Genomic DNA, 57671 nt, shown 5'->3' with positions numbered 1-57671 from the left:
ATAGCCTGGATGATCTTCGCTTCTCCGCGGAATACTTGTTGAAGCACCGTTAATTCACCATTAAAAGCGGGTTCCTGTTGAAGATAGGCAATATGATAGTCGTTCGGCTTTGAAAGCTCACCGGTATCATAATCTTCCATTCCGGCTATCAGTTTCAACAGACTTGATTTACCTGTACCGTTCACCCCGATCAGTCCGACTCTTTCCCTCTCCGTAATGGAAAAGGATATATCTTTAAACAGAGTCTTCTCCCCATAGGTTTTGGAAAGATTCTCAGCTGTTAACATTCTCATTCTTGACCAGTCCATTCTTTATTGAATTGCTCTAGAAACCGGAGCAAGAATTCATGGCGTTCTTCTGCCAACATCCTGCCGGTCTCTGTGCACATTAAATCTTTCAACTTCAGTAATTTCTCGTGAAAATGATGGATGCTGGAGCTATCCCCATTTCTGTATTCCTCTATGGTCATATGTTCTCTCACTTGAAAGTCAGGATTATACATCGCTCTGCCTTTCCTGCCCCCATAGGCAAATGTCCTGGCGATGCCGATCGCCCCGATGGCATCAAGGCGATCGGCGTCCCTGACGATTTTCGCTTCGATCGTAGTCAATCCCGCTTCATGACCACCTTTATACGAGATGGAATAGATGATCGATTTCAGTAACGTCATATCATCTTCATTGAGTGTGAGATTCATTAGGATATCATCCAGTTTTTTCTTTCCTTCTTCTTCGCCTGTGAACTTCTCGTCCGGCACATCGTGAAGCAGTGCCGCAAGCTCAATGATATAAGTATGGGAAACCTGCTCTTCCCTCGCGATTCTAAGTGCCTGTTTTCTCACCCGATCTAAATGATACCAATCATGCCCGGTTGATTCACCTATGTACTCTTGTTTTAAATAGTCTATTACTTGGTCCAGCTCTTTACGCTCCACATTTCCACCTTCTCTTCCATTGTACCAAATGATGTTCTACTTTCAGAATAAAAAGGAGTGGATGCCTGAATCTACACATCACTCCTTCTTTCGTTTTTTCATTTACTTTCTGAAAACCAGCTTATACCGATTGTGTTTTCACCAGCATGTACGCCGATCACTGCCCCAAGGGGATAGGCCCCGAATTCAATTTCAGGATAAGCTTGTCTCAGCTGTTCCATCCATTCCAAAGCATCCTCCTGATTTAACCCGTGTAATACAGATACTTTCCCTATTCTCCTATTTGCAAGAGCCAGATTCAACTGGTGGCTCATGCTGCTTAAGCCTTTTTTTATGCTTCTTACCTTGTCTTCCACTTTAAGCTTACCATCTTCAATGGAAAGCATGGGCTTTATCTTCAGAACGCTCCCCAGGAAGAATGACAGGCCGCCCATCCTTCCGCTTTTATGCAGCTGCTCGAGGCTCCCTACCATCACATACGTCTCACAAGAGTTGATTCTTTCTTCAATCGCCTCTTTTATCCCAAGGGGATCTGTACCTTCCTCCGATAAACGTTTACCGTACTGAATCAATTCTGTCAACGGGTTGGAAAGTATTTTCGAGTCGATGCAACTAATATTTGGAGTGGTGTCCTTCAGTAGTTCCGCAGCCTGATAAGCAGACGAAAAGGTACCGCTGAAATGAGACGAAACATGGATGGAGAAGATATAGTCATAGTCCCTTGACAGTTGTTCAAATAATTCCTTAAACCTGCCGATTGAAGGCTGGGAGGTTTTCACTTCCACCTTTTCGTTCCTTAACTTAGCGAACAATTCTTCAGGGGACAGGTCAATGCCGTCCATATACTCCTTCTCCCCGAACAGGATGCTCATCGGAACGACATAGATGTCTTCTTTCCCACTCTCCGATTGATTTGGAACAAATGCAGTACTATCCGTTACCCATGCTATTCTCATGAAAAATTCCCCTTTTTTCTATTTATATGAGATCAACTTAGGACTAGAAGTCCTTTCGGTTCAGTTGTTTCAGTGTGTCTACAGAGAACGATATCATCTGTAATACATCATCCACCATTTCTTCCGTAATCACCCGGTTGAAGGTTAAGATTCCATCGTATGAGGTTCGTTTAACGGAGGACTTCACTTCTTTCCACTCCCAATGTTTATCCTTCCCCCAGGCTTCTTCCAGGATCTCCATTTGACGTTGAAGTTTTTCATCACCTTTATAGACGATGAGAATGTCCGCTCCAGCCGTATTCTTTTCAGTCATCATCTTTCTTTCTGCCAGGAAATGCCCCATATCCGCCTTCAGATGAAACTCGATTGAAAGCGATTTTTCATATGGGAGTGAATAATGGATTTGATAACACCGCTCATAATGAGCAAAATCAAACAAATCCTTCCGATCAAGTATCTGAATATCACCTGTCAAGTCAAGATCGTAGACCGCTCCTTCAAAGATTACCTTTAAGTTATCAAATGCTGTCGGATCAAACATCTTTGCCCTCCTTTCCCTTCTTCATCGTTAAAACAGTCCGATCGCCCTGCCGTCTTCATCTACATCCATTCCGAAGGCAGCCGGTTTTTTCGGCAGTCCGGGCATCGTCATGACTTCACCGGTCAACGCAACGATGAAGCCTGCTCCGATCTTTGGTTTCAGTTCGCGTATCGTGATGGTGAAATTCTCCGGACGGCCGAGTTTTGCCGGATCATCAGAAAGGGAGTACTGCGTCTTGGCCATACAGATCGGGAGAACGCCCCAGCCACGTGTTTCAAACTCTTCCAACTGCTTTCTCGCTTTGACCGTGTACTCCACTCCACTTGCCCCGTATACTTTTTTGGCTATGGTTTCGATTTTCACCTGCAGGGAATCTGACAGTTCATAAAGGGGGGAGAATTCCTTTTTATTCCCTTCGATCTCCTCTAAGACCTTCTGTGCTAAATCGACACCACCTTCTCCGCCTTTAGCCCATACATCCGTTAATGAAACCTTTTTATTCTGGTTTTCACACCACTTGATCAAGGCATGAATTTCATGGTCACTGTCTGCTCTGAACTTGTTGATGGCAATGACAAATGGCACATTGAATTGCTCCAGGGTCTCCATATGCTTCTTCAGATTGGACAATCCTTTTTCCAGGGCCGGAAGATTTTCTATTTGAAGGTCCTCTTTCGACTGGCCACCATGCATTTTTAACGCACGGATGGTGGCAACCAGTACAACCGCATCTGGAGATTTACCTGCAGCACGTGCCTTGATATTCAGAAATTTTTCGGCTCCTAAATCTGCCCCGAACCCGGATTCTGTCACCACATAATCAGCAAGCTTCAAAGCTGTTTTCGTCGCCATGACACTATTGCAGCCGTGAGCTATATTGGCAAATGGACCTCCGTGGATAAGAGCAGGGGAATGCTCGATCGTCTGGACGAGGTTAGGCTTTAGTGCATCCTTCAGCAATAACGTCAGAGCCCCTTCCACACCGAGATCCTCAACGGTCACGGGTTGTTTTATCCGGTTATATGCGACAACCATCTGACCGAGTCTTTTTCTTAATTCTCCGATACTCTGAGATAGACAGAGAACAGCCATGATCTCAGACGCAACTGAGATATCAAAGCCGTCTTCCCGTGGAACCCCCTGTACAGGTCCGCCCAGACCGACGATGATCTGGCGAAGGGAACGATCATTCATATCAATCGATCGTTTCCATACCACTCTTCTTTGATCGATATTCAATTCATTACCTTGATGAATATGATTATCCACTAAGGCAGCCAGGGCATTATTCGCTGTGGAAATGGCATGGATATCCCCAGTGAAGTGGAGGTTGATGTCCTCCATGGGAAGCACTTGTGAATAGCCGCCACCTGTCGCCCCCCCTTTGATCCCCATCGTAGGCCCAAGGGAAGGCTCCCTCATGGCAATGATGGTCTCTTTATTCAATCGGTTCAAAGCATCCCCGAGTCCCACCGTCACTGTCGACTTCCCTTCACCTGCAGGCGTTGGATTGATCGATGTTACGAGGATTAATTTCCCCTCTGAATGGTCTTTCAGTTTATGTATCGATTCAAAGGATATCTTTCCTTTGTACTTACCGTAAAGCTCCACGTCATCTTCTGTCAGGCCGATCTTTTTAGCAATGTCCACGATCGGCAGTAAAGTGGATTGTTGAGCTATCTCGATATCCGATAATACTTTTTTCTTTATTGTAGTCATGGAAGTTCACCCTCTTAGCTTCATTTTTAAAGTAATCGCGGCTTGTCTATTTCTATTGTATCTTTATTTTACACTATAATTGAACACTTTTGCTCTTCCAGCTTCTCCCCTGACGGGAATGATGGCGGATAGTAAAACATGATCGACTCCCGGGACGAGAATCGATCATGTTTATTTTTGAAACATAAATAATGTCGTGAACGTCAAAGCCTGCTTTAATTCATTGGAGAGATTGTCTGTATGCGTCGGTTTCACGCCCTTTTTGTAGATATAGTCTTCACCGACCGTTTTCCATCCTTTATCTTGGGCAAGCTTTTCCAATTCCCACGGCATCATGGTATTACAGATGACCTCTTTACCTTGGAGGCGGGGATAGGCATTTTCCCTCGGATGAGCAGTCGGTCCCAATAATCCGATGCAAATAAATCCATCCTTCCTCACTATCCGTTCAATCTCATTCAATGTGTGTAGAGGATTTTCTGTCCATTCTACCGAATTGATCGCCATCACAGCATCAAATTGACCACCGTCGAAGGGAAGGGAATTCAGATCCCCTTGTACGAAGGACAGATTGTCCCTTTCCTGCTCCTTGGCAAGTTCAATCATGTTCCTTGAGAAGTCCATTCCTGTGACCCAATATCCTTTTTCATACAACAGATAAGATCCATATCCGTCGCCACACCCTAAATCCGCAACGGTTCTTGCTTTCCCTGCGTATTCATGAAAGAAAGGGATGACGGCTTTTCTGCTTCCAGTTGTCCACATTTCGACGCTTTTTGAATGCCAATGATCGGCATTATCTTCCCAACGGGTTTTGGCGCTTGTATGCCATTCTGAACTTTTCATATGTACACCTCAATATTTTTTCTATACTGTTCTATATTCTCAGTCTATCTCCTTAATTCCTGCATGAAAGCATAATGAATCTATTTATAAACATAATATTATTATGTAAACTTATAAATCCTACCCTTCCCATTATGTTTTCTTTCTCATTTGTTCATACTAATAGTAAAGTCTGAACAGAAAAGGTGATATATATGGAAGAAATATCCAAGGTACAACGGAATTATCAAGGAGATATTATAAGCTTTCAAACCTCTTCCGGCCGTATCATTTCCTACCGGAAAGCCGTATTGGAAGCATCCGAAGGTTTACTTCAAGGTGTCACACTCAATGAGAATGAATGGGGAGAATCTGAGTTATCCAGTCTGTCAGTCGAAGATGGAACTTTTAACGACTACCCTTCTATATTTTGACCGCCCATCCAAAAAGGACTTTCATTTGAAATGAAAGTCCTTTACCCTTGTCTTATGTTTTTCGCGGTTTTTAGTAAATGGATATATTCATTATTCACTGCGGTTTTGAATCGTTCGCAGCCCTTCTACCCGGCTCTTTTCTTCCTCGAAGAATTGTACGAGATCACCAATGCGATCGATGGAATCCCAGCTTAAATGATGTTCGATTCCTTCCACATCTTCATAAATATGCTCTTCCTTCACTCCAATAACACGAAGGAATTGTTCCAACAGCTCGTGTCTGTAAACTAAACGCTTTCCTACCTTATTTCCCTTTGGAGTGAGAACAAGACCTCGGTATTTCTCATAAATGAGATAATCATCCTTATCAAGTTTCTGAACCATTTTGGTAACTGAGGAGGGGTGGACAGATAAAGCTTCTGCTATATCCGAAACTCTGGCGTAACCTTTGTTCTCAATTAACATGTAAATCTGTTCTATATAATCTTCCATACTTGGTGTAGGCATTTTTTACCCTCCAAATTCCCATAAATATCATTAAAAGTTTACTATAACTACAGGATGAATACAACCCTGACCCCGAACGCCAAATCACTCACTCGTTCACCTTTATCTCTCCACAGTCAACTGATTCCTTTCTAAATTGGACGAATGTTGACTCGAAAAACGTCATATTGTATAGTTAAGACATCATTGAAGTGACCGATGATTATGGCTTATATATCTGCCATAAACATCATTCATTTCGTGAAAACTATTTTCCAGAGGCACAACCGTGCTTGAACGATTTAGGAGGATTCTAACATGCAAAATGGTAAAGTAAAATGGTTCAACAATGAAAAAGGTTTTGGATTCATCGAAGTTGAAGGTGGAGATGACGTATTCGTTCACTTCTCAGCGATTCAAGGTGAAGGATTCAAATCATTAGAAGAAGGTCAAGAAGTTTCTTTCGATGTTGTTGAAGGAAATCGCGGACCACAAGCTGCAAACGTAGTCAAATTATAATCGTACAAAACAATAGATCAACATGATGAAGGGCAGCCCCTAAAATGGCTGCCCTTTATTTTTGATAAGCGTTGTTCCTATTCAGATATTCTCCGTATTGACGGATTTGTTCCCCGATGGTGCATTGTTCTATACAAAAGCGGTGAGCATACGTTTTACCATACTCTTTGCGAAAGTGTGCTTTCAGTAAGCAGTCGTTACAGTAGGTGTCTATAAGCTCATCCACTTTATCCACCACTTCTTTTCGATTCATGAGATCACTCCTAGATTTTTTCACGCACAGCAAATCATTGTATTAATAGAGTATATAATACACAGCAGAATTATTCTAATCGTTTATTACTGTGTACCTTAATGCCTTGAAGTGCCTGGTTGGCAAGCTTATCGGCTTCTTTGTTGTCTTTCCTGTTCAGGACGATCAGATTGGGTTTCAGCCCAAGCCTTTGGATTGATCCTTCAATTCGATCAAGCCACCTGCTCAACCCCTCTTCATAGCAAGGCCACTCGCCCCCAAGCTGCTTCATTGCCACCTGAGAATCTCCTTTAATCGTACAGGGCACATTTTTAACCCCGATTTCTTCAAGCAGCCCGAGAGCTATATGCAATGCCGCGTATTCAGCTTCATTATTGTTCTCGATTTCTTCGAGAAGTGCATTTTTTCTAATCCGAAAAGATTCCCCGCCTTTTTCATAATAAATGACGATTCCGGCACCCGCATAGTTCGTTTCCTTATCAAACCCGCCATCAAAGAACACCACGATGTTTTCGGGTTCCTTCTCTAACTCCTGATTCAATTTGATGTATTCTTTCCTTGTCCAAGAGTTTCCCATTTCATCAATGATTTCAAGATCAACGACCCTTCCCGTTTTCATCAGATCATCTACATGAATCAATGTTTCTTTCCGCTTGAAAAAACCGGATTCAAACCATATATCGGAAGCGGTTTTGCTTTTATATTTAAATTTAATTTTCATTTTCATTCTTCTTTCACTCCCTTTTCTTCATTTTATTGTTCAAAATCATTTTTCTTTGTATAATGAGGACTATTGTTTCATTCACTTATGAACGATAGGAGGACTTATTATGTTTAATATATGGTTTGGCCTGGTTTTCGTACTCATTACATTCTCATGTTTACTTGTCATGTATCGAATGTTTGGACGAACCGGTCTCTTTGTCTGGATAGGGATCTCGACCATACTTGCAAACCTTCAGGTCGTCAAGACGATTGAAATTTTTGGTCTGACGGCGACACTCGGGAATGCCATGTATGGTACCGCCTTTCTGGTGACGGATATCCTGAACGAGAAGTATGGTAAAAAAGAGGCTCAGAAAGCGGTTTGGCTTGGCTTCTTCACGTTGATCGTCATGACTATTATTATGCAACTGGCGCTCTTATTTCAACCACATCCTGACGATTTCGCCCAGGAATCCCTTGCGACGATCTTTGGCATCATCCCGCGGATTGCACTTGGCAGCCTTGCCGCTTACCTTGTAAGCCAATTTACGGACGTGTATATCTTTACGTATCTGAAGAAGAAGTTCCCGACAGATGCCCAATTTTGGATCCGCAATAACGGGAGTACGATGGTGAGTCAACTATTGGATACACTCGTCTTCACAAGCATCGCCTTCCTTGGTGAATATCCGATGCACGTTTGGTTCGAGATTTTCATTACCACTTATCTTCTCAAATGGGTGATTTCCCTTATGGATACCCCGTTTGGCTATATCGCAAAACGATTTCCGAAGAATATAGGATGACCGAAGCCGGGTGTATGCATTTTCACCCGGCTTTTGCAATGAATATAAAGAGTATGAAGTGAAATGCCATGAAGCATCCTCCTTCCTCCCTCTTAATATGCTACTATATTTATATTCTGAATGTGTATGAGGTGAATACGATTGTTAGAAGTTTATATTGATGGTGCAAGTGCCGGGAATCCGGGCCCAAGCGGAGCCGGTATTTTTATCAAATACAACGGTAAAGTGGAAAAATATTCGATTCCTTTAGGGATCATGGACAATCATGAAGCAGAATTCCTCGCCTGCAAAAAAGCACTCGAAATCTGTTTGGAGAAGCAGACAGATACCGTATGGTTGAAAAGTGATTCTCAAGCTGTCGTTCATGCGATTGAGAAAGAGTTTGTACGTAATGCTCAATATAAATTATTGCTTGGAGATATATTAAGCTTGACGAAGCAATTGAACCTTTTCTTTGTCAAATGGATACCCAGTAAGGAAAATAAAGCGGCTGATGAGCTGGCCCGGAAAGCCATCCACCTGAACTAAAAGGGATCCCGCCTTGGTGATTTCTACCTTAACATTACACAAGCGATTTACAAACACATACTAAAAAGACCATCAGAAAGGGTACAATACCCTTCTGATGGTCCCTGGATTATGCCAATCCCTGTTTCTCCATCCACCTTAAAGCTTCCTTTCTGGAAGGGATTTTCTGGGAATGGAGTCTTTCTAATATGGACATATAGAAGCTGCTGTCAAATTGTTTCTGTGCTTTTAACGTAATTTCAATGGCACTATTGACCAGTTCATCCGGGGCGTCTGTGTATTTTTTGCCGAAATAGATGAAGCCTATCGCATCTTCCTGAAATTTGAAGCCTTTGTTTTCCAGATCTATGAGAAATTCTTCTGTTGTCTTTTTCACGTTTCTCCTCACCTTATCGCCTCTTTGTCTTCTCTTATTTTACAGAAAATCTCTTCTTTTGCCTATCCTTTTTGGAAAACAAGAAGGCAATGGAGCCAAGAAGGGAACCAAGTAATGCACCGCCCACCACTTCCTGTGGCTGGTGTCCGAGCATTTCCTTCAGTCTCTTTGGTTTCTTCTCTTCGAATTCAACAGTTTCCTTTTCATGCGCCTTCCTGACAAGCTCATCGAGACTATTTACTTTAAGCGTCAATTCACCGGTTTGGCGGCGAATTCCCTGGGCATCGTACATGACGATCAGACCAAAGATGAAGGAAAGAGCGAAATCAATCGTTCTTATCCCTCTTTTTAACGCAATGAATGTCGTCAAAGATGCGACTCCGGCACTATGTGAGCTCGGCATTCCCCCTGTCTGAAAAAACAGCTCAGGCTTCCACTCCTTCTTTTTCAAAAAGTGGAGCGGAATCTTCAATCCTTGGGCAAATGCAATACTGATCAGTGCGGTAATGATTCCTTTATTCACCCTAACACCTCCCTTATTCGTAGTGTGTCCTAAAATTCTCTATGCATGGGATATTTGTAGAGAACCAAGACAAAATAGTAAAGATCACACAAAGGAGGGTCTTAACAATGACTAAAGGAAATAATAAAAATAAAGGGAAAAGCGCCAAAAGTGTAAACCCGCAAGGAATTTCACAAGATGCTGAATTCGCGATCGAACCGAAAAGCGCATTAGAGAATGCAGCTAAAAAATCGAATAAAAAATAAAAGTCAATAAAAAAGTGTCAGGCTTAAGTCCTGACACTCTTATCATATTTAGCTTGAAGCCGAAAGCACATTCGAACCAACTAAAAACCTTCTAAGAACTTTAAGCTCTAATTCGTCCACAAGCGTAAGTGTATCATGTGATACATGCTCCCACCTGGCTTCGTCAACCGACACAGAAAGGGGTACTTCACAGTGAATTTCAGCCAGTTTCCTTGAAACATGCAGCATGTCAAGGTCTTCCTCAATCTTCTTCCGTTGTGAAGGAGTCAGTTCATGCAGATTGGCAAGGATACCGGAAATATCCTGATACTGTTGAATCAGCTTCATGGCTGTTTTCTCCCCAATCCCTTTTACTCCTGGATATCCGTCACTTGTATCTCCCATGAGTGCTTTCACATCAATGAACTGTTCCGGGGTGATGCCCCTTTCTTCCACAAAGAGGTCTTTCGTATAGGTCTGATAATTCCCAAAACCTTTCTTCAGCAGCATGATGTCAATGTTGTCATCAAGAAGCTGCAGGAGATCCTGGTCTCCACTTAGAACGGAGACTTTTCGCTCGGATCGATGGAGCTTTGCCAGGGTCCCGATACAATCGTCTGCTTCATAGCCCACTACGCCCACATTGGAAAGATTGAATCCTTCAGCCACTTCTTTTGCAAGGTCAAACTGTGGGATCAGTTCTACAGGTGGTGCATTCCGATTCGATTTATAGTCATTGAACACTTCATTACGGAAAGTCTGGCTCCCCATATCCCAGCATACAATGATGTGTGTAGGCTTCACATGATCCGCTGCCATGAGCAGATGTTTCATGAACCCCTGGACCCCATTGGTCGGGAGGCCTTTTGAGTTCATCATGAATTGGCCCGTTACGGCCGTTGCAAAGAAAGAACGAAATAATAATGCCATTCCATCTATTAATAATAAATGCTCATTTTTATTTTCCAAGTCATCCACTCCTAACCCCGTCGTTTCGTACATACCTTTTAAAGTATAACACATCAGCATAAACAGCTAATTGGAAAAGTGATGAATCTCTTCCAATTAGCTACCCGGCATTATTCTTTTTCCACCCTGTGCTCTTCGTACGAAACCCAATCGCTATAACTCCCTACATATAGCCTTACATCGGTAAACCCGGCTTCTTTAAGAGCAATGAAGTTTGGGGTTGCCGTTACACCAGATCCACAGTAGACAATGACGGGCTCATCTTTTTTAAGCTTCGAGAAACGTTCCTTCTGCTCATGTGACTCAAGGAAATACCCTTCATTCATCCCTTCCGTCCATGGAAGGTTGATCGCTCCGGGAATATGGCCCGGAATACGGTCGATCGGCTCTTCCTGACCAGAGAACCGTTCCCAGCTCCTGGAATCAACCAAGGGGATCATTCTAACTCCATCAGCAATTCCCCGTATTTCATCCAAAGTGGCCAGAATACCGTCATTTACGTTCGGATGATAATTTGTTGCAGGATAATGGGGAACGGAGGATTCGGTCTTTCCAGAACCCTTCTTCCACGCGGCAAATCCACCATTCAGGATAAAGACATTTTCATGACCGATATAATGGAATAACCACCAGCACCTGCCCGCAAAAGCCCCTTCCTTCTCATCATAAATCACGATGGTTGTTTGATTATCGATCCCCGCATCCTCCACTTTACGCAGGAAATTCTTCATATTCGGGAGGGGGTGTCGTCCCCCGTGCTTCTTCGCATAACCGGATAAATCTTTTTCAAGGTCAAAAAAAACGGCACCGGGAATATGGCTTTCATTGTATCCTTCCCGGCCTTCTGCAGGATTCCCTAACGAAAAACGACAATCGATGATTCTTACATCCCCATCGTCCATATGTTCTTTAAGCCACTCCGCATCTACCAGCACACTCATGGTTTCATCCCCCTCTTCTTCATCAATCTCCGCACTTCTTCCTTCGGTTCCCAACAAGAAAACTGATAGGTCGTTTTGGTCTCATAGCCTAGTCTTGAACAATAATAGGAAGTCTTCTGCTCTTTTTTCACTCCTTGAATGTGAATACAGGTGGCACAGCAATGATAAGGATTCACTATGGATGTCCTCCTTCTTTTCTAAGCCTCCTCGAGACGTAATAAATCCCGTTTCAATTGATCCAAGTCCTGGACGGTCTCGAGTGCTTCAAGATAGGATGTAATCTGATCGGTCACCTGACTTAGCAGCTCTTCTTTGAGCAACTTGAATTCCTCTTCCAAATAGGATTGCCCCCAGGTGTCCAACCTTGACCGTTCCTGTATCAGGTAAAGGTCTGCAGGTTCTTGAAGCAAGGCTTCCAATTTTTCCTGCACCACTTTCTTTCCGCCTTTTTCAAAGAAATGCTTTGGATTCTTGAATGTGGAGAAAGCTTCTTCAAATGGTCGCAATTCCGTTTGGTTAAAAGCGCTCTCAAATTCGATGCTCGTTTCATTTTTATCATCCATTGGGGACAGGACCAGATCTTGTTCCACCCGCTGGATTTTTTCTTCCACTGCAGCCCATTGATCTCGGAGCTGCTTCTGAATGAACTGCTGAATCCGCAGGGATGTTGCCCGCATTTCCTGAGCAAGATCAAACCCGATACTTGATAAAAATTCCTTTAATCCTTCACGGATGGCCAGGGATTGAGATGGATATTGAAGAAATAACCCGGAATGAAATGCTTCTTTATAGAAGTCCGGCACCCTGAAAAATACTCTTTGTTTTACATAATGCACGAGCTCCTTGGATTCCTGCAGCATCTCCACTGTAAGGGGATCCCGGGATATGTCGTCAATGATGGATTCAACCTCGGACTTCCGCTCCAGAAGCTCCCTCTTCCTTGATTGCTTATACGTCTTTTCACTGGAAGCGGAGACGAGATATTGTTGAAAACGCTTCAGCCCTCTCTCCCACTCGCCAAGTGCGGATTCGATACTCATGCTCACTAATTCATTCTGGATGAAGGCTTGGAATTCCTCCTTGAATACTTCCATCCCTGATTGATGCGATGCGGATTCTTTAAGTGCCTGTAGAGATGATACTCCGAAAATCCTTGGAAAACGGATTCCATATTGAATCAATTGGTCTTCCACATAATCAATGACTTCATTTTTCTCTTTTTCATCACTTGCGAGGTCGATGGCATTGACGACGAAGAACATTTTATCGAGTTCGAAGGTGTCTTTCACTCGTCCCAATTGAATAAGGAATTCCCTGTCTGCCTTGGCAAATGCATGATTATAATAGGTCACAAAAAGAATCGCATCGGCATTCTTGATATATTCGAAAGCAACACCGGTATGGCGGGCATTGATGGAGTCAGCACCCGGTGTATCGACAAGTGTGATCCCCTGTCTTGTTATCTCACAATCGAAATAGAGATCGATGGACTCCACAAAGCAAGCTTTCGCCTCATCGGCTACATATCCTTTATATTCTTCGAGATCGACCTTCCTCCTGCTGCCGAGGGTTTCCTTAAATGAAGGATACCCTTTCAGAAAGGCTTGTAGGAAAGAAAGATGTACATTTTCTTTCCCGCTTCCTTCAGTCGATAAATCAGGTATCATTTCAGCGGCTTCGTCCAGGGAAGATGCATTCCGATTAAAAAATGAAAGGGAATGATTGATGTCTGTCATTAGCTGTTCACCGGTTTTGATGTGTACGTGGGCCGTTTCATGCTCACACTCTTCCGATACCGGATTGATCCTGTTGATGGAGGCGGTGGTGGGATTCGGGCTCACCGGAAGTACTTTTCTTCCTAACAGGGCATTGGCAAACGAAGATTTCCCGGCACTGAATGCACCGAACAATGCGATGGTAAAGGATTGATTCGAGAGACGCTCCCTCTTACCGTCCAATAGATGTGCCATCTTGGTAAACCCCTTGTACTTCCTGAACACATCCGCCATCGCTTCCAACCGTTGAATCGCTTCTTCTTTTGACGAGAGCTGCACCTTGACGTCAGGGGATTGATTGATGTCGCGTTCCTGTCCTGTGTCCCCTTTACGATCCAGAACCACGTCGGAAGCAAGAGTATACATTTCTTCCCTCTCTTTCCATTTCACGGTCCATTTTGACATAATCGTCTCCGCACGTTTTGGATCAACTTCCGCTTTAGTCAATCTTCTGATTTGAGCGTCCTTCTCTTCATTGAGTGAATTCCATTGATAAATGATGCCTGTTTTTTTCTGAAGCTCTGCCAGCTCTTCTTCCATGCCGGCATTCTCTTCGGGCGATGAGTTTTCAATTTCGTTTATCAGTCCTTCGATCAACCCGTTCGTTTCATTTCTTGCTTTTCTTTTCAACTCCTCAGATAGATCATCACAATATTGGAGAACATAATCACTCGAGACTCCTGCCCCCTGTTTAATTAAATCCACAAGGAAATGATCGTCCACTTCAAGGTTCAATCGGTCCCATTCCACCCGTTGATCTGATGAAGGGATATATTCTTTCACGATGTTTTTACCAAGCGTCTTTAAATGCCATTCGAGTTGAGATTCGATCCGTGAGTTGATATCCTCTTTGAACCTTTGAAGTCTCAGTGCTTTTTCTTCTTCTGTCTTTTGCTTGGAGAACAGGAAGCCGACTTTGAAGTCCTGTTGCCTGCTTTCCAGGAAGTCCTTTGCTAATTCCCTTGTTTCAAAAGGCATTAAATAGGCATTCTTGAGGATTTCCCTTCGCTCTTCTTCGAATTGATCTTTTATGGATGCGACATCATTTTTTGCCAGTGTATCGACGAGCTTTCTTTCTTTTAGAAGGATGGAGTCTTTCTTTTCCCATTCTTCGTCTGTCAGGAAATCCAAGGCTCTATCCTCGAGCTTTTCAAGTTCTTCCTCATACCATTTCTCATGTTCAGATCGCAATTGGGAAATAGCCGAGACTGCCGACTCTTCAATCAGTTCATCCTTCTGTTTGACCTGTCCATCAATCAGTGCTTTCAATTTTTCAAGGTCATTGTAAGGATGGTCAGGATTTTTTAAACTTGTAAAAAATGTGCCATCGGGTACTACCCCCCAAGAGGCGAATGAATTCTTGACGCTTTCCTGGAACTCGCTGAAAGATAATTCTTCCTCCTGATGCTTATCGATCTGGTTCACAATCAGATACAATTTGACACCATGACGCACCATTTCCTTGGTGAACTCAAAATTCACCTGTGATTGGACATGGTTATAATCCATTACATAGAAAACTGCGTCGGCAAGGTGAATCGCCGATTCCGTAGACAGCCTGTGGGCATCGTCCGTACTGTCGACTCCCGGAGTATCCAAAACGGAAACCCCTTCAGGCACGTCACTTCTCTTCCGTCCGATTTCTACAGAGTATACATCCTCCCCGTTTTTACAAAAATCCTTAATGGTCTCAAAATCATACGGTGCCTTAAAATAGAGCGGCTTGGACTGATGATAATGTATCTTTGCAAAGTCCGTTTGGGCCTGATGCACTTTCACCAGATTCGCACTGGTTGGAATCGGACTGGATGGCAGGATGTCTTCACCCATCAACCGGTTGATAATCGTGGACTTCCCAGCGGAAAAATGGCCGCAAAAAGCAAGGATCAATTCATGAGTGTTCAACTTTTCGGCAAGCCGTTCAACCTTGGAAGCCCTCTCCCCATCCCCGTTCTGGAGGAAGATGTCGTAGTAAGCCGTAAGTTGGTTTAACGTATTATGTAAATGTGTACTCTTATGTTCAATCTGACTCATAGTCTAATCTAATTCCTTTCTGCACTTAAGAAGAATGATAACGTTTTTATTTTATCGTATTTGAATCAAATTCTCTATGAAATCCTACCGGAAAGAGTGATCTGAGATTGATAACAGTATATGCGAAGGATTGGATGAGGGGAAAAGACAAAATAAAAAAGCCTCTTCCGAAGAAGAAGGCCCTGTTTATCGTGTTGTTTCGGTTGCGATTAAGTTTGAGTGAACAAAAGATTTCGAGTTCGACTGGTATGAAGATATGTTCTTCCGCTGTGCCGGATTCTTCATTACATTAGATAATACATACTTCATCGTGAAGCCATACGCTACTACAGTAAACAATATCAAAAACCATACCATTCTTGTCCCCACCCTTTTGTAAAAATACTTGTACTTGAGAATAATTTTCATCTTCAATTAGAATCTTATCAAAGTTGATAATCATTTTCAATAAGAAAATCATTTTTCTTTTTTGAATAGGGGAATCCATCCCTTCGTGTTGAGATGGACCTTCTCATACTCCGTCTCCTCCTTCAAGGCATGTTCCTCGAGAGGGATTCGGATAGAAAGAATGAATTGATTTAATAATGCAAAGATGAAAAGTGTCCAATAGGCTTGAAAAAGCAATGGAACTATCAGAAACTCAAGGGTTACAATCAAATAGTTCGGATGCTTCAAGTGTTTATAAGGGCCTTTGGCTATGACTTCAGCCTGGGGGAGGACGATGATCTTTGTGTTCCAATACTTCCCGAGCGAAGCGATCGACCAGATCCTCCCGAGCTGAGTCAGGATAAAACCACCAAGCAATAACGGCCAATAGTGATTGACCCCTGAGTGAAAGAATCCCCCCTCTATGAGGAGGGAAATGAAAAATGCAATATGGATGCCGACCATCAGCTTATAATGAGCCTGTCCGTATTCTTTAGCACCCCGCTCCTTCATCCACTTTTCATTCGATCTTGCAATATACAGTTCCACCAGTCTTTGAATCATCAGTACCGAGAAAAACAATACAAAATATAGCATCATTCCCACCTCATCAACAAAAGCTCCGAACTGAACCCAGGTCCCAAAGCAGTGCCAAGACCGATATCTCCCCGCTCACAGCCTTTTTCCATAAATTCCTTGAGGACATAAAGAATCGTGACAGAGGACATGTTCCCATACTCCTTCAATACCCTCATTGATTCAGTTGTCATCCTTTCATCCATTCCTAAAGCATCCATGTAAGCCTCAATCACTTTCTTTCCACCGGGGTGGGCCACAAAATGCTTAATGTCCCCGAGCCCGACCCCGTTCGCTTCAATGAAGCCCTCTACATTCGGACGCAGCCAATTTTTCACCAATGTCGGAATGTCCTTCGAAAATACAACATATAATCCATTTTCCTTTACTTCCCATCCCATGACATCCAATGAGTCCTGGAGCAGCGTCGACTGAGTGGCAAAGACCTTTGGCAAAGGATGCCCGACGCCTTCCAATGCCTGGCTGTCATCCCCGCAAACAAGGGCACATGCCACACCATCAGCAAAAAGGGACGTCCCGATCAAATTACTCTTTGATCGATCTCCGTGTTGAAAGGTCAATGAACACAGTTCAATCGAAAGAACAAGAACATTTGCCTTAGGAAAGGCCAAGCAATACTCATACGCCCTTGATAACCCCGACGCCCCCCCTGCACATCCCAAACCCCATATCGGAATTCGTTTGATGTGGGGAGAAAATGGGAGCCTGTTCATGATCCGGGCTTCCAAACTAGGGGTTGATAGACCTGATGTTGATATGGTAATGATGGCATCGATATCTCCCGTTGAGAGCCTATGACGGGAAAGGCTCTTAAGAACCACTTTACTCCCCAATTCTACGGCATGGTGGATAAATTCATCGTTCTTTTCCTGAAAGGTATGCTCCTTGGAAAACCACTCCAGATCCTTTACGAAATAACGGCTTTCTATTTCACCGTTTTGAAACACATTTATGAGGCGTCCTATATCTTTAAAACTTGAAGAAAACAGCTGTTTTGCAAATTCAGCGGCTTCATTTTGCGTGATTTTAACTGGCGGAACCTCAGTTTCCACTGAGAGTATTTTCGGCATGCGCGACCACTCCTTACACTTCCATATAAGGATAGCTTTTCCACAAGGGCAAAAATCATGTATGGAGTGTCATTTTTGTTTTAAACACCTCTCAATAAATAGTTCTTTAGTATGAATAGAGCACGAAAATATCACCCTTTAATCCTAGTCCGTGTGGTATGATTATAGTGACAAAATACTGGAGGATACGACATGATTTTAACTAAAAGTGTCACCGATATACTTAATAGTTCAGTAGAAGCGATCAAAGGAGTCATCCCTTTGGGTGTTACTGTTTTAAAACCCTCATTGCTGACAGAGCCGTTCAGTCAGCACAAGATCGGCGTACTCATCGGGTTCACGGGTGACGTAAGAGGAAGAATGATCATTGATGGAGAAGAAGAGAGCTTTCAAGGTTTGGGAGCATCCATGTTTGGAATGCCCCTTGAAGGGGAGATGCTTGAGTCATTCGCGGGTGAGCTCGGGAATATGATTGCAGGGAATCTAGCTACTCTCCTTGCACAAGCCGGTCATTCACTCGATATTACACCCCCGACCGTGATTGTAGGGCAATCGAAGATGTATGGCTTCGACAAAGCTTTGAAACTACCGATTTCCATTGAAAATGTGGGAGATTTTTTAGTGATACTGATGATTGAATAGCAAATAGATAAAAGGCTGACCTTCAGCGAAAGGTCAGCCTTTTATCCTGGAATCAAAAGCCGTTGATCGTCATTCCTCCGTCTACAAAGAGGGTTTGGCCGGTAATATAGTTTGAGGCATCCGATGAAAGGAATACCGCCGGGCCCACCAATTCCTCGAGCTCACCGATCCTTTTCAAAGGAGTCACTGCCAGTATATCGTTTACATACTCTTCATTTTGCAGAAGTTCCTTTGTTAAAGGTGTCTTGAAGTACCATGGACCGATACTGTTCACATTGATATTGTGTTTCCCCCATTCCATGGCTAATACCTTCGTCATTTGAATCATGGCTGCTTTTGTGGAAGCATAGACGACCCCTGTCCTGAGGGCAACGTGGCCGGCGACGGAGGCAATGTTTATGATTTTCCCCCGTCCCCTCTCTTTCATATGTCTTCCCACTTCCTGGCTCATCATAAAGGCTGATTTCAAGTTCGTATCCATGATTTTCTGCCATTCATCATCCGTTACCGAAAGCGCTGCCGAACGTATATTCATCCCTGCATTATTGATCAGGATATCGATGGACAAACCATTGCTTTCTATGTAGGCGATCACCCTGTTTATGTCGTCACGTGATGTCACATCTGTCGGGAGGATATGAGCCTTTCTCCCAAGCTTCTCGATTACACCAGCCGTTTCTTCCAAATCTTCCCTCGTTCTGGACAACAGGACTACATCGGATCCTGATTCCGCTAATCCAATACTGAGGGCACGTCCAATTCCCCGGCCTGCACCTGTGACAACGGCCAATTTACCTTTCAATGAAAATGAAGGAACAAACAAATTCCCCACCGCCTTATCTGTTATTCGAATCTTCTTTATTTTAGCACAGCAAGCCTCATTGGTGATCTTTTTTCACTTGCTGATGATGGACCTCGATGTGTATCTTCGCTTCGACCGGCATCCGGCATTGAGGGCACATAATCTTTTCAGCGAAGATTTGACAGCATTGCTTACAATAATATTTTTCCATTTGATCGTCACCTTCCTCTTCATTCCTACACCTTATGCAAGAGTTCACGAGAATGAACACACCCGATCGCCTATTTTTCAATCATTTCACACTTTTTTCACAAACCACCCCTTCAGGTGTGACATTTATCACAGATTCAAAGAGGTGTACCCGCTTATGATTGAACTATCAATTCAGTAATTTATGAATGGAAGGAATGAGTGGAATGGGAAAACCGGAATTACATCAAAAAACGGAAGTCAAAATCAAGGAACCCACCTCATTAAAAGGTACATTTACTTCGGTTTTATTTTTAGGAGGTTTTCTAGTCCTTACATGGCTTGGGGTATTCTTGCTGTTTCTTAATCGTTTTTAATTTAAGGAGTGATTTATATGCATATGCATCGTTATGAGAAATGGTGGTTAACACTGGGAACAGGGTCTCTTATCTTATTTTTAATCATATTGGGAATCAGTGCTTTTCATCAGGGGCATCAGCCTCCAAGCGCAAAGGCATACGTCAATCCTGAGCAGGTGGACAAAATCGCTCCGTTTAACGAACCCGGACTTAAAAAAGTGGAAGGAAAGACTTGGGATTATGAATTGGTATTTGTGGCATCCGCTTTTCTTTATACCCCTGGGGAAATTGAAATCCCTAAAGGATCGACACTGAAAATCACGGCTACAACCAAGGATGTTGTCCATGGGTTTGAAGTGGCAGGAACCAATATCAATATGATGCTTGAACCGGGATTTGTCAGTGAATACACAACAACACTCGACAAGGCTGGAGAGTTCCTCATTGTTTGTAATGAATACTGTGGTGTCGGTCATCACACGATGAAATCTATGTTAAGGGTGGTGGACTAGATGAAACCATTTGTAAGAATTGATAAAAAGGATGCTGCACTGGCTATGGCTCACATTTACGTGGGGTTTGCCGCTCTGGCATTAGGTGGATTTGCCGGCCTGTTACAGGTTTTGGTCCGTTCAGGCAGATTCACTTTGCCTGCAGGTATCGGGTATTATCAAGTTTTGACTGTTCATGGTGTATTACTCGGATTGGTACTGACGACATTCTTTATTCTAGGATTCCAGCATGCGGCCATTTCCCGCACGGCAGGAACCTACTCTGGAAAATCCCGCTTCATGGGGTGGCTGGGATTCTGGGTCATGCTTCTTGGAACGACCATGGCAGCAGTCATGATTTTATTAAATGAAGCTACGGTCCTTTATACATTTTATGCTCCCCTCAAGGCCCATTGGATCTTTTATTTAGGATTGACCTTTGTAGTGGTGGGCAGCTGGCTTGGCGGCGCAGGGATGATCATGAAATATATAAGCTGGAGAAAAGAACATCCTGGACAACCGGGTCCTTTACTGACTTTCATGAGCATCATCAACACCGTTTTATGGATTGTTGCCACCATCGGGGTTGCGGGGACTGTATTATTTCAGCTTCTGCCATGGTCCCTTGGTCTGGTGGACAGGGTCGACGTCCTTGTCAGCCGTACCTTGTTCTGGTATTTCGGTCACCCACTCGTCTATTTCTGGCTGCTGCCCGCTTATATGGCATGGTATGTGATCATTCCAAAAATCATCGGGGGAAAAATCTTTTCAGATTCATTGGCAAGACTTTCCTTTATCCTTTTTCTTCTATTCTCGATACCGGTCGGATTTCACCATCAACTAGTGGAGCCTGGCATTGATGCTTATTGGAAGTTCCTCCAGGTGACCCTGACGTTCATGGTCGTCATCCCTTCCCTGATGACAGCATTTTCTTTGTTCGCAACATTTGAAATGTACGGGAGAAGCAAAGGGGCTACGGGATTATTCGGATGGTTCAAGAAGCTTCCATGGGGTGACGCCCGCTTTACAGTGCCGTTCATCGGAATGGTTGCTTTCATTCCTGCAGGAGCAGGCGGATTGATCAATGCATCAAATCAAATGAATCAGGTGGTCCATAACACGATCTGGGTCACCGGTCACTTTCATTTAACATTGGCCACATCTGTCGTCCTGACCTTCTTTGGGATTGCTTATTGGCTTGTCCCTCATTTGACGGGACGTATCCTAACGAAAGCAATGAACAAATTGGCCATCGTGCAGGCTATTGTATGGGCCGTCGGAATGAGCATCATGTCTGGTGCCATGCATGCGGTTGGATTACTGGGTGCACCAAGAAGGTCTTCCTACTCCACTTATGGGGATGCACCTCAGGCACTGGATTGGATTCCCTACCAAATCGCACAGGCGATCGGGGGTACGATCCTATTCATGGGTATCATTCTCGTTCTATATATCTTTATCAACCTGGCATTCTTCGCTCCCAAGGGAGAGGAGGAATTCCCTGTCGGTGAAACGGCTGATACAGCCGAAAGGACACCGATGGCGCTCGAGAACTGGCGGATCTGGTTAACCATCCTGGCCGCTCTCATCCTCGTCGCCTACACCGTCCCATTCATCGACATGATCCAAAACGCCCCACCCGCATCTAAGGGTTATAGAATGTGGTGACAAGAAAAGCGGAAGGGGCTCGCTCTGGGGCGACAAGCATAAGATGAGTCACCCGGAAAGGCGTTCTTTGCCTTTTTGGGTGACTTGGCTTATGACCTCGAGCCCCAAGCCCCTGGAGCTGGACAATCAGAAAAGCGGAGGCGGCTTGCTCAGGCCCGACAAGCATAAGACGAACCAACCGGAAAGGCGCCCTTTGCCTTTTTGGTTGGTTTGACTTATGACCTCGAGGGCCTAGCCGCCGGAGCTGGACAATCAGCATAAGAAAAGGCTGCTTCAAATGAAGCAGCCTCCTTTTTATTTCAGTTTAATTGGGACAAACAGCTCTAATTTCCTTTTATCTTCCGTTTCGTTGATTTCACGGTCCTGGGATAGGTACTTCTCGACACTCAGTCTGGAGTAGTCTTTTTCATACCCATTCTCTTTAATCCAATTAAAGATGGCGAAATAGGCTTGTTCCACTTCCGTCGACAGCCCTTCATAAAGGGCATGTGCATATTCACCTGCAGGAAGTGACAGTTCCACCAACCCCGGTGGCAGCTTCTCCACACGATCCACCTCAACGGTACAATAATACGTAAAATCAGTCGCCCTATCATGGAATGGTGCGTATATGCATTCATCTCCATTTATATGGTGAATGGATGGGATCATCTGTTGAAACTTCGTGAATAGTCTCGGGATCTCGGACCCTCTTCCATATGGACCTGTCCAGCCTATTCCAACAAGCAATTTATCCTCTAGTGATGCTACATTAATTTCCATGATTCTTGCCTCCAATAGTTAATTTAAGGAATATACCTTTGAATACTTCTCCGTTAAATAATCGGCCAAGTATTGGGCATTGAGCCCTTCTCCAGTCACTTCCCTGATGATTTCAAGCGGTTTTTTCATCTTGCCCCATTGATGAACATGCTCGGTCAACCATTCTCTCACGGGAGCAAGATCCCCTTTTTCCAGGAGCTCTTCATAATGGGGAATATCTTCTACCATTGCACGCTTTAACTGAGCAGCATACATATACCCAAGCGCGTATGACGGAAAGTAACCAAAGCTTCCACCTGCCCAATGGACATCCTGGAGGACACCTTCTCCATTATGGGAAGGACGGATACCTAAGTATTCTTCATACTTCTGATTCCAGATTTCAGGAAGATCCTTCACTTCAATCTCATCATTGAACAACCCTTTTTCAATTTCATAGCGGATGATGATATGCAGGGCATATGTTAATTCATCAGCTTCGATCCGGATCAATGAAGGCTTCGATTCATTGATCGCTCTGTAGAAATCGTCCAATTCAACAGAATCAAACTGTCCAGTCGAATAATCCTTCAATAACGCATAATTTTGCTTCCAGAAAGAATGGTTCCTTCCAACAAAATTTTCATAAAAAAGGGATTGAGACTCATGGATACCCATGGATGTGCCCGTACATAGGGGGGTGCCCATTAAATCCTTTGAAATGTTCTGTTCATACAGGGCATGTCCACCCTCGTGGATGGTTCCGAAGACGGCTGTCCTCCAATCCTTTTCGTCATATTTAGTTGTTACCCTTACATCACCAGGGTTCAAACCAATCGCGAACGGATGGACCGTTTCATCCAGTCTTCCTGAATTGAAATCATACCCGATTTGTTCAAGGATTTTTAAACTGAAATCCTTTTGACGTTCCTTTGGAAAGTGTTCAAAAAGGAAATCGGTTTTAGGCTTATGTTCCGATTTTGAAATCTTATGTACGAGTGGGACGATCTGATCACGAAGATCTCCAAACACCTTATCCAATACCTCTACCGTCACACCCGGCTCATACATATCCAGTAATGTATTGTATTTATTACCTTCGTATCCCCAATAATCAATGAAGCGTTTTGTGAAAGCCACAAGCTTTTCTAAATAAGGCTTGAACATATCAAAATCCGCTTTTTCCTTCGCTTCTTCCCATTTCCCTTCCGCTTTCGACTGCAATACCACGTATTCTCTGTATTCAGAGGCGGGAATCTTTTTATTTCGATCGTACTCTTTTTGACACTCTTCTATCAGTTTTTGTGTCATGGGATCCAGTTGATCCATCACTGGAGATAGTTTCGCTAAGTAAGCGGCCATTTCATTGGAAGTGGACATCTCGAACAACTCCGATGAAAGCATCCCAATCACTTCTGACCGTTGTTCCGCCCCATTTTTCGGTGCGCCTGTACGCAAATCCCAGAACATCAACCCAAGTGCTTCGTTGTAGGCCGACATTTTTTTTGCATATTCGTGAAATTGATCTTTTGTCTCTAGTATAGATTCTTTCATTCAAAAAGCCCCCTTTTTTTAACATTCAATCTATTTTATCATATTTTTCTGGCAACTTGGGTCCAGAACAATTTAAAAAACCGCCTATTCAGGCGGTTTCGGTTCACTCTATTATACGTTCAACACTTCGATTCCAACGGGAAGGACGGACTCTGCCAATTCTCTATACGGGGTTTCATCATCATTCAGCAGAACGTGAACACTCCCCTTGTCATCACTTGTCCGGATCAGACGTCCGATTCCCTGTCTCAGACGAAGCATCATGTAAGGAAGATCCACCTCTTCCACGTAATGGGTGGCATGCTTTCTTTTCGCATCAAAGACGGGGTCTTTTGGCGGGAAAGGAAGTGAGTAAATGATCACTTGTGAAAGGGAATCCCCCGGCACGTCCAATCCTTCCCATAGGTGATAGGAACATAGGACCGTAGACGTTTCCTGCTGGAACTGTTCCACCGTATCACTGATCTCACGGTCACCTTCATAGATGACACTCCAGTTTTGATCCGCCTGCTGAATCTGATAGGCCCTAAAGGCGTTCATCTCATCCTTGGATGTAAAAAGAATCAATGATTTTCCTTGATTACTCTGTAATCTTTCCCAAACATATTGATTTTTCGAATCGACACCGGAATCCAATGAAGGAATATGTGCTCTCATCATCTCCTCATATTCATAAGGGGATTCCACTGAAAATTTTTCATATGTCTCAATCCCCAGTGATCGGGACACATAAGAAAAGTCCCCATTATAGGAAAGGGTGGCTGAAGAAAAGATGAATGGGATGTTTTGACTGAAAACCTGTTCTTTTAGAATTTCCTCGACTAATCTCGGCATCACAACAAAGGTGTGTTCTTCCTCTGATGTTTCCAGCCAGTAGATTCCTTTTTCATCATCTAAGAACAGTTTCAAAGAATACTGAATCTGTTCCAGATATTCTTCCACTACTTTTAACAGGTAATCATCCATCACATACATTTCGCTTTCAAAAACAAGCTCATTCAAGAGGTTCTCGATCTTTTCAGTAAGAGATCTGGCCTGCTGCAAAATCGCTTCTGAGCGCTTGATATACTGCCTGTCGGATCCAGTTTCCCCTTTGGATTCTTTCTCCAGAAGCCCGAACCACTTTTCATTGTCGAGCATGATATCTTCAATGATATAAAGAGTCTCCTCCCTCATATCAGATGAAGACAGCTTTTCTAACAGTCCCTCAAGAGTCTCCATCCTCATCCGGTAGGTCATCGCTTTTTGTGAAGCAAATTCCAACAGATGCCCTTCGTCAAAGACGACTGAGCTTGCTTCCGGAAGGAGCGGCAGCTGACCTTCCCGCTTTCTGCTGTCTTTCGTCCAGATATGTTCCATATAAAAATCATGGGAACAGATGATCAAGTCAGACGCATTCCGGTAATGCTCACGATGAAGCGTAAGACCGCAGCGATGACGATAGGCACAGGACATGCAGTCCTGGAGGGAATCCCAGCCTACAGAATTCCACTCTTCATCTGACAAGCCGGCATATTCTTTACGATCCCCGTAATGAGTGAAGCTCCTCATGGAGGAATTGTCATGGACGAAGCCCGGCAATTCTTCCCACATATCCTGATAGACATCCTTTTGAGAAGCATTCTCTTCTAACTTCTTGATACAAAGATATTGCTCCCTCGATTTGGCCAGACGGACATCTATATCAAGATCCAGTGCATTCTCAAGCTTCTCTATATCCCCTTCTTTTTTGACGATCTGCTCGATGAGGGTTTCATCCGCACAAGCAATGATGGCAGGCTTTCCCGTATACCTTGCATAGGAAAGAGCATATAACAGATACACAAGGGTTTTCCCCGTACCAACACCTGCTTCTGCAAACATGACCTGCTTATTCTTGTATGCCTGATTTAGTTGAAAGGCCATGAAAACCTGTTCATCCCGCAGATCAAACCCTTTCTCAGGCAATATATCATAAAAAACATCCCCGACCCAATCGGATAATGCTTCATAAAAGGATTGCTCCTTGGTTAATTCGAATGGTAATTTTCTTCTCATATGAACCTCCTGCATGACACAATATTTCTAATTTACTAGAATTCTTTCTTATTGAAAAGGTGTAACCGATAATTTATCTAAGGACTTTCTATAATAATAAGTACATTCTACCCAAAAAGAAAAGAGACTCTCCATACAAAGGGTGAGTCTACCAGTTGTATGGATGTCTCTAGCTTCGGAGAGAGTGCACTCAGTCGTATATTCTCTTTTTTAATAATTCATACTGAAATGCCTGATCCAGGTTTTTGGATGCTTCATGAAGATCAAGATGTACGGCCTCCGCTTCTTCACCTGTAATGGAAGAAATAGAGCTTTGTAAGGCTTGATAGATTTTGTGGAAATCGATGAAAGAATGGTCCATCCTCTTTCACTCCTCTAAAAATGATAGAACTATTATACGCAGGAAATGAAAGGGTTATTCTCAACTTCATCATCTTTTTCCAACAATACGAATCAGATCACTTTCTTGGGGGGCGCGGCCCGAAGAATTGATAATAGTCTGTCCTTATAAATCCATTGAACAATTTCCGTTTTTTTGTAGCTTGTTTCCCGTAGCATTGTTCAAAATTTTCATGGGACGTCAGCATGTAAACAGACCATGTATCCAATTTTTCAAAGGCCCTTCCCATTTCTTGATACATCTTCTCTACTTCTTTCCGTTCACCTAGACGTTCACCGTATGGAGGGTTTCCGACGATGATGCCGTATTCTAATTCCGAAGTGAAATCCCGCACTTGCATTTGCTTGAATTTCACCAGGTCCCCAAGTCCTGCTTCCAGGGCATTCTCTTTGGAAACTTCAATCATTCGATGATCGATGTCGGTACCCAGTATTTCAAGGGGCTGATCATAGTTTGCCAAATCCTCGGCTTCCAGACGCGTTTTCTCCCACACATCGGCAGGCATCAACGGCCACTCTTCTGACAGAAATTCACGATTGAAGCCGGGAGCGATATTTTGTCCGATCAGCGCAGCTTCGATGGCAATGGTCCCTGAACCGCAGAATGGATCCACGAAGGGACGGTCGGGATTCCATGTCGTTAATTGAATCAGGGCAGCTGCCAGCGTTTCCTTTAAAGGCGCTTCACCTTGTCCGATTCTATAACCCCGTTTATGGAGACCTTGACCACTTGTATCCAGGGTAATGCTTGCCACGTCTTTATGGATGGCCACTTCAAGCTTGAATAGTGGGCCGGTTTCGTCCAGCCATGACGTTCGCTTGTAAGCCGTTCGCAGCCGTTCCACTATCGCTTTTTTCACGATGGCCTGACAGTCCGGAACACTGTAAAGTTTTGATTTGACGGATTTCCCCTGCACCGGGAACTCTGCATCTACAGGGAGAAAGTCCTCCCAGGGAAGCTTCTTTGTATTTTCAAATAGTTCGTCAAAGGAATACGCCTTGAACTCACCGACAAAGATTTTAATCCTATCTGCGGTTCTCAACCACATATTGGCCCTTGCAATGGCCGTTTCATCTCCCTTGAAGATGACCTTTCCATTTTCGACCTGACATTCATATCCCAATTCCTTCACTTCTTTGGCAACAATGGATTCTAAGCCCATCGCTGCCGTTGCAATCAACGTATATGTACTCATCTTTGTCACCCCGTTCATAAATATGCCACTACCACTAGTATGGTCCTGTTTCATGTAAAATAAAAAGGACTGATACAAAAGAGCAGTGTATTACCTGCATGTATCAGTCACTTGCATTATTTAATCCATATTGCTCTTATCCCGTAATAGTGTTCTGTAAGCCATGTTTTGTTCCGTTGTACTGCAGGCGACTGTTCGTCTCGTACTCGGGTGGTAATCATCTATCTACAAAGGAAATTCCTTTGTCCCTCTCTTCGTTCAATTCCTTTGAGAGGATTCCCCTACCAAATTTGGGTTTCTCGCTCGTGGGGTTTACCTCGTTCCACTCCTGCCATTTCTAACAGGACTTCGTCACTGTGGCACTTTCAAAGTAGTCACACCATATCCGTAAAGGACGTAGGTGTTTTCCCTGCCGTCAGCCCGGGTTGGACTGCCCTAGCTTATGAATTGGCTAGGCACGAACACTACGTGCATCTCAGCACCGTGCGAGCATGGACTTTCCTCTACAACGAATCGTTGCAGCGATTACCCAAACACCATTAAGGATCAGCAATACCTAATTATACGTTAATTCCCCCAAACATTCAACTGGAAATATCAGTCGTATAATTTGTTACCAAAAACGTGTTTCTCTAAATTAGATAAACGTTTTAAAATATCGAAATTCGTGGTTCCGGTCTGTTGAGGCGGTGCCGCTGAACGCTGTTGTTTCAAAGCACCCTCAGCCTGCTTTTTCAATCGCAGGTTTTCCTGCTGTAAGTCTTCTATCTCCTGATGAAAGGTTTCATAGTCTTTAATAATCAAATCTAAAAATTTATCCACATCTTCCGGCTTATATCCCCGCATTCCACTTTTGAACTCTTTTTCGAGAATATCCTTTGCCGTTAACTTCACTTTATCTGAGATCATTCTATTCACCTCTATATTTATCACTATCATTTTTTCAAATAACCATCAATTTGTCAATCGTATTTCTTCCTTCAGTGAATCCATTTCCTCTGAATAGCTTCGTAAAGTCATGATTCTTCAGTCTGTCTTCCACTGTTCTTCTTCAACGATCCACTGTAAATCATGGAAGCTGATTGCCCTGAGGTCAAAAGATGGGTCGGATTGTTTCTTTTTTTTCGCTTCTTCATAGAAATATTTAGGCGAACCTTCTTTTTCCTCATCGTATAGGATCACACACGAATGGCTTTTGTGTAAAAATAATTGATTCTTGTTACGGAACTGCTGAGGATTCTTATAAGGATCTTTCGAGATGGTTTCGACAAAATCGGCTTGAGAAAGAATCAGCTCATAGTATTCCTTATTCTGTTCGTTCCAGTTTTCCTCCTGAGAAATAAAAGGGGTCAGTACGGCAAGTTTAAGATCAGCGTAGTCTTCCTGAAGCTCAAATACAACTTCCGCTCCCCAGAGCTCTACGCCAAGCTGCCCGCTGATAAGGACCCATTCCAATCCTTCATCCAGGAGGGATACCAGTTCTTTCTTCAATGCTTGCTTTATGTAATGAACCGCTTTGTCATCCTGCTTGAAAATTCCTAATTCAAAGGATTTATATCCAGTAATGCATGCAACATTCCCCACATGGAAAACCCCTTTAATAAACTTTGGGCACCTTTGATTCTCTTTACTAGCGTACCCCAAACCTTCTCACTCTATTGTATCATATTTCACGGATTTCTGAGACAGGGAAATATCCATCCAGGGATCTCCCGACATAAAAAAGAAGAGATGCCTCCGTAAAGACTGTATCCTCCTTAGGAAAGTGATACAGTGCCGGGCACTGTATCACTGAATACAGTCTTTAGAGTCATCCCTCCGATATCATGGTGATATTATCTTCCCATACCGTATGGTCCGAATGGTGGTCTTGGACGAGGGCCGAATCCCGGGCCTCCTGGTCCTACTGGTCCTACTGGGCCTCCTGGTCCCCCACCACAATTAAACTGCTGGTGAGACACACTGTCTACTTGAGATTGAGTGTGAGGGAAATAATGTTTATGTTGATACATGACATTATTCACATTGGTTGTGTGTGTCGGGTGAATATGAGGCACCTCATAGGTAGTCATGTTGTGATTCACACAACATTTCGTCGGGTGCATAACTGCAGGAAGCACTTGATTAGGTCTTGGTCTACAATACATCGTAACGCTCTCCTTTCATCTCTTAGTGATTACACTTATAGCCTATGAAACGAAGAGGGTACATGTACTAATGCAAATACCTATTTTTAGGAGTTATTTCCGAATACTTACATTAAGCTATATAAACTTTGTGAATAATTGGTAAAAACAAAGGCTGTTAAACCAATGACGACAAAGAACAAAATTAAGATGGCACGGTTCACTTTCATCATTCCTTTTTTCATAAAAAATTTTCAACACAATTAATTATTTTACATCTACTTTAGAAAATTCTCAATATAAAAATAAGAAGATGGAACCACTTTCACTCTATAAATTTTCCTCTTCGCTCCTTCGGGTAACAAAACCTATATGTTTGTCTATTTTCTTCTCGATCCTAGCCTTGCGGTGATTCAGATTTCCTATTATCGTGTGGTGCTTCCCATTTGTTTCCCCTATACTTTCCTTCAGGGCCAGAAGGCGGCTGCACATCTCCAGAGCACGCTGCAGGTCCTTTGTTTTGTGCTCATACAATTTGGCCAATTCCAACAGGACCACTTTCCGTATGGGAACAGGTGCGTTCTCATGGATGCCCTCCCACAACTCAATCGCCTTTTGTTCCCGTTTTTCTTTTTTATATTGAAGGGCAAGCTGGTGTACTGCCTTAAAGTTCGGCTCTCCGTTCTCTTTAATGATTTCCTCGTAGCGTTCCTTGGCTATTTTCCCGTTACCCGTATACTCGAGCCATCTGCCGACTTCGAACCGTTCATGCCCTGTCGCCTTGTCATGGACGTTCAAGAGCTGGAACGTCAGGTGGGTATAAAGCGTGATAAGGGATAAGATATCCAGCTCGTTGTGGGTCATGACCTTGAAGATCCCTTCTGGATCTCTACGCTCGATATAGTCGAAATAAATCATGGGTGCAAGGTATCCGGGCACATCATCAATCCTGTTAAACCCAAGGATGTTCCGTTCTACGTTTATGAGCTTGACGGAGTCCAATTTATGCTTAAAGAGTCTTCTGGAACCGTGGTAAAGGTCAAAATGCCCAAATCCAGGCAGTTTCGGTACATGATCCTTAATAAGGGTATGCCTTGTCTTGACCTGTGGCCAATCAAAGGCTTTCCCATTGTACGTCACCAGGGTATTGTAATCCACATTGCTCAAGAAGCTGTGGTATAAAGGGATTTCGCTTCCCGGCTGCGGCAGGAAGTGCTGCGTGACGATCACTTCTTTATCCGTTACCCTTCCATGCCCCAATAGGAAGATGGTATTTCCCACCCCTCCGCCAAGTCCTGTCGTTTCCGTATCGAAAAAAAACATATCTTCATGACTAAGCCCTTTGGAAGACAAGGGATGTTCCCCTGTAAACCCCTGCCATGCATCAACGGCTTTAATAAAATCCTTGAACGTGTAATCCCCATGCTGGTGGTGAATGGGATAACGCTTTTCCCTTACCAGGCAGAAATCATCATCAAGAAAATACGCAGTCGTTCCATTTTCTTTCCATAGATCCCAAAAGGGCAGATCTGCTGAATGGTCTGCAGGCCGTGCTGCAGGCTCCCCGTCTTCTTCCCGGATAATATGCTTTTTCATTCTGGTTAATTTATTTTTCAATGACATGCCGGTTTCCTCCTTCCATTTTTCATTGAAGGAATTGACGAAGAAGTTTCAAAGAATCGAGTTTGGCAGAATCCATAGAATGCTCCATCCCGATACAGGACGGACACCCGCTTTGGCATGGGCATCGTTCAATCATGGAAGTCGTCTCAACAAGAATCTTCTCTATCTGTTCATATACCATTTCACTGAGCCCGATGCCGCCAGGATACCGGTCGTAAATAAAGATGGTCGGCAGCTCATTATGGGCAGCCTTGATTTGTGGAACCACAAAAATATCGCTCGGGTCGCACATGACAAATAATGGGATGATCGATTTCAAGCTTTGGGAAGCCCCGATAAGCCCCTCTTCAAGTCTTTCCTGGCTGAAAGATTCTGCGTCTTTTAATGAAATCCAGCTGGAACTTGTATGGAGCTCCTCTTCAGGTAGATGAATCGGACCTGATCCGATATTTTCATGGGTATCAAATTTGATTTTCTTGAAAATCGTGGCCATCGCTTGAACGGTCACATCCCCGAATGCAACTTCGAACATGTCTGACTCTCTCATTTTGTCTGTTTCGAGTACCCTTAATTGAACGGCCAGATTGGCGTCCGTAAAATAATCCACATCCACTTCCCTTACGAATGCCTTCTTTTCTTCCCAGTCCAGCTTCTCTACTTGAAACTGAACACCTTGATGTAAATAGATCGCTTCATCATGAAGTAAAGTCATGGCTGAGAAACGGTCCATTTCCCCAATGACCTTCACGGCTGAAATATCAGTTTGATCGATGATGATGACATTTTCCTGTGACGCCGAACGAAGACTGATGTTATGTGCAGGGAAAACATCGTTCATCCAATACCACTTGTCTCCATTTTTATGAACGACCCGCTCTTCTACGAGAAATTCCAGTATATCTTCCATTTCATGACTGCCAAATTGCTCTCCTTCCCTGAAGGGCAGCTCATAAGCAGCACATTTGATATGATCGATGAGAATGATTAAATTATCAGGATTGATCCGTGCAGTTTCAGGAGTCTGCTCAAAGAAATAATCCGGGTGTTCGATGATGAATTGATCCAGCGGACTGGAGCTCGCCACCATGATGACCAGGGACTCACCATGTCTTCTCCCTGCCCTTCCTGCCTGCTGCCAGGCACTTGCGATCGTGCCGGGGTATCCCGTCATGATACATACTTGCAATTGGCCGATGTCGACACCCAGTTCAAGGGCATTTGTACTGACAACGCCATATATATCACCCTGCCTCAAGCCTCTTTCAATTTCTCTTCGCTGGGTGGGAAGATACCCCCCCCGATAGCCCCTGATCGATTTCGCGCCTAATTGACTTTTCACCAACTCTTGTAAATAGGTCAGAATGATCTCCACCCGTACCCTGCTTCTCGCGAATATGATGGTTTGCACTTTATTTCTCAATAGCTCGCCAGCGATTCTCCTCACCTCGAGCGTTGCACTGCGACGGATATTGAGGGGTTTATTGACGATGGGGGGATTGTAGAAGACGAAATGTTTCTTTGCACTTGGCGCCCCGTTATTGTCGATTAAATTCATTTCCGTTCCTGTCAATTGCTCCGCCAGTTCTTTTGGGTTGGCAATCGTTGCCGATGTACAGATGAATACGGGGGAAGCTCCATAGAATTCACAAATGCGTTTCAATCTTCTGATCACATTGCTGACATGGGATCCAAACACCCCTCTATAAATATGAAGTTCATCGATAATGACATATTTCAGGTTCTCAAAAAGGGACACCCATTTCGTATGATGAGGAAGGATCGCCGAATGCAGCATATCAGGATTTGTAATGACGATATGTCCGGCCTTCCTCACCTTTTGACGGATATTTGCAGCTGTGTCCCCGTCGTATGTATAGCTATTAATGGAAACCTCGGCCTCTGCGATGATTTCGTTCAGCTCACTCTTCTGGTCCTGGGCAAGTGCCTTCGTAGGGAAGATATACAATGCCCGGGAATCCGGCTGATCCAAAATGGTTTGAAGCACAGGGAGATTATAGCAAAGGGTCTTACCAGAAGCGGTTGGAGTGACGGCTGTGAAACTTTTCCCTTCCATGGCAAGCTGGAAAGCGGAACTTTGATGGGTATAAAGCCGTCCCACCCCTCTCCTGTGCAACGCTTTTTTAATTCTTTCATCTATTTCAAATGGCAAGTCTACCAATTGAGCAGGTTTTTCATCAATGGTATGCCAATGAACAATCTGTTTATTGAAATCAGGATCTTTCTTAAAATATTCGATCAACTGCTGAAGGTTGTTCCTCTTAAACATCTCTATCACCTCTCCTATTCATTTTACCGAATCTATGTTCGAAACTAAAGTAAAAAAAACACCTTTCCATATTCATCCTTTTCCAAAAGGGAATGAGGCGAGCGAAAGACACTCTTTCTTTTTTTCTAATTGGCTGTATAGGACAAATGCACATTTTCGTGGGTGTGGCATAGGCTAGTATGAATACGTTTCCCGTGAAAGGAGCATACCCATGTCCAAGGATTCAAACAAAGGCGGTTTTGGTGACCTGATGCATTCCATGAATGAATTCTTCCATGAAAGACCGATGAAAGGCATGTTACAAAGTATCGATGAATTCTTCACATCTTCTGCCAACCCATTTGGCTCATTCCCCGTTGAATTGAGTGAAGCCGACGATCATTATCTCGTCACTGCAGAACTTCCCGGTGTAAACCGAGAGCAAATACAACTCGATGTGTTTCCTCAGTACATCACGATCTCCGTGACCCATAAAGAAATATATTCAGAAGAAAATGAAAAGCACCAGACAATCAGAAGAAAGCAATCCATGAGAAAAAGCAGCAGGACCGTATCCTTTCCAAGAACCGTTAACGAAAAGAATGTGAAAGCTTCCTATAAAGATGGTTTGTTGTCAGTAAAAGTGAACAAGGAATCTGGAAAGAGGATCCAAATCGAATAAAAGATAAAGGAGCTGCGTGAATGCAGCTCCTTTTCTTTCTAGAATTTAAATATCCCGCCTAAGCCTTTTACAAGAGATGAAACTTGATTGATGGCACCCATCATCTGTCCTGTCGTATTCATCATTTTGTTGAAATCCAATGATCCGTCCTGCGACTTAAAGGAGTTCATGATGCCGCTTACCCCGCCTGAAGAAGGTTTCGCCATAAAAGACGCTTTCGGGTAGGGATTTGCGTATGACTGCTGCTCCATCGCTTTCATTTGATATGGATTATATTCTTTGTGCTGAAGAGGATTTTCAAAATATGGATTCATTTGCTGAGGCTGATTCATCTGCTGATATTGATTCATCTGACTCGAGGCACCTGTATAAGGTCCATCCGGCTGTGGTAAATAATTAGGTTGATAAGGTCCATAATTCGGCGGTCTCATCCCCTGCGTCGGATAGTTCACCAACGGACCCATATTCTGAGGCTGTAAATGGTGATATGGGTACGGCTGAAACCGCATTTGTCTCGAATATGGTGTAGAATTCATACTTAGCCCCCCTACTTTTAGTGGTTACACTATTTTATGTAAGAATGGAAAAATGGTGAAAGAACCCATAAAGAATTTTCGACAACTGTGAGAAGAATGTCGGAAGTTACACTATTCTTACAACTTAAAGAAAGGGTTTTCTATGATAGGATGAAGGTAGAAAGAGCTATGATCATTCATATGAAATATGTGTATTGGGAGGAATCAAGATGAACCTTAACGAATTGCTGAAAAGATATGAAAGCAGTAAACAGTATCAAGCAACCGACCAACAAGAACTTCTTACACTGGCCAAAAAACTTTATATTTCGAATGAAATCTCCTTTCATCACTACAAAGGATTAGCGAAAGAGATCAATACAATAGAAGAAAATGCGATTTCAACTCCATAAGAAAGAGGCTGCCAAAACGGCAGCCTCTTATTTTCCGTTCAATTCATCGAGTTCGGTACCGAGAACGTACGAAACAGATTGGTAATGACTGATGAACCGGTTATAACTGGATTCAGGAAAGAAACAGTGAACCGATAACATTTCAATGTTATCGAACGTATTGAGAATCTGAGGGAAATGGATGTGCTTAGGCTTAGTATCTTTGATCCAATTCAGGGACAGGTCTTTCCATCGGTCATTCTTTTCTTTCACTTCGTCCGCAAACGGCTTCACTTCAGTATAAAAGTCCCCTTTTTCACCTGACTCGCGCCTGCTTTTATATTCACTTATCATCTTCTCGGACAGGACGAGAAGCTCTTCCGTAACGTTTATCAATTCTTTCAAAAAAAGCCCTCCATAAAAAATCTAGACAAAAAACAAAAGTAGCACCATGCTACTTTATTATAAAATCAGTTTAAGACGTCTTAAAGGATAATTCAAGTTTTTGTAAGACATAGGATTTTTCTCTATTCTTCATAATAGCCGTTTTAGACCCTGTCTTTCTCTCCATTGAACTTAATTGACTGTCCATTTTCTGTATCTGATCGGAAAGGGTGCCAAGTCCTTCTTGCTCTTCGACCGAGATTCGGTCATGCAGGCTCTGTTCCAACTGATTGAGGCTTTCTTCGATTTCAGCTAACTTTAACATAATATCTTGTTTTGGAAGCATGTGAATCCTCCCACCTTTTTTTTTGGATTAATACAGTAATTCTCCGTCCTTTTTCCTTTCCCTCCCCCCCTGACAAAACTAGAAGCGTTTCGCCAAAGAAAGTGCAAATAGGACATTCCTACAGGATGTTTCGACACCTCCTGAATAAAAGGACCCAAAACTCAAAATACTAAGGGTGGAGGTGTGACTCAATGAAAAATCCAAAAAACAAACAAAACAAAGCAAACCAAGCCGAAACCAAAGCATCCAAAGGCAACCCTAAACTAGAGGGCGAAAACAGACCATCAACCTAAGAAGTTATACTATTCAAAAGAAGATGCGGACATTTTCAAAATGTCCGCATCTTCTTTTTCTTTCGACCAGGCCATATCCCCTTGAAAAACTTCTTGGTGACTGCCATTTTCTGCAGTTGCCGCTGCTTATGGAAAAACCACTTTGTCATGATGACGTCTCCAGGAAGTTCCTGCTTTTCATACCAGTTCCCCTCAATAATTTTGTCGACGGACCAGTCCGTGTGATGAGCCCAATTATGGGTTATTGGACCGTATGCCTTTTTAAGAACAGGTGTATTCGTTTCAGGGACTCCACGGCAATATTTCTCGTAATCCGTCCTGGTACCTGTATGCTCGACCTTTAAAGCAAACTCAAGAAAGAGACTATGGTAATCAGGATGAAATAATAGTTCAAACAGGAGGTTACCCAACTTGATTCTATTTTCAACCTTTCTGAAACCATGTACACTCGCCCCATAAAGGTCTCCATGTAAAGTAGGGAAAAGGACGGAACTGAAATGCAGGTGGTCTTCTAAAAAGAAGAGCGACGAGCCAAACACCTTTCTCTTGTACAGCCCATGCTCGATGACCGGCCCCTGGATAAGATGCTGTTCATTTATGATGAGTGACTGCACCAATCGCCTTTCATCCCTCTCTTCCCAGAACCGGTTCCATTCCTCTTGCATGAAATGCGAAATGTGAAAGTCTTGAAAGAGATGAAACATTTTCTTCTTATATAACGTCGAATAATGATAGAGAAGGAGTTGAGGGAATGCATCCTGAAAGATGCTCCAATTCGCCCTTTCATATGTCATAAACAGAAGATCACATGTCTTATGACTCAAGAGGTCGGGAAAGATATCCCCCTTTAAATCGGTCATATTCCATCCAGCATTCCTTGATACCATAGAGGCCAGGAAAGACCATTTTATCTCAGGATGAAGGAGAAAAAATGTTTGATAAGCTTTTGTGCGTGATATATTATCCTGATTGTATTCATCCACCAGATGATTTACATCGTGTATCCATTCTTTTGTACGTTTAGGTTCAGGTAAATAGGGTAAAAAGCGATAAGTATTGCTGAATTTATCCATCCTTCCTATCCCACCTCCCCATCTAATCCTAGAATGAGGAGATTTGTAAACAATTATTCACACAAAATGGAGTGGTTTCTGTTATGATATAGATTAGTCTGCGAGGTGAATTACCATGAAATTCCATTATCCCAATGGAAAGAAATATGTGGAAGCGACATTACCCTCAAAAAAACCAAAGGCAAAACCGAAACAAGTATCGTACAGCAATAGAGGGATGACACTGGAAGAAGATATCAACGAAACCAATCAATTTTATTTGACGTTTCAAAAAGCGGTGATTCACAAAAAACCCACCCCGGTTCAAATTGTGGATGTTCACTATCCTTCAAGGAGTGCCGCAGTCATAAAGGAAGCGTACTTTAAACAGCCGTCAACGACAGACTATAACGGGGTCTTCAAAGGAAGATACATTGACTTTGAAGCGAAGGAAACGAAAAATAAGACGTCCTTCCCCCTTCAAAATTTTCATGAACACCAGATTCTTCACATGGAGTCGGTCCATAAGCAGGAAGGCATCACTTTCGTACTCATTAGGTTCTCCCTCTCAGAAGAGGTATTCCTCCTACCTTACGAGGCACTGCGTGTTTACTGGGACCGCATGGCAGGTGGCGGGAGAAAATCAATCAAGCGGGAGGAAATGGAAGAGAAAGGGTTCTCCATTCCATTGGGACTCCATCCCAGGGTCGATTATTTAAAAATAGTCCATCAGTTATATTTTTAGTTTATGAAAAATGAGTTAATCTATATTTTATCTCATTATGAGTAGTATATTTTTAATCTTAGACAATACTAAAAACAGAGAAGACCTGAAAGTGAGGAAACAATATGGCTGGTCAATATAAGTCAAGGGAAGAAAAACGCCTGGCCCAACAGAAGTCTAAATCCCCTAAGGGCAAGAAAAAAGGCTCTATGGTTAAGCGCGTCATTATATCATTATTTATTATCGGGATCATCGGTATGCTCGCGGGTGCAGGGTTATTTGCCTATTACGCATCAAGCGCACCAAAGCTTGACGAAAAATTGCTGAAGGATCCGATCGCATCCGAGATTTATGATATGAACGGAGACCTGATCACGACTGTAGGAAAAGAAAAACGGGAGTATGCAAACTTCGACGACATCCCTCAGGTCATGCAGGACGCCGTCATTGCAACGGAGGATAACCGATTCTATAAACATAATGGGATCGACCTCATCCGTTTAGGTGGTGCAGTCATCGCCAATGTGACCGGAGGATTCGGTTCAGAAGGTGCTTCTACGATCACCCAGCAAGTCATCAAGGGCTCTTTTTTAAGCCCTGAGAAAACCTTGAAGAGAAAAGCACAGGAAGCGTGGCTTGCTCTGAAACTTGAACAGGAATATACAAAAGAAGAAATCTTTGAAATGTACTTCAATAAGGTCTATATGTCCGACGGAATCAATGGGATGGCGACAGCTGCCGATCATTATTACGGTAAGGACATCAAGGATATCGAACTGCACGAAGCAGCTATGATTGCGGGACTTCCACAAAGCCCGAACAATTATAACCCTCTTAAGCACCCTGAAAGTGCAGAGAAAAGACGTAATATCGTTCTGTCATTAATGGCTCAGCACGGAAAAATTACGGAAAAAGAAAAGAAAGCCGCACAAGCCGTCCCGATTACAAAAGGACTGGTATCGGCTGAAGAAGTGGAAAAGAAAAACGGAGATAAGTATCCTGCATTTGTGGATGCTGTCATAGATGAAGTACAGAAAATGGGGGATTACAACCTATTTTCCGATGGCTTAAAAGTCTATACAACCGTCGACCCGGATGCCCAAACACGATTGGAAGAAATTTTGGCAGGTGAAAACACGAGTTTCAGCTATCCGGAAAATCCGGATGAGCCGATGCAGGCCGGTGTGACCCTCATGGATACGAAAACAGGGGAAATCAGGGCCATTGGCGGCGGAAGAGAACAAGATCCCGAGGTCAAGCGTGGTTTCAACTACGCCATCGACTCCAAGCGTCAGCCGGGATCGACCATCAAGCCGTTGCTTGACTACGCTCCTGCCATCGAACATCTAAAATGGTCAACCTACCATATTTTAAAAGATGAGCCCTATGAATATTCAAATGGAACGGAAATCAACAACTACGACGGTCAATTCAAAGGACCGATCACCATCCGTGAAGGACTGTGGGATTCCCGGAATATCACAGCTTTAAAAGCCTTCCAGGCTGTTGGAGCTGAGAAGGCGGCCGATTTCGTCAATGGACTGGGACTGAAGTTCGACCATTACTATGAATCAGCTTCCATTGGAGGGGTTTCACCTGGTGTAAACTCCGTACAAATGGCGGGTGCGTATGGTGCATTCGGTAATGAAGGTGTTTATAATAAGCCTCACACCGTAACGAAAATCGTCCTGCGCGATGGAGAAACAGAAATTAAGAATGAAAACAAACCTCAACCGGCGATGAAGGAATACACGGCTTATATGGTTTCCGATATGCTGAAAAGCGTCATCGATCACCCGCAGGGTACGGGTAAATTCGCTAAAGTGCCCGGGTTGCCGATGGCAGGTAAATCAGGTACGACCAACTATTCCCAAGAAGAGCGGGATAAATATGGCATCGCAAAATCAGGTGCACCTGATTCATGGTTTGTAGGATACACGACCAATTACACGGCAGCCGTTTGGACCGGTTACAAGACTCAATCCATTCCACTGTCCCCTACTGATCGCCATGTCGCTCAATATATCGTAAGTGACTTGATGAGCTATGTTCATGATGGCGTCGATACAGCTGACTTCAAAAAGCCTGACAGCGTAGTGGAATCGAAAGTGGAAATGGGAAGCGATCCTGCGAGACTGCCAAGCGAATATACACCTGATGACAGAATCATCACAGAACTATTCGTGAAGGGAACGGAACCTTCCAAAGTTTCCAAGGAATTCGATAAAATCGATGCCCCTTCCAAACTGAAAGGGAAATTCAATAAGAAGGATAAAACCATCACCCTTGCATGGGATTACGGTAAAGAAAAAGACGTACAGTTCGAAGTTTCCGTATCCATCAATGGTGAAGCGAAACAAGTCTTGACAACTACAGATAAAAAAGGATTAAATGTCGAAAACATTCAGTCCGAAGGTACCTTCACCTTTGAAGTTGTAGCCATTTCAGGTGATCAACGAAGTAACCCTGCATCCGTAAACGTAGAAGTTAAAGGGGATAAAAAGGATGAAGGAAAGCCGGAAGATGACAATGAAGGCAACAACGACAATGGTCAAGGAAACGGAAATGACCAGGGAAATGGCAATGGTAATGGTCAAGGAAACGGAAATGATGATAACTCCGGCAATGACGGCGGTACTCCAGGTAACGAGGATGGTACCACTCCCCCACCTGAAGGAGACGGGACCGGAGACGGAGGAACAGGCGGTGGCGGTGACACTGGAACCGGTGATGGCGGAACGACCGGTGACGGCACTGGCGGAACCGGCACCGGTGATGATACCGGGGCTGGAACGGGAACCGGCACCGGTGATGGCACTGGTACACCTGCTACTCAATCAGAACCTGGAAGAAATCAAGAATAAAAATAAGGCAACGAGAGATTTTCTCTCGTTGCCTTATTTATTTGCCCATTGATTCAAAGCCTGATGCTTGGCATATTGCTTATGTTGTTCTTCAAAAAGCTGGGACAGCTGAATAAACGAGTGATAGAGTGCCGGATTATTTCTGATGAAGGTTAAACGTTCAATGACATTAACAGGCTTTAAGGAAAAGTGTCCAATTGATGACTGCCAATTCTCCAACCTGACCGGATGCTTATTGCTCCAATACAAAAGCACATAAAACCTGGCAATACTTTTTCTCATTGACTCCGATATGCCTTTTGAGCGGCCTTTAAATAGCACGTTAAGATGCTCCTCTTCTTTTTTCCACTCCATGAGGATGTCTTTTACCCATGCCCCTTGAACCTGCCAAGGAAGGGAATCCGCACCCCTCCCATTGTAATAAAGGAGTTCATATGCAAAAAATGGTTCACAAGGTTCAAAGTGAGTCTCATCGATCTTTACTCTATCCCCAGAAAAGAAAAAGGGATCTCTCAATTCGATCGGTATGTTGAAGACGGTATCACTCATATGCGGACCTTTTTCTTCAATCTTTTCTGACCTTCCCTGCACAGGTCTACCAGGGGACAAACCTCGCATTGAGGAGATTGCGCCTTACAGTGATACCTCCCGAAAAAAATCAACCGGTGATGGGTTTCGGACCACTCTTCTCTCGGGATCTTTTTCATTAACGTTTTTTCCACTTCCAATACACTGTCTTTCCACCTGCAGATTCCCAACCTTTTACTGACGCGTTCCACATGGGTGTCGACTGCTAAGGCGGGTTCTCCAAAGGCAACGGAAACCACGACGTTTGCCGTCTTCCTGCCCACGCCGGGAAGCTTCACTAATTCCTCATGTCTTTTCGGCACTTCTCCCCCATACTCAGTAAGGAGGATTTCACATAGTTTGCGGATATTTTTAGCTTTATTACGATATAGACCGATAGAGCGTATATCCTGTTGGACTTCCTCCAATGAGACCTCCAGATAGTCCTCAGGTTTTTTATATTTCTCAAATAAACCTTTTGTCACTTTATTCACCAGGACATCCGTACACTGCGCCGATAGAAGGACTGCTATGACGAGTTCAAAGGGATTGTCATGACGGAGTTCACAATGTGCATCGGGGAACATTTTTCTCATTTCATCGAGACAAATATGTATTTGTTTATTATTTAACATGTTTCCTGCTACCTCCAACCCAAGGAATGAATTGTATCAAAAAAAGAGACCAACCCAAAGATGTGAGAGTCAGTCCCCTTTCATTGTTTTATTGCTCAAGCCAATTATAGAATGGTACTGATTTTCGCTTTGGAGAAGAAGCTGGTTCATTCGAAGCAGCCGGTTTTTGGTGAGACCTGAAGCGCTGGCTTTGGCTCCGTGCATCTTCAATGGTCTTCACACCATTTTTCTTCCATTCAAAAAGGATTCGATCGATGTATCTGAAGTTCAGCTTCCCTGAAATGACCGCTTCCCTCAATGCCGCTTTAATGATAATGGCATTGTGATCATCCTGATCCAGCCACATGGCCAGGGTCTCACATTCCAATGGAGAAAGAGGGCGGCCGAATTCCTGTTCGAATGTCGTATAGATATCCGCTTCTTCTTCCATCGATTGCTGCATTTGTTTCATTTTCGAATCCTGGATGACGAATTCCGCCATCTTTTCCCATAGTGGATTGAGAGAATACTTCTCAAATAGGATCCCTTCTGCTGATGAACCTTCTTCAATCGATAAAAATCGTTGTTGAATGAGCTTTCGTAATAGGGATGAACAAAATTCACTGGAAATGCTCATGGGACTGGAAAGCTCTTCCGGTGTGGGAAAATAGTTTCCCTTTTCCAAGTGCCCGTAAATATGCAAAAGCAGGACAAATTCTGATTCATTTAAGCCCAGTGTATGGTAGTTTGATAATAATAATTGCGGGATGTTCAGTGTCCCCTCTTCGATCCAGGACACCATTAATTGTTTATAATCCATATTCAGTACACCTCACTCATTAGTATATCATGATTCAATATATGTGGACATGGTTATGGATTAGAAGAAAGTTGGAAAAAACAAAAGAACCGGCAGGGATTGCGTGTAAGCAATCCAGCCAGCTCTAAGGTCAGTGTAATTAAGGATACAGACGGTTGAGTAGACGTGGGAATGGGATGGTTTCCCTTACGTGTTCTACTCCGCTGATCCAGGCTACTGTTCTTTCAAGTCCAAGACCGAAGCCGGAGTGAGGGACAGATCCATATTCCCTTAATTCCAGATACCACTTGTATGCGTCTGTAGCGAGTTCATGCTCTTCGATACGCGCTTTCATAAGCTCTGCATCATGGATACGTTCTGAACCACCGATAATTTCCCCATACCCTTCAGGAGCAATCAGGTCGGCACATAATACCACATCATCACGATCCGGATCCGGCTGCATGTAAAAAGGTTTTAGTGAAGTCGGATAATGGGTGATGAACACAGGCTTATCATAACTTTCAGCAATGGCCGTCTCGTGCGGAGCACCAAAGTCATCTCCCCACTCGATATCATCAAAGCCTTTTTCATGCAATAATTTCAGGGCATCGTCATATGTGATGCGCGGGAACGGAGCTTTGATCTGCTCAAGTTTAGACACGTCTCTTCCAAGGCGGTCCAATTCAAGCTTGCAGTTATCCAGTACGGATTGAACGATATAAGAAACATATTGCTCCTGTACTTCAAGGTTGTCCTTGAAATCATAGAAAGCCATTTCAGGCTCGATCATCCAGAATTCGATCAGATGACGACGTGTTTTAGACTTCTCCGCCCTGAATGTAGGACCGAATGAGAATACTTTCCCTAATGCCATGGCTGCCGCTTCCATATAAAGCTGACCGCTTTGGGATAGGTATGCATCTTCTTCAAAATATTTAGTGGCGAATAATTCAGTCGTTCCTTCCGGTGCACTTCCAGTGAGGATCGGTGGATCCACCTTGACGAATCCTTCTTGATTGAAGAATTCGTATGTAGCACGGATGATTTCGTTCCGCACCTTCATGACGGCATGCTGCTTGCGGGAACGAAGCCAAAGGTGACGATGGTCCATCAGGAATTCAGTTCCATGCTCCTTCGGTGTGATGGGATAATCCACGGCTTCGTGGATCACTTCCACGCTCTTCACCTGCAGCTCGTATCCAAACGGTGAACGGGAATCTTCCGAAACCGTTCCTGTTACATATAAAGACGTTTCTTGAGTCAATGATTTTGCTTTTTGAAAGATTTCTTCTTCCACTTCACTTTTGACGACAACACCTTGAATGAATCCAGTACCGTCACGAAGCTGAAGAAAGGCAATTTTTCCACTTGAACGTTTGTTGGCAAGCCACGCTCCGATGGTTACTTCTTCACCAACGAACTTACTTACTTGAGATATAGTAGTTTTCACGATTTTTTCCCTCCAAAAAAACTAAGACGCTTATGTATCGTTATTTATTATACATTTACCATTATCCCGTCGCAATAGATAGAGCGAAACGAGATGAGTTTAAGGAAAAAGCAGACCGCTATACGGTCTGCGATTCCCTCTATTATCTGCTTTTATCCTCAACAAATTTCTGCATGCGCCCGATCGCTTCTTCAAGGGCATCGAGGCTTGTGGCATATGATAGGCGGATATTGTTTTCAGACCCGAATCCTGAACCTGGGATGACGGCTACCTTCGCCTCTTCAAGCAGGGCCTTCGTGAATTCATCAACAGTGTGATAGCCTGTTTTCTTTGCCGCTTCTGACACATTCGGGAATAGATAGAAAGCACCTTGAGGCTTTAAACAATGGAACCCCGGGATACGGTTCAATTTATCAAACACAATGTTTAAGCGCTCTTCGAATGCCTCTCTCATCTCCTCTACAGGCATCTGGTCCCCCATGTAAGCTGCAACGGTCCCGTATTGTGAAGTGGTAGTGGGGTTGGAAGTTGAGTGGCTGGCAAGATTGGTCATCGCTTTGATGACGGATTCGTTTCCTGCCGCATACCCGATTCTCCATCCCGTCATGGAATGTGATTTAGAGACTCCATTGATCACAATGGTTTGTTCTTTCAATTCCTTGGACAATTCTGCGATGGACGTATGGGTGTTCCCACCATAAACCAGCTTCTCATATATTTCATCAGACACGATCATGATGCCCTTTTCCAGGCACACTTCCCCGATGGCCCCAAGCTCTTCACGGGAATACAGCATACCTGTAGGGTTGCTTGGTGTGTTGAGAATGACAGCCTTCGTTTTCGAAGTGACTGACTCTTCCAGCTGTTGGGGGGTGATTTTGTACTCATTCTCTTCTTTTCCTTCGACAATGACGGGAGTCCCACCGGCAAGCTTCACCTGTTCTGGATAGCTTACCCAGTATGGTGTAGGGATGATGACTTCATCCCCTTCATTTAATAAGACTTGGAATAATGTATATAGAGCATGCTTTGCCCCACTTGTCACTATGAGCTCGGATGGTTTGTAGGTCAGGTGCTGATCGGTTTCAAACTTATGGATGATCGCTTCTTTCAATTTGGCCATTCCACCGGACGGAGTATATTTCGTATGACCTTCCGTCATGGACTCATAGGCCGCCTTGATGATATGTTCCGGTGTATTGAAGTCGGGTTCTCCGGCACCCAAACCGATGACATCGATACCCTGTGACTTCATTTCCTTCGCTTTAGCCGTGATCGCTAACGTCGTGGATGGTGTTAAAGCACTGACTCTATCAGCTAACGTGAATTTCATTTGTCCTGTTCCCCCTGATCATAAATTTTCAATTTTTCTCCACCATTCCCCGGTAGAAAACAGCAGATAATAATAATTTAAATTGTCTTGTTGATCTAAGTAGGTCATTTCCCACACCGGACCGACGGATTCATACCCTAAACGGACCGATAATAATTCTTTTGGTTTCTTTTCATCATTTAGTTTATTGATTGCCTGATCTTTTGTAATGCCATTGGCCCATTTTTTCTCAATAATTTTCCCTTTCTTATCCGGGACCCAGGCAACCAGCTTTTCCCTCTTTTCATTTTGGCCGGTTACCACTACATAGGACTTCGAGCCATTATAAAAGCTCGTATCCTCCACTTTCACGATGGCAGTTTCATCTTCCACCCGCTTCAAGGCCAGGTCCCTCTGATGATCGAGAGGATTCCGGGAAAGTTGGTACACAAGTACTGAGGCTGAGATTCCAATGACGAGGAACAATAGTACGATGATGGTTATCCATTTTTTCATTACAATCACTCTTTATGTACGATAAATTGTTAATACTGCTTGATTCTGATCTTCCGGATCTAATGCTAAACCAAACATATAATCATCTTTTTTTAACGTTCTATTCAATGTATCAACCACTTTATATAAGTTATCCGTATACTCGATACGAACAGTGGAAAGAACTTCGATTCGGCTTTCCATGTTGGTCCTCCTTTTAACTATTACCCTCATTCAAGTAAAAAAACTCTACACACATTATAACAACATAAGGGGCCACCTTGGTAGGGGAATATCATAAAAAAACAGTGATGAATTCATACATGGAAGGCTGAACTGTCAGCCTCCCTCCTTGAACACTCCATCCTCCTGATCAAACGTGAGCACCTCGTAGTTTCTACTGTTAAATTTTACTGCTATCAGCCCGTGTTGACCCGTTAAGTAAAGATCGATCCACGCTTCGTTGATGGCTTCAAGCATTTCACCATTCAGGAGCCTTTCTTTCGAACGGTAAAGAATGGCGGTTTGTGGGTCAACATGCTTAAGAAGTCTGTGAGACATGCCTTCTGATTTGGCATGGACGGGCAGTTTCACGATGTTGACGTTTTTCAGGGGTTTACTGAGCAGTACCCCTTCAGCATGTGATGATTGGGAACTCAGCCAGAGAAAGCGATGCTGAAAAAAGGTGAAGGAAAAGTCCAACCCTTCTCTCTTTTCGTTTCCTTCGTGTAGGGCCCTCATGGTTAATTCATCTGAAAATGTACAGGTCTGGTCCTCTTGTACAGTATGAAGGAATCGGGAGACTCTTTTCGGCATTAGTGTTTCAAGGGATTTCCCTACGATGATCTCTTCAATGCCGAACTTTTCCACCAGTTCAATGATCATTGTCTCGTCGACTTCATTCTTCTCTGTAAGTATTAAACCCTTGATGCTGTCTATATGAATTTGATTGAAATAATAATAAAGTTGCCTGCGGTCCTTAAATGCTCCTGTATTGATCAAATAATGATTGCCAGATGCCAGGTGAAGGACAGCGACCTCCCCTTTTTCTACAGGGAGGAAACTAATCGCATACTCTTCTTGGGAGATATGTAAATCCACCTTGGGGACTTTCATTCCATAAGCATTTGACGTCACCAGGAGAAAAGACAGCACAGTCAGTAAAATCACTCTCATTTACAATCCTCCAGTTTCACATCTACCCTTTAGAGTGTGTCAAAGGAGAGATTTTATCACTGAAGTTCAAACGGATTTCAGAGCCAATCCTCGATCCAGGAAACAAGATCAAATAGATCGCCTTCTTTGACTTCCATTGAAGGGATCGACTGCAGGAATGCTTTACCATACCTTGTTGTCTTGATTCTCCGGTCATACACAATCACGATTCCCCGATCACTGCTTCTTCTGATCAGCCTTCCTACCCCTTGCTTGAAGCGGATGATAGCTTCAGGTAGAGAGTGGGAAGAAAACGGGTTCTTCCCCTGGGCTTTCAGGATATCCGATTTCGCCTGATTGACCGGCTCATCCGGTGGGGAAAACGGGAGTCTCACCATGGCAAGGCAGGACAGGTCCTCTCCCGGAATGTCCACCCCTTCCCAGAAACTGCTCGTACCGAATAATATCGCCTTGTCGAACCTTTGGAAGTTCTTGGTCAAGCGCGTACGGCTGCCTGATGTGATCCCCTGTGCCATCAACACATATTCTTCCAATAAGCCACTTTCTTTCATGAGTTCGTATGTTTTCCTCAGCATATCGTAGGACGTGAATAATATGAGCATCCTTCCCTTTGTCGCCTGGGCGACCCCTATTAAATGGGAGCTGATGGCCTCAATGTATTCCTCGCTTTGAACCTGTTGAATTTCAGGTACATCCGTCGGAACGAAAAGCCTTGAGACCTCATGATAGTCGAAGGGGGAAGTCAGCTGAACCTTTTTCACATTGTCTGCAAGTCCGATTTCATTCAGGAAGTATTGAAATGAGCCGCTGACGGTCAAAGTGGCAGATGTCAACACCACGCTTTTCTTCTTGGCGAAAATCTCACTCTGAAGATTCCCGTCGACCGTGATCGGCTGAGCCTGAATGGTCAGGCTGTTCGGCAGCGACCTGGTATCTCCATCAAGCCAGAGAACATGATTGTTCATATCTTTTAGAAACACGGTTTGGAAGTTCGTTCTCAATTCCGTTAAATCCACCAAAAAGCTATAGAATTCTTCAATTAGTGCCTTTTCTTTATCAAGGAGTTTGATTTTCTTCTCCTTGATGGTATCCAGCACCTGCTGAAACTCCCTTTCAATATGTTTCATTCCTGAAATCACACGTTCCATCGACATGAGGACAGGTTGCCAATAACGGCTGTTTTTCATTTCATCGGTAATGCGCAGCTGGATCTTCTGTATTCCGGTTCTTTTTTTAGCCTTTTTGTAGAATACACTTGTCAAGACGGAAAACGCTTCTTCCAGATCCAGATAGAACTGCCCGATGATTTTATCCAATACAAAGGTATGGGTCTTCAAATCGACAGTGTGACTGGAAAGTAGCTGATCCAACCGGTAGAACAGTTGTTTATGATCCAGCATCCCCAGCTGTGAAGTGCTGAACTTAATGGAGAGATAATCCATGATTACCCCCAGATGCTGCCGCGCTGATTTTTCCAAATGATGGGCCTCATCGATCACTAAATAATCATAGGGAGGAAGCATGCTGCTCTCCCTCACCATATCGGTTAATAGCATCGAATGGTTGGTGATGATGATATCTGCTTCCTGGGCATTCTTTCTTGCAGCAAGATAGAAATCCTTCCCGATCCATGGATCTTTTGTATGGGTGAGGTGCCAGCCGTCGTGTTTTAATCGATTCCAAAACAACTGACCCCCGGAAGTGAGGTTCAATTCATCCATATCCCCGGTCTCGGTCCGTGTCAGCCATACAAGAATCTGCATCTTTGTCAGGACCACATCGTACTGGGACTCATCTTCCCTGAGGGACTGCTCGAATTTAAACAGATTTATGTAATGATTCTTCCCTTTCAAGAGAACGGTCCTGAATGGGGTAGGACTGATTTTCTCCAGTAATTTAATTTCTTTATGAAGCAGTTGCTCTTGCAGTTGAATGGTATATGTACTGATGACCACTTTTTGGTGAGTGCGTTTGGCAAACAGAACGGCCGGCCATAAGTAACCCAGTGACTTTCCTACACCGGTACCCGCTTCGATAACCACATGCTGTGATTCATCGAATGCATGTCCTATTTCGTTCATCATGACCATTTGCTGCTCTCTTTTTTCATAGAAAGGAACATGCTGTGCCAGGTGTCCTTCTATATCGGGTAGATCAAAAACGATTTCTTCATCGGTTGTATCTGGGTGACTCCTCTTTCGAAGGGCAAGGCCCCGGTATACCTCAAGTTCTTCTGAGAGATCCTCTACATGCTTTTGTTTATTTGTCACGATGCTGTCAAACAACAAGTCAAGATCACTCTTTAAGTGATTCGAGAGTTTATGAAGTTTTTCAAGGGTGACAAGAGGAAGCTTTGAAAGTTCTTCGATAAAATAAAGAAGGATTTCAGCTGTCACATAAGCATCGCTATCCGCCTGATGCGGCCTGACATGGCTCAGATTCAATGAATTGGATAGCTCTGTCAGTTTAAAACTGTCCGCAGATGGCAAAGCCACTTTTGCGAGTTCCACTGTATCAAAGGCAGGTCCCTTAAATGGGTTATATCCTGCGTCTTCCAGCTCTGCCTGAAGAAATGAAAGATCAAATTGAACGTTGTGGGCGACAAAGATACCATGATCCAATAATTCCAGGATTTTCGGTGCAATTTCATGAAAAGACGGTGCGTCCTTCACCATGTCATCATTGATCCCGGTTAACTCCTCTATAAATGCAGGAATGGGTTTTCCAGGAGATACAAAGGATGTAAATTGATCGATGATTTTCCCGCCTTCTATTATAACCGCTGATAGTTGAATGATTTTTTCTCCCTTCTTAGGGGAATTTCCTGTTGTTTCCAAGTCGATGACAACCAGTTTAAATGGGTACATGTTATTCACTGCCTTTATATAGATCCTACTCTTATGATTTTCTAAATAAGTGTACCATAAACAAAAAAGCAAGTCTCCTATTCCCAAACTAGAAGACTTGCCCATCTTTTATAGTATTGTCGCTTCCGGTTCCGTTCCGATCATATCGATCACCCGGTTGTTTTCCCCCATGATCGCCACTTTTGGAATATGGTCATGAACCATCTCCTCAGCAACCAGTTTATACGAAATGATGATGACGATATCCCCTTTTTGCACGAGCCTTGCAGCCGCACCGTTCAGACAGATGACGCCGCTACCTCTTTCCCCCGGTATGATATAGGTTTCCAGGCGGGCACCGTTATTGTTGTTGACAATCTGAACCTTTTCATTTGCCATCATTCCGACTGCATCGAGAATATCCTTATCGATGGTAATGCTCCCGACGTACTCAAGGTTTGCTTCGGTTACCGTCGCTCTATGAATTTTTCCACTCATCATCGTTCTAAACATAGTAATCCTCCTCCGGTTGTACACTGATGATTATATTATCTATTAATCTGGCCTGTTGAAATTGAACGGCTACAGCTATGATGATGTCACCTTCAAGCCGCTTCAGTTCACGAAACTCCGGGTATGAATACACTTCTACATAATCGATGGTACCAGAAGTGTTTTCTTGTATGATTTTAGAAATCATCCCCGTAAGGAAAGAAGGACTTCTCTCTCCCTCTTCAATCCTTTTACGCGCTTCTTGCAAACTTTCATAAAGGAAAGGGGCAACTTGTCTTTCGTCTTGTGACAGATAGACATTCCTTGAACTCTTGGCCAGTCCATCCTCTTCCCTGACAGTAGGGACCCGGATGATTTCAATCGGAAAGAAATAATCGCTCACCAAGCCTTCCACCACAGCAACTTGTTGGGCATCCTTCTGGCCAAAGTAAGCCCTCGTAGGCTGTACAAGATGAAATAATTTCGTCAGGACCGTCACAACCCCGTCAAAATGACCTTCCCGCTTACGGCCGCACAGTACATCCACACGCTCCTCCACGTTCATCGTGATTGACTGCTTCCCCGGGTACATGTCAGCCACGTCAGGAATGAAAAGAATATCAACCCCCGACATCCTTGCTAACTCCGTATCCCTCTCCACATCACGGGGATAGCGGTCAAAATCTTCATTCGGCCCGAATTGCAGGGGGTTCACAAAAATACTCATCACAACGACTTCATTGTTGGTCCTTGCTTCCTTCGCCAAGGTCAGATGCCCCTCATGAAGAAAGCCCATTGTAGGGACAAACCCTATCGTTTTCCCCGTATTTTTCAAATGATCTATCGTTAATCTCAAATCGTTTATTTTGGATATGACATTCATTTTTTCAACCCGCCATAGAGAGAATGAAGTTCTTCATCCCGCATAGTGAAAGAATGTTCATCTGTCGGAAAGCTACTGTCCTTTACTTCATCAATATAGTTTTTAAGGCTGTCATGCATGATCTCGGATGCATTCCCAAATTGTTTGACAAACTTAGGCACGCGGTTCACACCATATGTCACAAGGTCATGGAATACCAATACCTGACCGTCTGTATCCACCCCGGCACCGATGCCGATCGTCGGAATCGTCAAGGCTTCTGATATCTCCCTTGCGATTTGTTTCGGTACGCATTCCAGTACCAGGGCAAAGGCACCGGCTTCTTCACATTTCATGCTATCTTCAATCAACTTCTTCGCTGTATCGGCCGTCTTCCCCTGAACTTTATATCCTCCAAGTATCCCAACAGATTGAGGAGTCAATCCTAAATGGGCCACCACGGGAATTCCCGCACTTGTAAGGTCCCTTATTCGATCGATGACGTGGGCGCCTCCCTCGACCTTTACGGCATGGGCCCCACCTTGTTGAAGGATGTCCGCAGCTGTTTTAAGTGTTTCTTCCCTAGATAGGTGGTAAGACATAAAAGGCATATCGGTCACGATAAACGTATTCGATGCCCCTCTTTTTACGGCTTTCGTATGATGGATCATATCAAATACCGTTACAGGTACCGTAGAGTCATATCCTAATACGACCATGCCCAGACTGTCTCCCACAAGAATGACATCGATTCCCGATTCCTCGGCTACTTTCGCACTTGGATAATCATAGGCTGTAACCATGGCAATCTTTTCTTTTCCATTCTTCATCTTAAGAAAATCTGTTGTTTGTTTCATGTTACCCTCCTTCTTTTCAGTCAGAGGTGACGAAACGAAATGAAAGCACTTTCATGATGAATATAAAAAAACCTCCTGAAAAAATGACAGAAGGATCATAAGTGTTTGATATCATTGTTTCGACCCTCTGTCCCAGTCCACAATGGATCAAGGCAGAAATAGTATTGAATAGTAAATGTACGTTCTTTAAAGGTGCAGTTCCGAGGATACTGCCCAATAGGATTATACCATAAAAGAACGGGATGGCTACACAGATTTCCATCCCGCTGCACGTTTAAACATTCACTTCAATATCGGCGGAGTAGATCTGATGGATCGTCCCACCTGAGTCTTCGATCTTCAATACACCCTCATCCGTGATCCCGAGTGCCCTTCCTTCAATGGTTCCATTGATGGTCCTTGCCCGGATCTTCTTCCCGATACTGATGGCGTAGCTTTCCCATAAAAGCTTGATTGGTGTGAATCCTTCTTTCATGTACAGTGAATACAACGCCTCTATCCGTTCCAATAACCTCTGAACAATGACAGATCTCGATAAGGTACGTCCTTCTTCGATGGACAGCGAGGTTGCGATCTTTTGAATCTCGTCGGGGAAATGGTCTTTCGTCTGGTTGACATTCATCCCGATCCCGATAATGATGGAATTGATTTTATCCGATTCAGCCTGAAGTTCCGTCAGGATACCCGTCACCTTTTTCCCATTGATGAGTATATCGTTTGGCCATTTGATCTGGGGATGGAGACCGGTAACCTCCTCGATTGCCTGGACTACGGCCACGGCTGCAATGAGTGTGAATTGTGGGGCCTTTTGAGGCGGAAGGTGCGGCTTTAAGATTAGGCTCATCCAAATTCCAGTACCCTTCGAGGAATGCCACTCCCTCATCAATCTGCCCCGTCCGGCCGTCTGTTCGTCTGCGATGACCAATGTACCTTCTTCCGCTCCATCACTTGCAAGGGTATGAGCGATTCGCTGGGTGCTTAGAACAGATTCTTCATAGTGGATCATAGTCCCTAACGTCCGGGTTTGAAGGCCTAAACGTATTTTACTTTCTGTGACACTATCAGGCGTCTCGATGATCCGGTATCCCTTTTTCCTCACAGCTTCCAATACGAAACCTTCTTTACGGAGCTCTTCGATATGCTTCCAAATCGCTGTGCGCGAACAACCCGCTATATCAGCAAGTGCTTGTCCCGATAAAAATTCCTGATCCGATTCGAATAATGCCTGGAGGACTTTTTTTCTTATAGTCGATTGCATGTTACGAGCCACCTCCTTATCTCTTCTTTATCATTGGATATCGTCTCATTGATGATAGCTGATTCAATTTCCAATAATCGTTCTTTCACCCATGGACCACCCTTTTGATCAGCCCAAACCATTAAGTCCGTGCCTGTAACATCGAGTTCTTGCCTGGACGAGATTGCGAGCTTACGATATTGCTCCATCACTCTTTCCACCGAAAAGTCTGATGAAGGTTCCAGGCATCCGTATACCTTTTCAACATTGAGAGCTGCATCGAGCCCGGCACGATATAATAATGTCTTTGTCCATCCGGTGTGACGTTCCTTTAAAATATCGAGCTCCTTGGAACGGAGCCTGATCATTTTGGTAGGAAGTCTCCACCCTTTCAGAAAGGCCTGCATATCTTCCTCCCCTATATAAGTCAGTAAGACCAGCCATGCTTGATCTTTATTTAAAGAATCCAAACCGGGGAGATCTGCGAACGCTTTGAGCTGTGTGCGATATCCACTCAGAAAGGGAAGCTCCTTATACAAACCGGTATCTACAAGGAGATTCAGCCCTTCTCGCTTCCATCGGCCAGCCAGAGTTTTCTCAAATTCCATCGTTTTTCGTTCAACTGCTATATGCGCGAGCAGTTTCGAGTGGTCACTTAAGCTGATTAAAGTGGTTGATTCGAGATTGAAGCCGAGCTGACTGACAAACCGTACTGCCCTCATCATACGCAAGGCATCCTCGGTAAACCTCATCTCCGGTGAGCCCACGGTCCGAATCAACCCATTCTGTATATCTTCTCTTCCATGATAAGGATCAATGATTGTGCCATCCCCGTCCATGGCCATGCTGTTCATGGTGAAATCCCGGCGTTTCAGGTCCCCGTCGAGTGAACGGATAAATTCTACCTTATCGGGCCTTCTATAATCCGTATAGGAAGACTCGGTTCTGAACGTGGTGATTTCATATTCCCTGCCCTCTTCCAATACGAGGACCGTTCCATGCTCGATACCGATATCAACCGTTTTAGGGAAAACCGCTTTCACCTCTTCCGGATAGGCAGAAGTGGCGATGTCTACGTCATTGATCGTTCTGCCAAGTAGGTAATCCCGGACAGATCCTCCAACGAAATAGGCTTCGAATCCTGCCTTCTCAAGCTTTTTCAACACCGGAACAGCCTGTTGGAATATAGTTGGTAACATTCTTAACACCTGCTTTACTTGAATCGTCTTCACGGATCCCTGACTGTTCACAAAAGATTCTTATAGATTTGTTCATACTGCTCGACTATTTTGCTCGAGTGAAATGTCGACCGGGCCGTATGAAGGGCATTCTTCGATAATTCACTGTGGAGCCCATCATCCTTCAGCAATTGCAGCGCCCTGTCGGAAATTTGTTTGACGTTTCCGATTTCACAAATAAAGCCGTTGTATCCATCTTCGATCACTTCAGGGATGCCGCCTACATTCGTACCGATGCTCGGAACGCCACAAGCCATCGCCTCGAGTGCGACTAACCCGAAGCTCTCTTTTTCTGAAAGTAATAGTTTAATATCACTGATCGAATAAAGTTCTTCCAGATTATCCTGCTTCCCAAGGAATAAGACCATATCTTCTAATCCAAGCTCCGTTACCTGCTTACATATGAGTGTCATTTCAGGTCCGTCCCCTACAAGGAGAAGCTTGGATGGGATCTCCTTCTGGATGAGGTTGAAGGAAGCGACCACATCGGTCACCCTTTTCACACCACGGAAGTTCGATACGTGAATGATGACTTTTTCATCATCCTTGATTCCATATTGGCTTCTCAGATGACGGGAATCCACTTTCCTGTACACCCTCTCATCAATGAAGTTATAAACCGTCTGGATCTCTTTATCAGGCTGGATCAAATCATGGGTCTGTTTGACTAAAGCGGTAGACACCGCCGTCACGACATCCGACTTTTCAATGCCGAAGCGAATGGCCCCTGTCAGAGATGGATCGTACCCAAGAACCGTAATATCCGTCCCGTGTAATGTGGTGACGATCTTCACGTCCTTCCCGGACATCTGTTTCCCCAATATGGCACAGACAGCGTGGGGGATTGCATAATGAACATGGAGGATATCCAGGTTTTCCCGCTCCGTGATTTCCGCCATCTTATTTGCCAGAGCAATATCATATGGAGGATATTGAAAGACTGAATATTGACTCACTTCCACTTGATGAAAATAAATATTATGATACATTTTGTTCAATCTGAACGGGATGCTCGAGGTAATAAAATGGATTTCATGGCCTTTCTCAGCCAGTAATTTCCCGAGCTCCGTTGCTACTACCCCTGATCCTCCGACCGTGGGATAGCAGGTGATTCCTATCTTCAACTTCTTCATACAATTAATCTCCTAACAAATCATGATGCAAGATAAGGGTATTATAGGAAAAGAATCCTTCTGCATAGCGGAGTCCGGCAACTTTCCCCATCATGCTCTCCCTTGCTTCGACCGCTTCGATGTAACCTTCTGTTAAAGGAGTCGACACCCCGTCGGATCCTTTGGAGAATTGGCTTCCATATGCTTGAAGGCTCGCAATCTTCGCTTGCATATACGGCTCGATATCCACTACAAATTGAGGTTTATGAAACCCATTGATCATATAGAAATAGAGATGAGCCGTTTTATGAACCGGGGTTTCAGAAAGAAACTTCCGGATTCCCGCAGAGAAAAACGCCTCTTTCACCAGCCGGGAAGCATTTCCGTGATCAGGATGGCGATCTTGATCAAAGGGAGCAAATATCGCTTTCGGTTTATACGTTCTAATCAAGTTGACGACTTTCCCGATGTTTTCGTCCGTTATGTATATTCCCCGATCGGGTATATCAAGGGTCACCCTCTTATATGCACCTAATATGTCTGCTGCCCGCAGCGCTTCCTCTTTTCGCAAAGAAACCGTCCCATTCGAGGACAGCTCTGCCTCTGTTATATCGCAGATAACAATCTTCTTACCCTCAGCTGCATATTTCGCCAATGTTCCCCCCATACCGATCTCCACATCGTCGGCATGTGCTCCGAACGCAAGGATGTCTATTTGTCGGTCCACTTTACTCCTCCTTTTCCTTCACTATACTCCGCCACGCAATATCCCCTCTGTCAAGACCTCTTACCAGCACTTCAGCGGTCCCCATATTGGTCGCAAGGGGTACTGAGTACACATCACAGAGCCTGATCAGAGCCGATACATCAGGTTCATGGGGCTGTGCCGTCAGGGGATCCCGGAAGAAGAGGATAAGGTCCATTTTATCATTGGCAATGTATGATCCTATCTCCTGGTCTCCTCCCAATGGGCCTGAACGGAATCGATGGACGGATAAACCCGTTTCTTCCCCGATTCTTTTTCCCGTTGTCCCAGTAGCAAAGAGAGTGTGTTTCTCTATGATTGACTTGTATGCGAGCACAAAACGAATAAGATCGTCTTTTTTCTTATCATGAGCAATCAGTGCAATATTCATAACACTCACCCTTTAGTCTAAAATATTTTCAAGTCCATACACTAATGTGTCCAGTTTCATGACCGTGTCCACTGAAACCTTCACACCAGACATGAAACTTCCTCTGTGAAAAGAATCATGGCGTATCGTCAATGTTTGTCCCTCTGCTCCCAACATCACCTGCTGATGTGCGATGAGACCCGGAAGGCGGACACTGTGAATATGCATCCCATCTACATTCGCTCCCCTGGCACCGCTATGTGTTTCCTTTTCATCAGGGTGACCCTGTTCCTTCGATTGCCTTACTTCCCTTATCATTTCCGCTGTTTTCACGGCCGTACCCGATGGTGCATCCAATTTTCGATCATGATGCAATTCAATGATTTCCACATCATCGAAATATTTTGCAGCCATTTGAGAGAATTTCATCATAAGAACGGCTCCAATCGCAAAATTGGGAGCAATGATACATCCAAGTGACTTGGATTCTGCCAGTTCCTTCAATTCTTC

63 protein-coding genes and 1 other RNA gene (2 of these 64 running past the window's edge) are annotated in these 57671 nt (G+C 43.9%); 12 read left to right on the top strand and 52 right to left on the bottom strand.

Going from position 1 to position 57671, the window contains the following annotated elements; translation table 11 throughout:
* The 6 genes from N5C46_RS01250 to N5C46_RS01225 form a co-directional block, all read right to left on the bottom strand.
* A protein-coding gene (locus tag N5C46_RS01250) for an ABC-F family ATP-binding cassette domain-containing protein (RefSeq protein WP_261750586.1) crosses the window boundary here: on the bottom strand, nt 1-293 show its 5' portion. Its footprint begins 1594 nt before the window's first position; 293 of the gene's 1887 nt are visible here — the first part of the coding sequence; its start codon is at nt 291-293; its stop codon lies beyond the left edge, outside the window.
* Complete coding sequence (locus N5C46_RS01245) at nt 290-934, bottom strand: HD domain-containing protein (RefSeq protein WP_261750585.1); 645 nt, start codon at nt 932-934, stop codon at nt 290-292. Before N5C46_RS01245 ends, N5C46_RS01250 begins: the two co-directional genes overlap by 4 nt.
* A gap of 98 nt (nt 935-1032) precedes the next feature.
* Nucleotides 1033-1890 carry a DegV family protein gene (locus N5C46_RS01240; protein ID WP_261750584.1) on the bottom strand — a complete coding sequence of 286 codons (858 nt, stop codon included), beginning with the start codon at nt 1888-1890 and terminating at the stop codon, nt 1033-1035.
* A 43-nt stretch (nt 1891-1933) separates the two neighbouring features.
* Nucleotides 1934-2431: a hypothetical protein gene (locus N5C46_RS01235; protein ID WP_261750583.1), complete on the bottom strand. Its 498-nt coding sequence runs from the start codon at nt 2429-2431 to the stop codon at nt 1934-1936.
* Between the two features lie 27 nt (nt 2432-2458).
* The gene (locus N5C46_RS01230) at nt 2459-4150 is read right to left on the bottom strand and encodes a formate--tetrahydrofolate ligase (protein ID WP_261750582.1); all 1692 of its coding nucleotides are present in this window, start codon (nt 4148-4150) and stop codon (nt 2459-2461) included.
* 171 nt (nt 4151-4321) lie between these two features.
* Nucleotides 4322-4996, bottom strand: coding sequence for a class I SAM-dependent methyltransferase (locus N5C46_RS01225; protein ID WP_261750581.1), 675 nt, complete (start codon nt 4994-4996; stop codon nt 4322-4324).
* A gap of 194 nt (nt 4997-5190) precedes the next feature.
* On the opposite strand from N5C46_RS01225, the gene N5C46_RS01220 reads away from it, so the two are divergent.
* A complete protein-coding gene (locus N5C46_RS01220) occupies nt 5191-5409 on the top strand; it encodes a DUF3892 domain-containing protein (protein ID WP_261750580.1) in 219 nt (72 codons plus the stop codon).
* A 90-nt stretch (nt 5410-5499) separates the two neighbouring features.
* Here the strand turns inward: N5C46_RS01220 and mntR are convergent, their stop codons facing one another.
* Nucleotides 5500-5916, bottom strand: coding sequence for a transcriptional regulator MntR (gene mntR / locus N5C46_RS01215; RefSeq protein WP_034758545.1), 417 nt, complete (start codon nt 5914-5916; stop codon nt 5500-5502).
* Between the two features lie 297 nt (nt 5917-6213).
* On the opposite strand from mntR, the gene cspD reads away from it, so the two are divergent.
* Nucleotides 6214-6414: a cold-shock protein CspD gene (gene cspD, locus N5C46_RS01210; protein WP_034758543.1), complete on the top strand. Its 201-nt coding sequence runs from the start codon at nt 6214-6216 to the stop codon at nt 6412-6414.
* Between the two features lie 55 nt (nt 6415-6469).
* Here the strand turns inward: cspD and N5C46_RS01205 are convergent, their stop codons facing one another.
* Both N5C46_RS01205 and N5C46_RS01200 read right to left on the bottom strand, forming a co-directional pair.
* Nucleotides 6470-6667, bottom strand: a complete 198-nt coding sequence (locus tag N5C46_RS01205; protein WP_261750579.1) for a zinc-finger domain-containing protein — start codon at nt 6665-6667, stop codon at nt 6470-6472.
* A 70-nt stretch (nt 6668-6737) separates the two neighbouring features.
* Nucleotides 6738-7394: a reverse transcriptase-like protein gene (locus tag N5C46_RS01200; protein ID WP_261750578.1), complete on the bottom strand. Its 657-nt coding sequence runs from the start codon at nt 7392-7394 to the stop codon at nt 6738-6740.
* 103 nt (nt 7395-7497) lie between these two features.
* On the opposite strand from N5C46_RS01200, the gene N5C46_RS01195 reads away from it, so the two are divergent.
* Together N5C46_RS01195 and N5C46_RS01190 are read left to right on the top strand one after the other, a co-directional pair.
* Nucleotides 7498-8178, top strand: coding sequence for a queuosine precursor transporter (locus N5C46_RS01195; protein ID WP_261750577.1), 681 nt, complete (start codon nt 7498-7500; stop codon nt 8176-8178).
* 141 nt (nt 8179-8319) lie between these two features.
* The gene (locus N5C46_RS01190) at nt 8320-8706 is read left to right on the top strand and encodes a reverse transcriptase-like protein (protein WP_261750576.1); all 387 of its coding nucleotides are present in this window, start codon (nt 8320-8322) and stop codon (nt 8704-8706) included.
* Between the two features lie 109 nt (nt 8707-8815).
* On the opposite strand, the gene N5C46_RS01185 is transcribed toward N5C46_RS01190, so the two are convergent.
* Nucleotides 8816-9082 (bottom strand): DUF6123 family protein, encoded by a 267-nt coding sequence (locus tag N5C46_RS01185; protein WP_034758529.1) that lies wholly within the window; start codon nt 9080-9082, stop codon nt 8816-8818.
* Between the two features lie 34 nt (nt 9083-9116).
* The gene (locus N5C46_RS01180) at nt 9117-9605 is read right to left on the bottom strand and encodes a divergent PAP2 family protein (protein ID WP_261750575.1); all 489 of its coding nucleotides are present in this window, start codon (nt 9603-9605) and stop codon (nt 9117-9119) included.
* Between the two features lie 107 nt (nt 9606-9712).
* On the opposite strand from N5C46_RS01180, the gene N5C46_RS01175 reads away from it, so the two are divergent.
* Nucleotides 9713-9850, top strand: a complete 138-nt coding sequence (locus N5C46_RS01175; protein ID WP_254651725.1) for a small, acid-soluble spore protein L — start codon at nt 9713-9715, stop codon at nt 9848-9850.
* Between the two features lie 48 nt (nt 9851-9898).
* On the opposite strand, the gene N5C46_RS01170 is transcribed toward N5C46_RS01175, so the two are convergent.
* The 6 genes from N5C46_RS01170 to N5C46_RS01145 all read right to left on the bottom strand — a co-directional run bounded on the left by N5C46_RS01170 (nt 9899) and on the right by N5C46_RS01145 (nt 17641).
* Nucleotides 9899-10831, bottom strand: a complete 933-nt coding sequence (locus N5C46_RS01170; RefSeq protein WP_406687978.1) for a 5'-3' exonuclease — start codon at nt 10829-10831, stop codon at nt 9899-9901.
* 77 nt (nt 10832-10908) lie between these two features.
* Entirely contained in the window at nt 10909-11739 is an 831-nt protein-coding gene (locus N5C46_RS01165; protein WP_261750574.1) for a sulfurtransferase, read from the bottom strand.
* Nucleotides 11736-11915, bottom strand: a complete 180-nt coding sequence (locus N5C46_RS01160) for a hypothetical protein (protein ID WP_261750573.1) — start codon at nt 11913-11915, stop codon at nt 11736-11738. Before N5C46_RS01160 ends, N5C46_RS01165 begins: the two co-directional genes overlap by 4 nt.
* A gap of 21 nt (nt 11916-11936) precedes the next feature.
* Entirely contained in the window at nt 11937-15548 is a 3612-nt protein-coding gene (locus N5C46_RS01155; RefSeq protein ID WP_261750572.1) for a dynamin family protein, read from the bottom strand.
* 456 nt (nt 15549-16004) lie between these two features.
* Nucleotides 16005-16571: an isoprenylcysteine carboxyl methyltransferase family protein gene (locus tag N5C46_RS01150; protein WP_261750571.1), complete on the bottom strand. Its 567-nt coding sequence runs from the start codon at nt 16569-16571 to the stop codon at nt 16005-16007.
* The gene (locus N5C46_RS01145; protein WP_261750570.1) at nt 16571-17641 is read right to left on the bottom strand and encodes a type III polyketide synthase; all 1071 of its coding nucleotides are present in this window, start codon (nt 17639-17641) and stop codon (nt 16571-16573) included. The genes N5C46_RS01150 and N5C46_RS01145 overlap by 1 nt, the downstream gene beginning before the upstream one ends.
* Before the next feature lie 192 nt (nt 17642-17833).
* On the opposite strand from N5C46_RS01145, the gene N5C46_RS01140 reads away from it, so the two are divergent.
* The gene (locus N5C46_RS01140) at nt 17834-18283 is read left to right on the top strand and encodes a chemotaxis protein CheX (RefSeq protein ID WP_261750569.1); all 450 of its coding nucleotides are present in this window, start codon (nt 17834-17836) and stop codon (nt 18281-18283) included.
* 52 nt (nt 18284-18335) lie between these two features.
* Here N5C46_RS01140 and N5C46_RS01135 read toward each other — a convergent pair whose 3' ends face one another.
* Nucleotides 18336-19106 (bottom strand): SDR family NAD(P)-dependent oxidoreductase, encoded by a 771-nt coding sequence (locus N5C46_RS01135; RefSeq protein ID WP_261750568.1) that lies wholly within the window; start codon nt 19104-19106, stop codon nt 18336-18338.
* A gap of 55 nt (nt 19107-19161) precedes the next feature.
* Complete coding sequence (locus tag N5C46_RS01130) at nt 19162-19296, bottom strand: hypothetical protein (protein WP_261750567.1); 135 nt, start codon at nt 19294-19296, stop codon at nt 19162-19164.
* 372 nt (nt 19297-19668) lie between these two features.
* Between N5C46_RS01130 and N5C46_RS01120 the strand changes: the two genes are divergently transcribed.
* Both N5C46_RS01120 and N5C46_RS01115 read left to right on the top strand, forming a co-directional pair.
* The gene (locus N5C46_RS01120) at nt 19669-20145 is read left to right on the top strand and encodes a cytochrome c oxidase subunit II (RefSeq protein WP_261750566.1); all 477 of its coding nucleotides are present in this window, start codon (nt 19669-19671) and stop codon (nt 20143-20145) included.
* Nucleotides 20146-21792, top strand: coding sequence for a b(o/a)3-type cytochrome-c oxidase subunit 1 (locus tag N5C46_RS01115; protein WP_261750565.1), 1647 nt, complete (start codon nt 20146-20148; stop codon nt 21790-21792).
* 294 nt (nt 21793-22086) lie between these two features.
* Here the strand turns inward: N5C46_RS01115 and N5C46_RS01110 are convergent, their stop codons facing one another.
* From N5C46_RS01110 to N5C46_RS01060, 11 genes are all read right to left on the bottom strand, one after another.
* On the bottom strand, nt 22087-22554 hold the full coding sequence (locus N5C46_RS01110) for a GyrI-like domain-containing protein (RefSeq protein ID WP_261750564.1): 468 nt from the start codon (nt 22552-22554) through the stop codon (nt 22087-22089).
* Between the two features lie 18 nt (nt 22555-22572).
* Complete coding sequence (locus tag N5C46_RS01105) at nt 22573-24087, bottom strand: carboxypeptidase M32 (protein WP_261750563.1); 1515 nt, start codon at nt 24085-24087, stop codon at nt 22573-22575.
* Between the two features lie 111 nt (nt 24088-24198).
* Nucleotides 24199-26124: an ATP-dependent DNA helicase gene (locus N5C46_RS01100; RefSeq protein ID WP_261750562.1), complete on the bottom strand. Its 1926-nt coding sequence runs from the start codon at nt 26122-26124 to the stop codon at nt 24199-24201.
* Between the two features lie 190 nt (nt 26125-26314).
* Entirely contained in the window at nt 26315-26485 is a 171-nt protein-coding gene (locus tag N5C46_RS01095; protein WP_261750561.1) for a hypothetical protein, read from the bottom strand.
* Nucleotides 26486-26582: 97 nt separating this feature from the next.
* Entirely contained in the window at nt 26583-27719 is a 1137-nt protein-coding gene (locus tag N5C46_RS01090) for a THUMP domain-containing class I SAM-dependent RNA methyltransferase (protein ID WP_261750560.1), read from the bottom strand.
* A gap of 152 nt (nt 27720-27871) precedes the next feature.
* Nucleotides 27872-28256, bottom strand: an RNA gene (gene rnpB, locus N5C46_RS01085) — RNase P RNA component class B.
* Nucleotides 28257-28316: 60 nt separating this feature from the next.
* Nucleotides 28317-28628 carry a cell division regulator GpsB gene (gpsB, locus tag N5C46_RS01080; protein ID WP_034758475.1) on the bottom strand — a complete coding sequence of 104 codons (312 nt, stop codon included), beginning with the start codon at nt 28626-28628 and terminating at the stop codon, nt 28317-28319.
* Nucleotides 28629-28745: 117 nt separating this feature from the next.
* Nucleotides 28746-29303, bottom strand: coding sequence for an SLOG family protein (locus N5C46_RS01075; RefSeq protein ID WP_261750559.1), 558 nt, complete (start codon nt 29301-29303; stop codon nt 28746-28748).
* A gap of 251 nt (nt 29304-29554) precedes the next feature.
* A complete protein-coding gene (locus tag N5C46_RS01070) occupies nt 29555-29791 on the bottom strand; it encodes a spore coat protein (protein ID WP_261752246.1) in 237 nt (78 codons plus the stop codon).
* A gap of 384 nt (nt 29792-30175) precedes the next feature.
* A complete protein-coding gene (locus N5C46_RS01065) occupies nt 30176-31468 on the bottom strand; it encodes a ribonuclease H-like domain-containing protein (RefSeq protein ID WP_261750558.1) in 1293 nt (430 codons plus the stop codon).
* A gap of 22 nt (nt 31469-31490) precedes the next feature.
* Nucleotides 31491-33755, bottom strand: coding sequence for a DEAD/DEAH box helicase (locus N5C46_RS01060; protein ID WP_261750557.1), 2265 nt, complete (start codon nt 33753-33755; stop codon nt 31491-31493).
* 211 nt (nt 33756-33966) lie between these two features.
* Here N5C46_RS01060 and N5C46_RS01055 point away from each other — a divergent pair, with 211 nt between their 5' ends.
* On the top strand, nt 33967-34416 hold the full coding sequence (locus tag N5C46_RS01055) for an Hsp20/alpha crystallin family protein (RefSeq protein ID WP_061809853.1): 450 nt from the start codon (nt 33967-33969) through the stop codon (nt 34414-34416).
* A 38-nt stretch (nt 34417-34454) separates the two neighbouring features.
* Here N5C46_RS01055 and N5C46_RS01050 read toward each other — a convergent pair whose 3' ends face one another.
* The gene (locus N5C46_RS01050) at nt 34455-34952 is read right to left on the bottom strand and encodes a YppG family protein (RefSeq protein WP_261750556.1); all 498 of its coding nucleotides are present in this window, start codon (nt 34950-34952) and stop codon (nt 34455-34457) included.
* A 209-nt stretch (nt 34953-35161) separates the two neighbouring features.
* Here N5C46_RS01050 and yppF point away from each other — a divergent pair, with 209 nt between their 5' ends.
* Nucleotides 35162-35344 carry a YppF family protein gene (yppF, locus tag N5C46_RS01045; RefSeq protein ID WP_261750555.1) on the top strand — a complete coding sequence of 61 codons (183 nt, stop codon included), beginning with the start codon at nt 35162-35164 and terminating at the stop codon, nt 35342-35344.
* 27 nt (nt 35345-35371) lie between these two features.
* On the opposite strand, the gene N5C46_RS01040 is transcribed toward yppF, so the two are convergent.
* From N5C46_RS01040 to N5C46_RS01030, 3 genes are all read right to left on the bottom strand, one after another.
* The gene (locus N5C46_RS01040; protein WP_261750554.1) at nt 35372-35728 is read right to left on the bottom strand and encodes a YppE family protein; all 357 of its coding nucleotides are present in this window, start codon (nt 35726-35728) and stop codon (nt 35372-35374) included.
* 70 nt (nt 35729-35798) lie between these two features.
* On the bottom strand, nt 35799-36053 hold the full coding sequence (locus N5C46_RS01035; RefSeq protein ID WP_261750553.1) for a hypothetical protein: 255 nt from the start codon (nt 36051-36053) through the stop codon (nt 35799-35801).
* Nucleotides 36054-36381: 328 nt separating this feature from the next.
* Complete coding sequence (locus N5C46_RS01030) at nt 36382-37419, bottom strand: DUF2515 family protein (RefSeq protein ID WP_261750552.1); 1038 nt, start codon at nt 37417-37419, stop codon at nt 36382-36384.
* Between the two features lie 115 nt (nt 37420-37534).
* On the opposite strand from N5C46_RS01030, the gene recU reads away from it, so the two are divergent.
* Together recU and N5C46_RS01020 are read left to right on the top strand one after the other, a co-directional pair.
* Nucleotides 37535-38143 (top strand): Holliday junction resolvase RecU, encoded by a 609-nt coding sequence (gene recU / locus N5C46_RS01025; RefSeq protein ID WP_261750551.1) that lies wholly within the window; start codon nt 37535-37537, stop codon nt 38141-38143.
* Between the two features lie 104 nt (nt 38144-38247).
* Entirely contained in the window at nt 38248-40986 is a 2739-nt protein-coding gene (locus N5C46_RS01020; RefSeq protein ID WP_261750550.1) for a transglycosylase domain-containing protein, read from the top strand.
* 33 nt (nt 40987-41019) lie between these two features.
* Here the strand turns inward: N5C46_RS01020 and N5C46_RS01015 are convergent, their stop codons facing one another.
* The 18 genes from N5C46_RS01015 to dapB form a co-directional block, all read right to left on the bottom strand.
* Nucleotides 41020-41535: a YpoC family protein gene (locus N5C46_RS01015; protein WP_261750549.1), complete on the bottom strand. Its 516-nt coding sequence runs from the start codon at nt 41533-41535 to the stop codon at nt 41020-41022.
* Nucleotides 41532-42188 (bottom strand): endonuclease III, encoded by a 657-nt coding sequence (gene nth / locus N5C46_RS01010; RefSeq protein WP_261750548.1) that lies wholly within the window; start codon nt 42186-42188, stop codon nt 41532-41534. The genes N5C46_RS01015 and nth overlap by 4 nt, the downstream gene beginning before the upstream one ends.
* 88 nt (nt 42189-42276) lie before the next feature.
* Nucleotides 42277-42987, bottom strand: a complete 711-nt coding sequence (locus N5C46_RS01005) for a DnaD domain-containing protein (RefSeq protein ID WP_224519646.1) — start codon at nt 42985-42987, stop codon at nt 42277-42279.
* 139 nt (nt 42988-43126) lie between these two features.
* Complete coding sequence (asnS, locus tag N5C46_RS01000) at nt 43127-44419, bottom strand: asparagine--tRNA ligase (protein WP_142396221.1); 1293 nt, start codon at nt 44417-44419, stop codon at nt 43127-43129.
* Between the two features lie 142 nt (nt 44420-44561).
* Nucleotides 44562-45752 carry a pyridoxal phosphate-dependent aminotransferase gene (locus N5C46_RS00995; protein WP_261750547.1) on the bottom strand — a complete coding sequence of 397 codons (1191 nt, stop codon included), beginning with the start codon at nt 45750-45752 and terminating at the stop codon, nt 44562-44564.
* Between the two features lie 18 nt (nt 45753-45770).
* Nucleotides 45771-46247 carry a cell wall elongation regulator TseB-like domain-containing protein gene (locus N5C46_RS00990; protein ID WP_261750546.1) on the bottom strand — a complete coding sequence of 159 codons (477 nt, stop codon included), beginning with the start codon at nt 46245-46247 and terminating at the stop codon, nt 45771-45773.
* A 12-nt stretch (nt 46248-46259) separates the two neighbouring features.
* Complete coding sequence (locus N5C46_RS00985; RefSeq protein ID WP_079533122.1) at nt 46260-46430, bottom strand: YpmA family protein; 171 nt, start codon at nt 46428-46430, stop codon at nt 46260-46262.
* Nucleotides 46431-46565: 135 nt separating this feature from the next.
* Entirely contained in the window at nt 46566-47402 is an 837-nt protein-coding gene (locus tag N5C46_RS00980; RefSeq protein WP_261750544.1) for a hypothetical protein, read from the bottom strand.
* Between the two features lie 77 nt (nt 47403-47479).
* On the bottom strand, nt 47480-50269 hold the full coding sequence (gene dinG / locus N5C46_RS00975) for an ATP-dependent DNA helicase DinG (RefSeq protein ID WP_261750543.1): 2790 nt from the start codon (nt 50267-50269) through the stop codon (nt 47480-47482).
* Between the two features lie 108 nt (nt 50270-50377).
* Nucleotides 50378-50761 carry an aspartate 1-decarboxylase gene (gene panD, locus N5C46_RS00970; RefSeq protein ID WP_261750542.1) on the bottom strand — a complete coding sequence of 128 codons (384 nt, stop codon included), beginning with the start codon at nt 50759-50761 and terminating at the stop codon, nt 50378-50380.
* Entirely contained in the window at nt 50754-51623 is an 870-nt protein-coding gene (gene panC / locus N5C46_RS00965) for a pantoate--beta-alanine ligase (protein ID WP_261750541.1), read from the bottom strand. Before panC ends, panD begins: the two co-directional genes overlap by 8 nt.
* On the bottom strand, nt 51620-52459 hold the full coding sequence (gene panB, locus N5C46_RS00960; RefSeq protein WP_261750540.1) for a 3-methyl-2-oxobutanoate hydroxymethyltransferase: 840 nt from the start codon (nt 52457-52459) through the stop codon (nt 51620-51622). Before panB ends, panC begins: the two co-directional genes overlap by 4 nt.
* Nucleotides 52460-52733: 274 nt before the next feature.
* Entirely contained in the window at nt 52734-53717 is a 984-nt protein-coding gene (locus N5C46_RS00955; RefSeq protein ID WP_261750539.1) for a biotin--[acetyl-CoA-carboxylase] ligase, read from the bottom strand.
* Nucleotides 53702-54895 (bottom strand): CCA tRNA nucleotidyltransferase, encoded by a 1194-nt coding sequence (locus tag N5C46_RS00950; RefSeq protein WP_261750538.1) that lies wholly within the window; start codon nt 54893-54895, stop codon nt 53702-53704. Before N5C46_RS00950 ends, N5C46_RS00955 begins: the two co-directional genes overlap by 16 nt.
* A 47-nt stretch (nt 54896-54942) precedes the next feature.
* Entirely contained in the window at nt 54943-56067 is a 1125-nt protein-coding gene (bshA, locus tag N5C46_RS00945) for an N-acetyl-alpha-D-glucosaminyl L-malate synthase BshA (protein ID WP_261750537.1), read from the bottom strand.
* 4 nt (nt 56068-56071) lie between these two features.
* Nucleotides 56072-56713: a bacillithiol biosynthesis deacetylase BshB1 gene (bshB1, locus tag N5C46_RS00940; RefSeq protein ID WP_261752245.1), complete on the bottom strand. Its 642-nt coding sequence runs from the start codon at nt 56711-56713 to the stop codon at nt 56072-56074.
* Between the two features lie 61 nt (nt 56714-56774).
* Complete coding sequence (mgsA, locus tag N5C46_RS00935; protein WP_261750536.1) at nt 56775-57182, bottom strand: methylglyoxal synthase; 408 nt, start codon at nt 57180-57182, stop codon at nt 56775-56777.
* Nucleotides 57183-57194: 12 nt separating this feature from the next.
* Nucleotides 57195-57671, bottom strand: the 3' portion of a protein-coding gene (dapB, locus tag N5C46_RS00930; protein ID WP_261750535.1) for a 4-hydroxy-tetrahydrodipicolinate reductase. Its footprint extends 294 nt past the window's final position; the window shows 477 of its 771 coding nt (coding positions 295-771); the start codon falls outside the window, past its right edge; it ends in the stop codon at nt 57195-57197.

The sequence above is a fragment of the Rossellomorea vietnamensis genome (genome assembly GCF_025398035.1).
GTDB lineage: Bacteria > Bacillota > Bacilli > Bacillales > Bacillaceae_B > Rossellomorea > Rossellomorea vietnamensis_B.
Note: the sequence above shows the minus strand (reverse complement) of the source record. Positions and strands in the feature narration are given on the sequence as shown.

Coding starts and splice junctions, on each gene's coding strand:
- N5C46_RS01165 (WP_261750574.1), bottom strand. CDS start 11,739: ATGAGTGTGCTGGTAGATGCGGAGTGGCTTAAAGAACATATGGACGAT.
- yppF (WP_261750555.1), top strand. CDS start 35,162: ATGAACCTTAACGAATTGCTGAAAAGATATGAAAGCAGTAAACAGTAT.
- N5C46_RS01060 (WP_261750557.1), bottom strand. CDS start 33,755: ATGTTTAAGAGGAACAACCTTCAGCAGTTGATCGAATATTTTAAGAAA.
- mgsA (WP_261750536.1), bottom strand. CDS start 57,182: ATGAATATTGCACTGATTGCTCATGATAAGAAAAAAGACGATCTTATT.
- N5C46_RS01090 (WP_261750560.1), bottom strand. CDS start 27,719: ATGAGTACATATACGTTGATTGCAACGGCAGCGATGGGCTTAGAATCC.
- N5C46_RS01155 (WP_261750572.1), bottom strand. CDS start 15,548: ATGAGTCAGATTGAACATAAGAGTACACATTTACATAATACGTTAAAC.
- cspD (WP_034758543.1), top strand. CDS start 6,214: ATGCAAAATGGTAAAGTAAAATGGTTCAACAATGAAAAAGGTTTTGGA.
- N5C46_RS01195 (WP_261750577.1), top strand. CDS start 7,498: ATGTTTAATATATGGTTTGGCCTGGTTTTCGTACTCATTACATTCTCA.
- N5C46_RS01225 (WP_261750581.1), bottom strand. CDS start 4,996: ATGAAAAGTTCAGAATGGCATACAAGCGCCAAAACCCGTTGGGAAGAT.
- N5C46_RS01055 (WP_061809853.1), top strand. CDS start 33,967: ATGTCCAAGGATTCAAACAAAGGCGGTTTTGGTGACCTGATGCATTCC.
- N5C46_RS01230 (WP_261750582.1), bottom strand. CDS start 4,150: ATGACTACAATAAAGAAAAAAGTATTATCGGATATCGAGATAGCTCAA.
- N5C46_RS01170 (WP_406687978.1), bottom strand. CDS start 10,831: ATGTACGAAACGACGGGGTTAGGAGTGGATGACTTGGAAAATAAAAAT.
- panD (WP_261750542.1), bottom strand. CDS start 50,761: ATGTTTAGAACGATGATGAGTGGAAAAATTCATAGAGCGACGGTAACC.
- N5C46_RS00980 (WP_261750544.1), bottom strand. CDS start 47,402: ATGAGAGTGATTTTACTGACTGTGCTGTCTTTTCTCCTGGTGACGTCA.
- N5C46_RS01095 (WP_261750561.1), bottom strand. CDS start 26,485: ATGGACCATTCTTTCATCGATTTCCACAAAATCTATCAAGCCTTACAA.
- N5C46_RS01130 (WP_261750567.1), bottom strand. CDS start 19,296: ATGGAAAAATATTATTGTAAGCAATGCTGTCAAATCTTCGCTGAAAAG.
- N5C46_RS01020 (WP_261750550.1), top strand. CDS start 38,248: ATGGCTGGTCAATATAAGTCAAGGGAAGAAAAACGCCTGGCCCAACAG.
- N5C46_RS01065 (WP_261750558.1), bottom strand. CDS start 31,468: ATGTCATTGAAAAATAAATTAACCAGAATGAAAAAGCATATTATCCGG.
- N5C46_RS01100 (WP_261750562.1), bottom strand. CDS start 26,124: ATGAGAAGAAAATTACCATTCGAATTAACCAAGGAGCAATCCTTTTAT.
- N5C46_RS01235 (WP_261750583.1), bottom strand. CDS start 2,431: ATGTTTGATCCGACAGCATTTGATAACTTAAAGGTAATCTTTGAAGGA.
- N5C46_RS01220 (WP_261750580.1), top strand. CDS start 5,191: ATGGAAGAAATATCCAAGGTACAACGGAATTATCAAGGAGATATTATA.
- recU (WP_261750551.1), top strand. CDS start 37,535: ATGAAATTCCATTATCCCAATGGAAAGAAATATGTGGAAGCGACATTA.
- N5C46_RS01015 (WP_261750549.1), bottom strand. CDS start 41,535: ATGAGTGATACCGTCTTCAACATACCGATCGAATTGAGAGATCCCTTT.
- N5C46_RS00990 (WP_261750546.1), bottom strand. CDS start 46,247: ATGAAAAAATGGATAACCATCATCGTACTATTGTTCCTCGTCATTGGA.
- N5C46_RS00985 (WP_079533122.1), bottom strand. CDS start 46,430: ATGGAAAGCCGAATCGAAGTTCTTTCCACTGTTCGTATCGAGTATACG.
- N5C46_RS01120 (WP_261750566.1), top strand. CDS start 19,669: ATGCATATGCATCGTTATGAGAAATGGTGGTTAACACTGGGAACAGGG.
- bshA (WP_261750537.1), bottom strand. CDS start 56,067: ATGAAGAAGTTGAAGATAGGAATCACCTGCTATCCCACGGTCGGAGGA.
- N5C46_RS00995 (WP_261750547.1), bottom strand. CDS start 45,752: ATGAAATTCACGTTAGCTGATAGAGTCAGTGCTTTAACACCATCCACG.
- N5C46_RS01240 (WP_261750584.1), bottom strand. CDS start 1,890: ATGAGAATAGCATGGGTAACGGATAGTACTGCATTTGTTCCAAATCAA.
- mntR (WP_034758545.1), bottom strand. CDS start 5,916: ATGCCTACACCAAGTATGGAAGATTATATAGAACAGATTTACATGTTA.
- N5C46_RS00955 (WP_261750539.1), bottom strand. CDS start 53,717: ATGCAATCGACTATAAGAAAAAAAGTCCTCCAGGCATTATTCGAATCG.
- N5C46_RS01070 (WP_261752246.1), bottom strand. CDS start 29,791: ATGACTACCTATGAGGTGCCTCATATTCACCCGACACACACAACCAAT.
- dinG (WP_261750543.1), bottom strand. CDS start 50,269: ATGTACCCATTTAAACTGGTTGTCATCGACTTGGAAACAACAGGAAAT.
- N5C46_RS01150 (WP_261750571.1), bottom strand. CDS start 16,571: ATGCTATATTTTGTATTGTTTTTCTCGGTACTGATGATTCAAAGACTG.
- N5C46_RS01050 (WP_261750556.1), bottom strand. CDS start 34,952: ATGAATTCTACACCATATTCGAGACAAATGCGGTTTCAGCCGTACCCA.
- N5C46_RS01105 (WP_261750563.1), bottom strand. CDS start 24,087: ATGAAAGAATCTATACTAGAGACAAAAGATCAATTTCACGAATATGCA.
- panB (WP_261750540.1), bottom strand. CDS start 52,459: ATGAAACAAACAACAGATTTTCTTAAGATGAAGAATGGAAAAGAAAAG.
- N5C46_RS01200 (WP_261750578.1), bottom strand. CDS start 7,394: ATGAAAATGAAAATTAAATTTAAATATAAAAGCAAAACCGCTTCCGAT.
- N5C46_RS01140 (WP_261750569.1), top strand. CDS start 17,834: ATGATTTTAACTAAAAGTGTCACCGATATACTTAATAGTTCAGTAGAA.
- N5C46_RS01030 (WP_261750552.1), bottom strand. CDS start 37,419: ATGGATAAATTCAGCAATACTTATCGCTTTTTACCCTATTTACCTGAA.
- gpsB (WP_034758475.1), bottom strand. CDS start 28,628: ATGATCTCAGATAAAGTGAAGTTAACGGCAAAGGATATTCTCGAAAAA.
- nth (WP_261750548.1), bottom strand. CDS start 42,188: ATGTTAAATAATAAACAAATACATATTTGTCTCGATGAAATGAGAAAA.
- panC (WP_261750541.1), bottom strand. CDS start 51,623: ATGAATGTCATATCCAAAATAAACGATTTGAGATTAACGATAGATCAT.
- N5C46_RS01005 (WP_224519646.1), bottom strand. CDS start 42,987: ATGGATTATAAACAATTAATGGTGTCCTGGATCGAAGAGGGGACACTG.
- N5C46_RS01205 (WP_261750579.1), bottom strand. CDS start 6,667: ATGAATCGAAAAGAAGTGGTGGATAAAGTGGATGAGCTTATAGACACC.
- N5C46_RS01110 (WP_261750564.1), bottom strand. CDS start 22,554: ATGGAAATTAATGTAGCATCACTAGAGGATAAATTGCTTGTTGGAATA.
- N5C46_RS01175 (WP_254651725.1), top strand. CDS start 9,713: ATGACTAAAGGAAATAATAAAAATAAAGGGAAAAGCGCCAAAAGTGTA.
- N5C46_RS00950 (WP_261750538.1), bottom strand. CDS start 54,895: ATGTTACCAACTATATTCCAACAGGCTGTTCCGGTGTTGAAAAAGCTT.
- N5C46_RS01145 (WP_261750570.1), bottom strand. CDS start 17,641: ATGCCGAAAATACTCTCAGTGGAAACTGAGGTTCCGCCAGTTAAAATC.
- bshB1 (WP_261752245.1), bottom strand. CDS start 56,713: ATGGGGGGAACATTGGCGAAATATGCAGCTGAGGGTAAGAAGATTGTT.
- N5C46_RS01035 (WP_261750553.1), bottom strand. CDS start 36,053: ATGCTTCCAAAACAAGATATTATGTTAAAGTTAGCTGAAATCGAAGAA.
- N5C46_RS01115 (WP_261750565.1), top strand. CDS start 20,146: ATGAAACCATTTGTAAGAATTGATAAAAAGGATGCTGCACTGGCTATG.